We start from the raw sequence: 57,302 nt of genomic DNA on the forward strand, positions 1-57,302 counted from the left end.
TGAGGGCGGCCCGCCTGGGGGCTTTGCGCCACATAGGGTGGGTCAAATTTAAATGCTGAAACCGGGTCAGTTTTGAACGCTCATTGACAGCGCTGGTATTTGGAACGCCGTCTATTGTGGCAGCTGTGTTCGACACAATGTTGGACAGTTTGCCCCAGGTTGTGCAACGCTAAGACGCATAACACAATGCTAAGGGAGGTAAAATGTCAGATACAAGTCAAAAAAAGATGCTCGACCCAGACCCTCGCGTCTGGGATTTCGAGACCGAATATGAACTCGGACAGGACAACATCAGACCTCTCGGGTTGGATATCCATAACCCTGTCTTCATCGTCTCTGGTTTGCTGATACTGGGCTTCGTGATCGTGGCATTGGCCAATCAGGAAGCTGCCGCAGCATTTTTTGGTTGGCTGCGGCCGTGGCTGACAAGCACTTTTGATTGGTTTCTCGTGTTGTCGGTGAATGCGATCACCTTATTCTGCCTGGCCCTCATTGTCTTGCCGGTCGGAAAGGTCAGAATTGGCGGAAAAGACGCGAAGCCCGACTACTCGTATGCGGGTTGGATCGCAATGATGTTTGCCGCAGGGATCGGGATCGGTCTACTGTTTTTCGGTGTCTTGGAGCCTGTGTACTACAACTTCTCGGAAGATGGGAATGCGCGCCCCTTAAACATCGACATCAGCGAGCCCGGCAATGAGTATATTGGTGTTGTTGGTACGATCCATCACTGGGGTCTCGAAGGCTGGGCCGTGTACGCTGCAGTGGGTCTGGCACTGGCAATTTTCGCATACAACTTGAATTTGCCGCTAACGCTTAGGTCGGCCTTCTTTCCGCTGCTTGGTGAACGTGTCTGGGGCTTCTGGGGGCATGTCATCGACACGCTGGCCGTTTTTGCGACCCTCTTCGGACTGACGACCTCATTGGGCCTTGGTGCGCAACAGGTTGCCGCGGGTTTGAATGAAGTGTTTGGCATCACGCCTTCACCGACATTGACCGTCATCATCATTGTCGCGATCACGCTCATTGCACTTGGTTCTGTTTTGTTGGGAATGGACGCCGGTGTGAAACGGCTATCCGAGATCAACATGATAATGGCTGTGTGTCTGTTTATTTTTGTGATCGCGGTGACCGGAGTGGCGGCTGCAATTGCTCGTTACGTTTCAGTCATGGTTGACTATGTCACGCTGCTTCCTGCGCTCTCAAATCCCTTTGGCAGAGAGGATACCAGCTTTTTCCATGGGTGGACTACGTTCTACTGGGCATGGTGGATTGCATGGTCTCCTTTCGTGGGAATGTTCATTGCCCGGATCTCTCGGGGTCGTACGGTACGTGAGTTTGTGCTTTGTGCCCTTATTGCTCCTACGGCGGTCTGTGCATTGTGGATGTCCACTTTTGGAGGGGCCGCGATTGACATGCTGAATGCAGGTAGCGCTGAAGGCGTCAAAGCAACAGTCATCGACAGTTATGCGCCAGAGGGCGCCCTGTTCGGTTTCCTCAAGGAGTTGCCTCTGTACAATATCGTCGCCCCTATCTCGCTGATTTTGATTGTGATCTTCTTTGTCACGTCATCTGATTCAGGGTCGTTGGTTATCGATACGATCACCGCAGGCGGTAAACTGGATGCACCTGTCGTTCAGCGTGTTTGGTGGTGCACTCTGGAAGGTTTGGTTGCCATTGCGCTTCTTCTAGGCGGTGGATTGAACGCCCTACAAGGGGCTGCCGTATCAATGGGGATTCCATTTACACTGGTGATCCTCATTATGTGCTACTGTTTGTGGTTGGCTCTGCGATCCGAATACAAAAAGCTGTAGCAAGCGGACTAAAGCAATGATGGCTTCCTTAAGAGAAAAGGGAGCCATCACATCAATTTACCGAGGTTTTTGAAACGACTAGTGTCGGACAACAAAAACCGAACAACTGGCGTGTGTTACTACGTGGCTGGCGGTCGTTCCCAGCAGGTAATCCTGGATCTTTGGGTTGGCCGCCTCCATCACGATCATATCCACGTTGCGTTCATCGGCGAGCTTTACGATTTGGCGATGCACAGCACCGGTTCGAACGACCGTTTCTAATTCAACGCCTTCTGCCGGGTGATCTTCTACAAACTTCTCCAATTGCTCGCTCCAATAGCCAACAGAGTCGCGAATATTCAAGTTTCGCTCCATTTCTGGCGCAACTGTCACTACGAGAAGCCGCGCCTCTCTGCGTCTGGCCATCGCGATTGCTTCTTCGTAGGCGCTGTAGTCCAACCTGACGTGACGAAGGTTTATCGGGCATAGGATTAATTTCGCATCTCGTGGCATTTTCACCATCCCGTTTCACGCATTTGGCCGATAAGTATTGAATGACTTTGCAAGGCGGACAGTCAAGAGCGACCGCGTTCCATAAACAGCAGCCGCTTTGTCCGCACCTTTCCCGTTCATGGGTCTCAAAATTTCGCCGTTGCAGCGAATGGCCGTTAAGCGGGCTGCGACTGCAGCATCCGGTGGGTGGGTTGAGAGTCCGCAATGGGCCGTTGACCAATTCGCGCTACAGTGTGCATGCTTCTTCTGCTCGGAGGTCTGCAATGTGCCCGAAGTCAAACTTCTGCGATTGCACCATTCTGGTCGTTCTGCACTTCAGGCGATAGTGATGAACCGATCACGGCTTCCGGTTTCAAGTGTGTTCAAGCCAGTTCAGTTTGAAAATCGTATGTTCCCCTTCCAGGCCTTTGAGCGGAACTGTTATTTGCTCGGCAAACTGGAACTCCTGTGACCCGCCCACCATGATCCGTGTTGCATCCGAAACGCGAATATCACTGGGTGCTGCAAGGGCCGCTATACGTGCAGCTTTGTTGACAACAGTTCCGAAGTGATCAGCATCGGACGTAATCACTTCACCGGTGTGCAAGCCAATTCGGACCTGTAGCTTTGGTTCGTTGGTTTCCGCCGAATTTGCCCGTTGTATATTCTGAGCAGCCAGTAGCGCTGCCCTTGCGGATGCAAAAGACGACATTACGCCGTCTCCCAGTGATTTTACTAAACGTCCACCGCTTTCAACAATTTGTGTTTCGACTAGTCGCAGATGTCTTCCGAGAGCGTCTGTCCAAAGTGTATCTCCTATAGCCTCCACAATTGTCGTGCTATCCGCTATGTCAGTAAACATAATGGTCGCAATCCCACTTTGCCCGAGTTCGTAGGGTGTAGAGAGGGCGGCATCGAGCAACTCTTCAAAGCCTCTGGCCTCGTATCCGAAGCCTTCGACGTTGTTGACTGGAATGGAATTGTGAACGTGTACGATCTTCCAGGAACCTTTTTCGAGTTTCAGAATGACTGTGGAGCGCAGATGCGCGGACTGCCCTGTCTCAATGCCATCAATCCTTGCTTCCCATTCCACCCAACCAAGTGATCCGCATTCAAATCCTCTCAGTTCCTTTGCGTTCCACCGGAATCGTGGGACTTCTCCGATGTATTGCTCCATACCGCGACGCAGAGCATCACCTTTCCAGGCCTCACCTTGGGCTGAGCCGAAATATGACAAGGCAGCATCGTCAGAAAATAGATGTGCCACCGTCTCACCGTCGCCCCGGCCATAGGCGTTAATCCAACGTTCGACAATCGCTGCAAGTTCCGGGGAGGGGCTTATCGTATCTCTCATGCCAGCCATGATAAGAACTTCGCGCCGTATCTCATAGGGTCTGATGAACTGAACTTAGTCACAACTGTCAAAATTGGTGGAGCCCTTGCTTTAGGGATAGTAAAACCAGTTGACAGCCAGAGCATCAACGTTCGTCGTGATACCGATGCGCTGGTATCGCAAACGGGCTGTCGTCAACGCTAGTGAGACAGTCGTTTAAGACATTCACCACACGCCATGCAAACTATGTTCAGCGGACGAAATGATTGGAATCGTGCTGAACGACTTTAAGGTCATTTGGCAAAGCTCGGTAGGCGTCCGTTATAAGCCCAAAGCGACTGAAGCAACGTTTGGTTGAAAAGATGATCGTGTGGTGGTCTCAGTCGACAGCAGGTCAATCAGTAATCTGGTTTCAGAGTGCGCAGTCGAAAGAGGTCTGTTAATCTCACGGCAGTGTCATCTTCTATGTAGGAAATTTACGTGCTCAGCCCGAGAAAGCCCGGAAACGAGAGACAAGGCATCGCATGCGCGGGAAATTGGATCCTAGACACGGTGCACACAATTTCGCATTGGCCAGAAAAGTCAGGACTGGCGCTTATTGAAAACCAGCATATCGACCTTGGCGGCGGACCGGCCAATGTTGCATTGGGTTTGAAAGCTATGGGCGTTTGTTACCCGGTGATCCCAATCGGGCTAACCGGCGCGGGAGCTATGGGCGACGAAGTCTTGCGTCTTTGCGCCGAGGCGGGGCTACCGGTGAACGGCCTGCAGCGAACTACACGGGCAACAACATCACAAACGCATGTAATGAACGTGCAGGGCGACAGCCGCACGTTCTTCCACCACCGTGGTGCGAACAGTTTGTTTGACGCTTCGTCGATAAAAATTGATGAGTTATCGGCCGCCGGAGTTAAGCTCTTTTATCTTGGTTATCTAACTTTGCTCGATAAGCTGGATGAGGTTCTGCCGGAGGACAAAACCAGGGCCGCACTGGTTTTGTCGGACGCCAGAGCTGCGGGCATGCTAACCTGCGTTGACCTCGCATCTTTCAGATCCGGGGCATACAGAGACATCGTGTCAAAGACGCTTCCGGAAATCGATTTTCTGTTTGCGAACGAACTTGAAGCCGAGGAGGCGACAGGTATCAACCTGACGCAGAGAACTGATCCCAACGAAATGATAAAAGCGGCTCGCATCCTGAAGTCTGGCGGGGTCAACCGGGCTGTCATAATCCATAGCCCGACACAAATTGTATGTTGTGAGAACGAGGTTGAAATCGCTTTCGCACCGGACTCTATACCTGCGGAGCAAATAATCAGCCCGGTGGGCGCTGGTGACGCTTTCTGCTCCGGCGTTGTCCATGGAATCCACGAAGACTGGCCAATTGAGAATTGCCTCAAATTTGGAGAGAGGGCCGCCGCCGCCTGCCTGTCCGGGCATACAGCCACTGATGGGTTAAAAACGTTCTCGGTGCCGCAGACCCCACCATAGTGAAACCACTCGGACCGAAGGCAAGTTAGTGCGCTGAGCCGAACTTGATGTCGTCTGAACCGACCCTAAAACCTACCGAAACCGTCAGATGACCGGACTGAGCCCGAAAGGGCCCAATGCTGCGCGTTCAACGAAGGTCAGCTTGACGAGGCAAAGCGCCAAACGTTTGCCCGACGAAATTTGAACATAGGCGCGAAGCCATCCTCATGCTAATTTTAGAGAGGATTTGTAGGGCGGGAAGCTGTTGGATCGCCAGCACACAAAAGAGATTGACCGTGTCTTAAGCGGGTTCGATACAGGGAGAGACCGGCTTGTCGCGGACAGCTGGCAGCGCTGTGTTGAAACCTATGGTATGGATCCCTCACGGCAGGAACCCGCGCATATCCTGCCTGACACCAAATTCCGTGAACATCTGGAGCAATCCGAACGTCTGATCGCAACAGCGCGCTCGGGGCTGCAATCGTTGTTTGCGCAGGTTGCAGGGCAGAACTACGTCCTACTGCTTGCGGATGCAGATGGCGTCTGCGTCGATTTCTTTGGCGACCGGAACTTTGAGGACGAACTCAGAACTGCCGGTCTTCATCTGGGATTCAAGTGGACGGAAGAGTTGGCAGGAACGAACGGGGTAGGGTCGTGCATCGTTACAGGTCAGCCGGTGACGATCCATCAGGGGGATCATTTTTCGATCACGCATACGCCGCTGTCTTGTACGGCAGCGCCTATTTTCGATACCAAAGGTGGTCTTGCGGCTGTTCTGGATGTTTCGTTGTTGCGTGGACCTTCGCCTAAGGCGTCGCAGAATCTGGCCATGACATTGGTGACGAATTCCGCCCGTCGCGTCGAGATGGCAAACCTGATGGCATCGACTAGGCGCGATTGGGTCCTGCGCTTTTCAGCCAGCCCCGAGTTTCTTGAGGTCGATCCCGAAGCAGCGGTTGCCGTGGACGGCAGCGGCAAGATCATCGGTATGACCTCGGGGGCCCGACGCGCACTGGACCCGGACGGTTCGGGCCACCTGATCGGGTCGCAATTGCAGGACTGGCTTGAAATCAGTGTTGATGACATGCCGGAGTTCATGCGCGGCAGACCGTCCGAAGACCGCGTTCTGCACCTCAAGGACGGGCGCGCGCTCTATGGTCATGCCGTTGCGCCACAGACGTCGCAGATGACGGCGGCCCTGCGCAAGCGAGAACAGGTTCTGCCCGGAGCACTTGGCAGTTTTGCGGGGCCGGATGCGGACCTTCAGCAGCTTTTGAACAATGCTGCGCGTCTTGCACCGACCAGCCTGCCGCTTTTGCTGACCGGTGAAAGCGGCACGGGCAAGACCAAACTGGCGCGTGCGATCCACATGGCCGATCCTGCGAGACAGGATTTCCACACAGTGATCTGCTGCGATACCGAGACATTCGATTTCTGCCAAACCATCGACCCCGGCACGCTGTTCCTGCGCGGTGTTGAAGACCTGAGCGAGCCTGCACAGGCCTCTCTTTTAGCAGTGCTTGAGCGGCGGGCTGATCTGAGGATCATTGCCTCATGTCGGCAGCCCCCGGCGGGATTGCAGGGCGGTCTGCGTGAAGATTTGCTGCACCGGATTGCGGGGGCCACATTTTCTCTGCCGCCTTTGCGCCACCGGGCGGATCTGGATTGGCTGATTGATCGCCTGCTTCGACGGTTTGCAAGCCATGATATTCACCTGTCGACAGTCGCGCGCGCCGATCTGAAATCACGACTATGGAGCGGCAATATTCGTGAACTGGAACATCTGCTGCACAGCGCGGTCGCCCTGTGTCAGGACAACATCATCGACTTGACGGATTTGCCAGCCCCGGCGCTCGCCCCTGCGCAAAAGCTGGACTCAGATGATTTGGAAGCACTGCTGCGTGCTTGCGATTGGAACATGTCTCAAGTGGCGCGACGCCTTGGCGTGAACCGGTCGACAATCCTGCGCCGTGTGCGAAAGGCCGGGCTTATTCCACCTGCATAAACGCACATGCCTTCGTGTTGCGCCCTTGTTGCGCGCGCAACAAGTCTTGGTGTTTTTGGCCTAGGTCAAGCGTTGAGCCGCCAAATCGACTTGCCCGAAGGGCCGCGGATTTGCCAGCCTTTTGCACCGTGGAGATAGGGAGGATGAAATGCTCGACACAACACTCTCGGATCAGGTGCAGGGGTTCCTGGATGACTTCGGTGCGGCTTTGTCCCAAGGCGATATTGATGCCGCCTGCGATATGTTTCAGGACGATTGCTATTGGCGCGATCTGGTCAGCTTTACCTGGAATATCAAAACGGTCGAAGGCAAGGCGCAGGTGGCAGATATGCTCGCGCATCAGTTGGCCACAACCAAGCCGAGCGGTTGGAAAATAGCCGAAGGTGAAGTGCCCACTGAAGACGGCGGAATAACCACCGCATGGATCGAGTTCGAAACCGAAGTGGCACGCGGCTATGGGTTAATCCGCCTCAAGGATGGCAAAATATGGACCTTGCTGACGACGATGGTCGAGCTAAAAGGTCATGAAGAGCCCAAAGGGTTCAACCGCCCACTTGGGGCCAAGCATGGTGCGGGCAAACACAGGACCACATGGGCGGAAGAACGGGCCCAGGAAGAGGCTGAACTGGGCTACAAAACACAGCCCTACTGCGTCATCATCGGCGGTGGTCAGGGTGGGATCGCCATGGGTGCGCGGCTGCGACAGCTCGGCGTCCCGACGATCATCGTTGAACGGAATGACCTGCCTGGCGACAGTTGGCGTAATCGCTACAAATCCCTCTGCCTGCATGATCCGGTCTGGTATGACCATCTGCCTTATATCAAGTTCCCGGAAAACTGGCCCGTGTTCTCGCCCAAGGACAAGATCGGCGACTGGCTTGAGATGTACACCAAAGTGATGGAGCTGAATTATTGGACGCGCACGACGGCCAAATCCGCCACCTTCGATGAAGACAAGGGCGAATGGACCATCACGGTGGACCGGGATGGCGAAGAGGTGGTGTTGCGGCCCAAGCAGCTGATCATGGCGACGGGTATGTCCGGCAAGAAACGCATGCCTGATTTTCCGGGTATGGATGTTTTCAAGGGTGAGCAGGCACATTCCTCGGAACACGACGGGCCGGCCAGATGGGCAGGCAAGAAAGTTGTCGTGGTGGGGTCCAACAACTCGGCCCACGACATCTGCGCCGCGCTTTGGGAAAACGATGCCGATGTGACAATGGTGCAGCGGTCCTCGACGCATATTGTCCGCTCGGACACCCTCATGGAAATCGGACTGGGCGATCTCTATTCTGAACGTGCGGTGCGGTCTGGCATGACAACCGAAAAGGCCGATCTGATCTTTGCATCGCTGCCCTATCGCATTCTGCATGAATTCCAGATTCCGGCCTATGCCGCGATGAAAGAGCAGGACAAAGAGTTCTATGATGGTCTGGAAAAGGCCGGGTTCTGGCTGGATTGGGGCGACGACGACAGCGGGCTGTTCATGAAATACCTGCGTCGCGGATCGGGCTATTACATCGATATCGGTGCCAGCCAGTTGATCATTGATGGCGAGATCAAGCTGAAACGCGGTCAGGTCACTGCGCTTGATGAAACCGGAGTTATCCTTGATGACGGCACGCATCTGGATGCCGATCTGGTGGTCTATGCGACCGGGTATAACTCGATGAACGGCTGGGTCGCAGACCTGATGGGTCAGGATATGGCAGATCGGCTTGGGAAATGCTGGGGTCTGGGCTCTGACACAACCAAGGACCCGGGACCCTGGGAAGGCGAGCAACGCAATATGTGGAAGCCGACACAGGTTCCAAACCTTTGGATGCATGGTGGAAACCTGCATCAGTCCCGGCATTATTCACAGTTCCTGTCGCTGCAAATAAAGGCCCGGTTGGAGGGTATCCCGACGCCTGTCTACGGCCTTCAAGATGTGCATCACCTCAGTTAAAGCATGCGCTACAACCAAGAAGTGGACTTTCAATTTATTCGATTGAAAGTCTGCTTTGGGCCGCTCGTGAAGGTGGCCCAGCAGAGTGGAACGCCGGATGCTGCAGCGCCTCCTATGACCGCGAAGAGCCCAAAGCGGATGTTAAAAAGAGCATCTTTTCTGACCCTTGGTAGCCGGTGGGCGCAGATGCTGGTATTCAGAGCATAAGGTAGCCCTATGAGGTCATAAATGCAGAGATCACTGGCATTAGTCTCAACCATCCTCCTTTCAATTCTCGCAACGACAGCCAGTGCAACGGAAGACATCAGGCTTGTTGTGCAAATCACAGTTGATGGACTGCGCGGAGACTTGATTTCTCGTTATGAGGCCGCCTTCGGCGAAGCCGGCTTCAAAAGGCTTATGGAAAGCGGCGTCTGGTACACTGACGCTCATCATCGTCACGCCAACACCGAAACCATTGTTGGCCACGCGACACTCGCTACAGGAGCCCATCCCTCTGAGCATGGAATGATTGGCAATGCCTGGTTCAACAGGGCTGAAGAGCGATTGGGATACAATATTGAAGATCCGGACTACCCGATGCTGCCGGTCCCAGGCTTCGGTGGAGACGTTGATCAAGTCGACCCGACACAAGCCGCTGCTGCTACTTCGGGCCGTTCTCCAGTTAACTTGTTGGCGACGACTTTCGGAGACGAACTGGTGAAGGCCAATGCAGGTCGATCAAAAGTGTTTTCTGTATCTGGTAAAGACCGTTCGGCGGTTGCAATGGCAGGGCATTCTGGAAAAGCTTTATGGCTGTCGGCGGCAACAGGGGCATTTGAAACAAGTAAATTTTACTATGACGCTTATCCAGATTGGGTTCTCGATTGGAATTCCAAACGCCCCGCAGATGCGAAAATCGAAAGTGAGTGGTGGCCGGAGTGTTCAGACGCACCGTACCTAATGGAAAGAAAGGAACGCTCCTTCGTAACGAACCTTGGTACGTTCGGTCGAACTTTCCCGCATTTCTATGGGACGCCAGACGACGGGCTTTACTACACACAAGTATTATTGTCGCCGCATGGGGACCGGATCACAGCCGATTTCGCAAAAACTGTAGTCAAAGAAGAAGGGCTTGGAGAGGACGAATGGCCAGACTACCTAAGCGTCAGTTTTTCTGGCGTTGACGCGACCAACCATTTCTTCGGACCTTCCAGCCTAGAAAATGAAGAAATGGTGCGTTGTTTGGATGAGACACTGGCAGATTTCTTTGAGTTTATGGATCGAGAGGTTGGGCGTGAAAACTTGCTTTACGTACTTTCCGCCGATCATGGCATGCCGGAAGCGCCAGAAGAGATGGCCGAAGCTGGTCTTTCAACCTTCCGTAACTCAACCGAAGCATTGATGATGGACGTGAATTCGGTGATCGCCGATGAGTTCGGAGTGGAATCCGCAATACAGTTCTTTTTCCGCCCTTACGTTTATTTGGACAATGGCGCGATAGAAGCGTCAGGCGCCGACAGACGCGTAATCGAGCGACATATCGCAGAAAAACTGATGGCTGCATCTGGCATTGACCTTGCGATGCCGACCGAACCGCTTGCTGAACAGCGAGGGCATACTCTGGAGGAGCAGATCCGGCGAAATTATCACCCAACGCGCTCTGGCGACATTTACGTTGTGCAAACGCCTTATTCATTTCTCTTTGAAGATGGCCCGATTGCCGTTATGCACGGATCGCCTTGGCGCTATGACACACATGTTCCGATCATTTTCGCTGGTCCAGGCATCAAGCCCGCTCGCGTCAGCCGTCCTGTTTCAACGGTGGACGTGGCCGTCACTCTGAGCACTATTTTAGGTATCAGCCAACCTAGCAGTGCTGCTGGTGAAACGCTTACCGAGATTGGCATTACAGATCCATGAGTGGTCTTGTCCTTTTATCGGATGCCGGACTGTTAAGTGTGTCGCTATGGTTGGCTGTGTTCTTTGGCCTAGTCTGCCGAGTTTGGCGAGATTTGGAGAATGACCTCAACGAACGTCAGGTTTGTCCCGCATCTTACCAGTTCAGGCAAGGTGCCGCGAAGGGTCGGTTTTCAACACGTCCTGCTCGGAAACTTCAATACCGCCCTGTTTTGCACCGAGCCTTAAACTGGTCCTGCAGTATCAAAAGTACTTTCTACGTAGCCCCTACACGCTGTGACCCTCATCTTCATGGATGTGGGCAACCTGTTCGCGGGTTTGGGCAATCTCCTGCACCACGGCGGCAATCTTGCCGGGCGAAACCTGGTGCAGCTCACCGACAACGGCCTCGGCGCGCTCATAGCTGTCTGGAACGCCCCGGCTGTTGAAATGGGCATGAACGGTGGAAATGTCCGCGTCTTTCCAAGTCGCCGTTGTGCCAACCGAAACGCTGTCATGATCGTTGTAGCGGGCCAGGAAGGTGTTTCCGTCGAGACCGAAGCTGTGCGCGGTCGCCACAATGTCATCACGCACAGCCAGCCATTTTTCAGCCTCGGACGGGTCCAGGTTGTCCAACTCGGCCGCATTCATGGATGTGGTGTAGCTGTCATCAGCCAAAGTGTATGCCTGCAGGTCGGTGTCATATGGGCGCAGTTCGGCAACATCGCCTTTCAACTCCCCGATCTGAACGTCCATTGCGGCACGCAAGTGCGGATCTTCGACCTCTCGTGCAAGAGCCTCCATGTTCTCGATGGAGTTCACGATGTCCTTGGTCTGCTGCTCGTAGTTCTCAAAGATGGCCTCCCCCAAAGCGGATTGCATATACTGAACATAGCGATCACCGGGCGACTGGTAGTCGTCGGAACCCTGAAAACTTTTGTCGCCCGACAGATCCGCAAGGGACGAATAGTAGGGGTGATACAGGTCGTATTCCTGAGCATCACTCATGTGTTGAGACACCAATGCCTGCATATCGTTCAGATCTACCGGCTCCCCTGACCGCTCCGCAGCCTCCAATTCGGTTTTCAGTTCTTCGACCAGATCTTGTTGCGCCGTATGTTCGTCAACACGGCGGTTGGCCTGGTCCTCGATATCAGCCAGTCGGCCACCGATGGCGGCATTGTCATACCCCATACGCCGATGCTCTTTCGTGATGATGTCGATCTGCTCAGAAACGCGATCTTCACGCGGGGCGGATTGATCAAATCTGGAATAGGGTGCGAAGTGTTCGACTTCGTTCAAAAGATAGTCTGTACGGGAAACCATAGTTTTTCCTTTGCGAGTTGATGGATAACTCTGTGATGGATCTGCCTGGGGCGTTGGCGCGCGCATCAGGCAGACCGGATGACGTCCTTACAAGCTGTGTCCGGTATCATTACCGCGCCCTTGCAAGAGCGGGTGCGTTGCATGGGCGTGAACCTCTGAGAGTTCTTCGGAGATTGCGATGATCCTGGAAGACGCAAGCTGGTGCAGCTCATCAACAACGGCCTCGGCGCGGTCAATGCTGTCGGACAATCCTTGCGCCTGGAAATGGGCTGCTGTGGTCGAGATATCGTCGTTGCGCCACCCCATTGTTGTGCCCAAAGTGACGTTGTGATGATCGCCAAAGCGGGCAACAAACGCCTCGCCATCGAGGCCGTAGCTGCTGGCCGTGTCGGTGACTTCCTTGCGGATCGCCGCCCACTGTTCGGCCTCTGGATAATCCAAGATATCCAGTTCGGCGGTGTCCATCATCGTGGAATACCGCCGGTCTTCGATGATGAAAGCTTGCAGATCAGGATCGTTGGGCCGCATATTCGCGACGTCGCCTTTCAGCTCACCTATTTGAATATCCATTGAGGCGCGCATGTGTGGATCTTCGACCTCGCGCGCCAGTCCTTCCATTTTTTTGATGGACTGCAGAATATCGGCGGACTTCTTCGACCAATTGTCACTGGCATCCTCGCCCAGAGTATCCCGCATGTAGGCGTCATAGCGCACTGCTGGCGGCAAGTAGTTTTCGGACGCCTGGAACGCCTTGTCATCGACAATGTCAGCAAGGGCCGACAGATACGGATGGCTCTGTTCGTTGTCCCGAACGTCGCTGATATGGGCAACAACCTGTGCCGTCAGTTCGGGCGCTATTGTTTCCTCGGACCCACCCGTTTCGATGTGCCGCCGCAGGTTGCTCATAACCTCGGGCGACACATAAGACGGGTCTCCCGGCGCGCCATAGTCATCAAAATGATGGGCTTGGTCCAATAGGTGTTCCATGCGCGAAACCACTGGCTCCTCTCCCTCTACGAGTTGGATGGCAAACTCTTCGATCCGGTCTTTGACGGCGTTGGCGCGCTCATCAAACAGATCCGACATTCTTGCGATGGAGAGAGTCATCACATCACCGGCCATGTCGCGGGCCGTAACTTCAACCTCCGGAGTGCTTTCAACAAGTGATATTCCGGCCTGAACTTTCCACGTGTCGGTCTCAACTTCCTGCCGCAAACCGCGCTCAAGGCGGGTCGTCGCGGTCAGCTCAATGCCGTATCCTTCGGCAACCTCGACCTGGATGGCGCGCTGAACATCTATGTTCATGTCGCTGCTCATGCCCATAGCGAGCCACTGCCCATGCTCGACACCTCGGTTGTTCACAACGATGTGGACATGGGGGTTATCGGTGTCGTTGTGGAACACAGTCAGATAGTCCCATGTATCGCCAAAATCACCGCGTCCAAACAGACGATCCGCGAACTCCAAACCGGCCTCATGAGCGGCGTCCGGATATGTGCCTTCGGGAAAAGAAACGATCATGTGACGGGTGTACCCGTAGTTGGTTTTCCCGTTGAAATCCTCGGCCCAGGTCTCGATCAGATCACTGACCTGATCCGCATCGAGCGGGGTCACGCCATTGTCCCGGATGTCCAATATGCCCTCTGCCCTGACGGTCAGATAGTTGATCTGGCGGCGCAGCTCATGGGCGTTTTTCACCCCGCCTTTGCGGACGTGTTTCACAACCGCTTCAGGCTTTCCGACCACAGCACCAAGCCGCGCCTTGATGGACGACGCCCGGGAGATCATGAACTTCATGCGCTTGGCAGTCTGCAGCTGCTGGCTGATCTGCTTGGACCGATCGATACCCTTCTGCGCTTCCCGGAAGGCAAGCTCAAGGAAATCCCCTGCTGTGAGATCTCGGGTCGCGGCGTTCATTCTCCAGGTGCCCAATCGTCGTCGCGCAAGATCCGGCGAATGGCAGATTCCGGCTCTCGGTTTCGGCGGGCGGCAGTGATCATCGCTTTCAGGTCTTGCCGGTGCTGGATGATCGCACGATGGAGATTTTCGACATCGCGCCGGTCGTCATCCGTCCAGATCACCGTGCCGCGCTTGGCCGATTTCGCCAGTTGATTGAGGTTGGTGTATCCACCCTGAACCTGCCGCAAGTGCGTCTGCCAGAGATCCACAACAGCGGGGTCAGGATCGAGATACCCGATCAGACGATAGATCAGACGCTGGATGATCTGGTTGCGGCTCTTGGCCCCAAGCGACTGCACGGCCTCTTCCAATCGCGCCAACGCATCTGACGGCAATCGAACAGAGAAGACAGTGGTGTCGCCGGGCTTGCTCAATATATACCTCAGGTTGTATTTTTAGCTTGTAACACAACTACCTTATCCTGTCATACACTCCAAGAGGAAACCGGGGGTGATTTTAGAAATCCGTATTTTCTCAAATCGCCCGCGGAATAGTTTTGCTCTTGGAGGCACTCTCCACGCCGGGAAAAAGGGTCCCGCCCCTTTTCCAGCCAGCAGGCGTGGGTGCCGGTGGACCGGCGCAGGGCAATCACGCAAAGCGGGAGCTGCCCGAACAGCGCCCGTCACATACCGGCACGTTCAAGGTCAGTATGGCATTTTCCGCGCGCCTCAGCGCGCTCGATTTCCCGCTGTTTTCGCGGCGGGTTTGGCAGGGTTGTCTGCTCCATCGTTGAGGCAGGTCATCATCCCTGCCCGATCTTAGGACCGCGCGCCACCTGTGGCGCATATGTGGTTCGGCCTGCGGCCGGAGCAGAAGAAAGGGCGGCTTGCGCCGCCCTGCCCTCTCGTCATTCGGTGACGGGATCGTGGTCGTCCCGCTTCGGGAAGGCCACCATGTCGACGCCAGGGAACATGCTGTGCTTGACCTGGATCGAGGTGATGTTGCCTGTCCCATCGGTATTGACGAAGAGCACCCCGCATCGATCCCAGAATGTCTTGCCTTCTTTTTCACCCGTCTTGACGTTCAGTTTCAGTGTTTGAGTTGCCATTGTTTGATCCTCGCTATGGCGTGTTTCGATGAACATGGGAAAAGCGGGCATCAAGGGGACGTCAGCAGGGAATTTGGTCCGCGCGGAATGCGCCGCAGGCGCAGGGGAAATTCCCTGTTGAAGCGCGGTGCCCGACCGGGCACCGCGCGTCTTCCCCGACTGCCCGCTTATGTTCATCACCTCAGAAACACGGCAGCCGAGGATCATCTCCGGCAACGGGTTTGAAACTGTCAGGCCAAGTGAAAAGGCAAGACTTTCTGGGATCGCTGCGCACGGGTCATCCGAACAAAGCGATGTGGTTTGTGGCGGCAACTTCCCCTCGATCTGACACAGGCGCGATGCTCAGTTCTAAGTTGAGGGTGGCCCTTCTGGGTCGGTATGATCGTCGTCGCAAAGGGTGAAGAATGACGGACGGTGCAAACCGCCCTTTCCAATTGGCGGAGGCCAAAGACCGGACGGTCCGGCCCTGGTCCGCGCATGTGCGGAGCAGGTGATCAGCCGGACTCAATTTGGCGGGGTGGATTTAGCTGAGATAACACGACAACCCACGTGACCTATCTCACGCACGGATGTCGGCGGGACCAGCACATGGGCGGAGGCCGCGCGATGCCGCTCCAAGAAAGAGGCCCACCGAAGCGGGCCACAAGTTGAACCGAAGGAAAATCTCGAGGTAATGATCTCAGGCTAACGCTTGCGCGCGCGATCGACAACACCGTCGGCTGTGATCGTGGCAATGCGATCCTCGGTGCGCCGGGTCATTTCCACCCCGTCACCTGTCATATGCGCCTCGGCAAACTCGGTGAACTTGAAGATGCTGCCATCGGCTTCAACATGGGTTTCGTCCTCTGCCGAGCGGCGTTTCACCGAGCCGTCATGGCGGATTTCGATGACCGTATTGTCGGCCATGCGAACCGTCACGGAATGCTCATCCACGGCCACGCCTTGCCACCACATCTCTGCGTCGCGGCGCACAACAATGCGGTTTGGATGCAGCTTGATCTGCACGTCCTGTGCAGCATCCGAACCAGCGGCTTTGACAACAACAATCGCCTCCTGCGCGCTGGGATCACCATGGATCGACGCGCTCCCGTTTTTTGGCGGCCAGAGCTTCGGCTGTTCGCGGGGCTTGCCCGTCTGATCCGTGTGAAACCCGACAAACATCTGTGCGGATTTCCAAACACGACGGGCGGCTTTTTCAACCGTAGAAGGGGCTGCATCGGTGGACATGATGGATGGCCTTTAAAGTGGGTTAATTCACGTGCATTTTCGGGGTGAGAGTCACACCCACAGCACTCAGCACCTTCAGCACCGTGCCAAATTCGGGATTGCCGTTTTCGCTAAGTGCGCGGTAGAGGCTTTCCCGAGAAAGGCCGGACTTGTCGGCTACGCTCGACATACCTTTGGCCCTGGCAACATCGCCAAGTGCTGATGCGATCAGCGCCGTGTCGCTGGTTTCAAAAGCCGCTTCAAGATAGGCTTGAATGGCTTCCGGGCTGTCCAGATAGTCAGCCGCTTCAAACTTCGTTGTTTTGACACCCATGTTTTTCACTCCAACTCTCTTGCCATCGCCTTGGCGGTTTTGATGTCGGCTTGCTGGGATGACTTGTCTCCCCCACAAAGCAAAACGATCAAAACGTCACCGCGCGACACATAATAAACCCGATACCCCTTCCCTTCGGAGATACGCAGTTCGCTCACACCTTCACCAACCGGCTTTACGTCACCGGGATTGCCCAGGCTCAACCGCGTGATGCGAACCAAGATTCTGGCTCTCGCCCTTTGGTCCTTCAAGCCCTTGAGCCACTTGTCGAACAGGTCCGTCTTACGAATTTCTATCATACCTATATGTAGCCTACAGGCTACAATCTTTCAAGTCAAAACAACTTATACCATTGAACTAAAATCAAAAAATCATTGCTGAAAAGCAGGGCGCATTGCGCCCTGCCCTGCCAGTTTCAGAAGCAGTCCGGCGCCCACGCATCAATCCGGGCCTTCTGCGCCTCGGTCACGCCCAGTGCAGCCTGATGCTCCGGGTCATTGAAAAGCTTGTGCATCGCCTCGTTCTTGGCACCCTTCTTGGATTTCGCGAAGGCTTTGAACATGTCGGTGTCACCGTGCAAATCCAGCAGGTCTTTGTAGAGATCATCCAGCTGCCAGCCCTTCAGGCGCTTGAAGCAATTCTCAGCCGACGGGGTCCAGATCGCGCGCATGTTCGCACCAATCTCAGCCTCGATTTCAGCCATGAATTCCGCGCGTTGGGTCAAGAACCGCCGGGCCAGAAAGGCTGTGATCTCCCCATTCCGGACCTTCTTGCCCAGATCGCGAAACGCTTTGAACGCCTCCACGCTGCCTTTTGCGGCCATCTCGTGGAACTGGTCATAGGCTGCCTCTGCCGCCGCATCCTGTTCCCCGCCAAGGCGGGGGTCGAGGATGAACTGGTCATCGATCTCCGGCGTGTTCCGTTCAGCGCCACCATAGCCAAACCCAAACAGGTTGCAGGTCAGACCGGAGGCCGGGGTGGCATAGAAGGCAAACAGGCTCAACAGATAGTCAGGCTTGTCCAGCAGGGCCGTCTGCACTGCTGCCAGTCGGATCGCCACCATGTCGCCGATGAATTTCTGCGAATAGGCTGGTTTTGGTGCCTCTTTGACCTCTGTCTCTTTGACTGGTTCCAGAACATCGGCCTCAATGGCGGCCTCAACATGTTCCGCCGCAACATAGGCCGAGGATGTTTTGATCTCGCCATTGTTGCCGACATAGACAAACACACCGGACAGCTTGCGCTGCGCGTCAGAATAGAACGGCGCGGCATAATCTTCGAGCGCGGCCAGCTCCTTGTCGCCAGCCGCGTCCAGAGCCTCCCCCTCATAGAGTTCGGCCAGTTCGTCATAGCGTTGGGCCTGTTCTTCGCTGAGCTCCCGGCTCACCATCTCTAAACGGTGCATGCCTTCGATGCCCGAGAACCCATAGGGAATGTAGCTGTCTTCATGGGTGTCCACCCAGTCCCAGCCTTTCACCTCGCGCAGCTTCGCCGCTTCCGCCGCCAGTTTCTCAGCAAACAGGCGATCCAGTAGTTGACCGTCATTGAACAGGGTCTCATCGGCAAAGAGATCAGCGGTGACCGTGCCGCCTGCGTCAACATAGGCCTCCTGCCCCACAAACACGGCCTTGCGGTTGGTGCTGCTGACAGCCTCCGACATCAGGGCTTGTTTGACATCATGCTCACTAAACCACCGGCACGCCTTGGCCTGTTCCAACACCTCCAGAATTTTCTCTTCCTCGGTGCTCACCGTCATGGCTTTGGCAAGTCCCATGCTGATCTCACCGGCTTTGAGCGCGTCCAGCACGGCAACGGGCAGATCAGCCAGTGCGAGGCGGCGGCGCACATGGGCTTCGGTCACGCCAAAGGCGTTGCTGATCTTGGCAACAGACAGGGATTTTGCTGCCATCTTGCCATAGGCGCGGACCTCGTCCACCGGGTCCAGTTCTTCGCGGGCGGTGTTTTCCGCATTGGCCCATTGTTCGGCCACAAACGGGTTATCGGTGACCTTCACGGGAACTTGTGCCAGCTCGGCGCGCTCGTTTACGGCGATGTTCAAAGCCCGCAACCGGCGACCACCGGCAACAATAGCAACCTTTCCGTCCGCATCACGCAACCCGCTCAGATTCTGGATCAGGCCACACATGACCAGACTGTCGGCCAAGAGGGCAATGCCGTCCTCGGCAACTTCCTGTCGCGGGTTCAGATCAGACAGGTAGAGACCGGACAGGGATACGGTTTCGATAGTTTCCGGTGCGGTGAATGTTTCAAGTTTGCTCATGGGGCAAATCCTTGTTTCAGAGTTTGAGATCGTGGTAAGGGTGCCCTACCGCCTTGGGGGTAGAGCGGAGCCGTTTAGATGGCTGCGTGTTGGTTCAAGAAGGCGAGGCCGATCTTGGCGGAGAGACCTCCCTTCTTGATCAGTTCCACGGCTTCCTGCCGGAGTTGGAACAATCGTTTCTGTGACATTTCATCACCTCCTTTCTGGTTTGTGATTGGGATCAATATTCGCTGGGGCACATGATGGTCAGAACACGGCGCGTGACTGCCGGATCAAACGGACGGTCGGAGCCGTATTTGTAGTCCGCGTCGTAAAGGTCGATTTTCCAGAACAGCTTCTGGCCGTTGATCGTCACCGTTCCGAATGTGTGATCGGCATAAGGGTCATTGCCCTCGTCGAACTGGTCATCCGACGCCACTGCAGCCAATGCCGCGGTCTGAAACTCCACCCCTTCGCCGGACACGTCCGGCGTGACGAACACCTGTCCCTGAATGCCCTTGGAGTGCATCTCGATCGCCGCAGTCGGATCGATCAGCGTTTTCCGAAACAGGTCATTCTGGGCTGCAATCTCTGCCGCCTGCAGGCTGGTGTCAGTCTCGATGTCTTTTTCCGTTTCAATGTCCAAAACCGTCTCTCCTTTGTGATGCGACCTTCGGGGCTGATCCCCTTTGGTGCTGGTTTTGAGCCGAGCCCTGAAAGGGCGTCGTCTCTAAAACCTGCCACGTGGCGAACGCGGAGAGGGGCGAGACAGGACAAATCGACAAGAGTGGTGCGGCCCGCAGGCGCAGCCGAGGACACGGTCTTGTCTATTTGTCTTGTCCGAGGGGGGAGGCCGCGCCTTCCCCCTGACGTCCGGCGGCGTTTGGCTTGCCCAAATCCCGCCTGACCCACAAAAGAAGCCAAAGGATCTTCGATCCAACGGGAGCGCAAAAGGGATCGTCACCCGGAGGGCAGATCACCACGGAATGGAGCGACCATGACTCAAAGCCCCTGCCCCGTCTCGCAAGAGACGGTTCAGGGGCTACTGCGTCAGGGAGATCATGCTGGGGTGTTTTGGGTGGAAGCCGATACGTCGGCTGAAACCTAGAGCCTGCTCACGAGCCGAAAGGCTCGGGATTTGCAACAGAAACAGACTGCAACCCGAAGTCACTCACCGACCGGAATATACCCTCGACGGCGCTTTTGCTTTTCGAGATTGTGGAGCGCTTCACTAGCCAAGGCTTCGTCATCATACGTCACCATCATGGCTTGCCCGTTTGTGCCAATACGTCCCCAGGTGCGAAACACGGACATTTCTCCAAACAGCGTCGGCTGCAATTCTATTCCATAGAACCGCGCCATGTTAACGTCCGGGTCAACATGGATCAGGTGGACAGGTGTGGTGTCTGTCAGTTCCATGATGCGATTGTCGGTCAATTCAGATCCTCTGTCCAATGACTTTGCGAGATCCATTCGTCAGAATGGATTCTAATCCTCAATGGGACCTACATCTAGTGAACGAACATTCGCACAGTTTTCTCCTTTGAAAGACTGTGCTCACGCAGAAAAGAACTTCCCGGAAGCACCGGCCTGCTCAAAGATTGAGGAATTGGACAAGCACTCAAAACGGTGGAACTGAGAATTCAAGTTTCCTGTTTTGCACAATGCTTGTCGCTCTACTTGGCCAGAATGAGTGAAGGTCAACCCAATTCTTCGCGACTCCGCCGTGCGGAAATATGACATGGGTTGTGTTGTTGGTTCGCATCCAAATGGTTGGCTGCATGACAGGTAGGGCACAATGCAACGGGCGTTTCGACACTTTCACGCGTCTCGTAGTCAAAACAATGTTCTTCGTTCTTCCCCGCAGATTTCGAGGGTTTCCCCAACGCGCGACAATTCTGACGCCGTTACGCCACAGTGATCGCAATATCCATCGGAAAGCACTGCCTCTAAACCCGGCAATTCAGCTTTTCCTTGGAAATTGCAGTCTCGACTTTTCATACTTGTACCATGCACCTTAACGCTATTCTTATGCATAAGTTCATGCAATTAATATTCAATTATCTGTGATGTCTCTTGTACGTTTAAGCGCTCAGCGCCGCGTGCACGTGATACCCGACCAAGCGCCAAACAGGTGGCTTTTGCAGAACGCACTGCGCGGATCAAGCGCAGCGCTGTTCCGGATGAGTGCTTTCGGGATCGCTCATTGATGTCCCGCTGGATCGACAGCAATAAACCTTGACGGACCCGGCCCTGATTGCGTCCGCTGCGGTCATGGACGTTGATGAAGACTAGGTGGATGATGCGGTTCTGGCATTGCTTTGGCTGACGCTGCATGACGGGCGGCGTGCCTGGAAGGGTTTTGACTGGGGCACGCTTGACCGTCTGCACCACAAAGGACTGATCCTGGACCCCAAAGGGAAGGTGAAGTCAGTTGTACTGAGCGAGGATGGGCTGCGCCGATCAGAAGCGTTCTTCACAGAGCTCTTTGTTCAGAAGACCAGACAATAGCTATTCCACTGCGGGGCCACCAAGGCAATCTACGCCAGTGTAGGTCTGACCTCTGGCTGATGGCAGTAATCTGCGCTAAGTCGCACATGTTTGGTCATTGATGAAGAAAGGCGCAGGTCGATGGGACATGATCTTGACAGGCTCATAAGGTTCATCACCCGCGACGATGTCTGGCACGAGCGGCTAGCGGATGTCCTGGAAGAGCATTTCATGCCAGCCCTCGAAACATTCGATCTCGACTTCGAGGAGCTGGGCGAAGTGCTTGGCGACGACTGGCCAATGGTTCTGTGGGGCGGCGTGCTGGAGGATCTGCTGGGCAGACGCTTCGGGCCTGACAAGAAAAACGCCGCAGATGCCTATCTCGAACAGCAAGGATCGAAGGAGAGCGCCCAGACCCGATCCTATATCGAGGGGTTGCGGGACGCGCCGGTCAGCCTTTACGAGGTCAGCAAGGTCGTTCCGGGCAAAACCATGGTGCTGACGGATCTGCTCTCAGACGCGGACCCGGTCACTGTGCGGGAACACAGTGCCACGCAAATGTTGCAACAATGGGACCGCATCGCTGTCCGGATCGTCCCGCAGGGTGATCACAACGTAATCTCGGGCGCGCTGCTTCCGTTCAACGCCGATGCCTTTTCGATGTTCGAAGATGGGCTTCGGTCCGTCCTGAAACTGAGCGCCGAAGATGACCTGCGCCTGACGCAGGACCAGTTACGGCGCTCGGCCCCACTGTTCGCCAATGCCTGGCTCTTCGCACATCTGCCAAACCTGTTGAATCCCGAACCGCCGCAGGTCAGCAATAGCGATGGCGACGATCTGGTTTTCCACGAACTGCGCTTCCCTTTCGCCACCGGGGTTACTCAAAACCGAGTTTCAGAGAGATTGTTACAGGCCGCTGACCTCGTGGCCTCAGATCAGAAAGAATGGACATGGCTGGCTTTGGACAACGCACGTGGCCCGCGACGCGCGACCGAGCAGGTTCTGGACAAGTCGATGTCTGGCACTGCTGTCCTCGGATCTCTGTCGCTAAAAGGCAGAGCGCTGACACTGTCTGTAGATTCCGTCGCACGTGCGAGACGCGGCGAAGCATATATCCTCGAGCTGCTTGGAGATCTGGTGAAGCCGCCGCTGACGGCGACCCAGACCGTTGAACAGATGATGGCAAAGGATAATCCCGAGACGGGACCCGCTGTGGACGAAGACAACCCTCCTGCGCTAGCCCAGCAGCTCGCACAGGAATATCTAGATCGGCATTACCGTGAGACGCTTGATCAGCCGATCCCGGCCCTGGATGACAAGACCCCCCGCCAGGCCGTTCGCGGTGCCAAGGGCAAGAAGGCGGTAATTGACTGGCTCAAGACAGTCGAAAACCGCAGTGCCCGGCAGACAGGCTCGCCCGTTGCAGACTATGATTTCAGCTGGATGTGGGACGAGCTCGGTCTGTCAGAGTACCGGAAATGATCCGGTTTGCGTTTGGGAAAACGGTTTTCCAGACGGCGGTCATTACGGCATGGTGCAAGCCGACCAAAGGTTTCTCAAGTGCCGGTCGATCGTAAAGACTCATGCCCGTCCTTGCCACGGAACCTTGCCGGAACGGCCCTATTGTTCGCCGGTGATTTCGACCTTGCCCACAACCCTGGCACCACTCTCGGTTTCCATCGTTCTGGCCACGACATCAGCCTGAACCCTTGAAGTCGATGCTAGCTTCAGATCGTCGCAACTCAAGCTGCCATTGTGCTTGCCTTCTATCGTGATCTTTTTGGCCGACAACGCGCCAGCGACGGATCCGCTCAATTGAACAGTGATCGAGTCAGCGCTGACATCCCCAATCACATTGCCCTTGACGTCAACACCTCCACCGTTTGACTTGACGTTGCCTTCGATTGTCAGGTCTTCTTCAACTATTGAGCTGGCCACATTGAGATCCTCTGCTTGAGTCAACGGCGACCCTAAGACGCAAGCCTGGATTTGACCACCTGTGTCGAAAGTGACTTGATCCCAGGGCGAAGATCCGCCTCTAGCGACGGATATTCTTGTCGGACTTCCGTTCTCGGCAGCAGAAGTCAACGCGGAGCGTATAAGGCAGATGCGCGCGGAAAGCTGAATTTACAATGTCCTGCGAGCGTCGTCAGAACGGCGCACAAATCTCAACAATTGTTTGAAATATTCGCGGTAATAGGATGAACGCGAGGAACCAACGGCTGTTGCTAGCCATTGTCTGATCAGGTCAGGTCTTCCACACGCGCGTCTGGCGCATTTCGTTTTACGGACTCAATTCCATTATCCCGAGCGGATGCACTGGTATAGCTCTCGCTGGTGCCGATCACCTGCCCGTTGCTGGCTTTGAGGTTAAACATATACCCGCCTGACTTCGTCTCCCTACGCTCGTACCGGTCGTCATTTGGCGCATTTGTCTTCACTGACTCGATACCGTTCTCGGCACTTGCTTTTTGTACATAACCTTCGCTGGCCAAGATAATCTCGCCATTTCCGGCTTTGATCCGAAACCGGAACTCTCTCGCTTTATCTTCAAAGATTTCAAATTTCGCAGCCATGTGATCTACCTCTTTATAGTTGAACCAAAATTCAACACGACGTTGCTATGTTCACCGGTTAGTCACAAGGCAAAAATATGAAAAACTATATCATCGAGTTGGTGAGTTGGCGTACTGAGTTCATCGTCTCAAACTAGTTGCTTTGAAAAGACCCGCAAACGGCGCTGCGTTTTCGTCAGTCCGATTTGGTCCAGACCTGTCAACTCCTTATAGAATGCAGATCACTTTTCCACATCTTCGCTACAAAACAGATCGTACAGGACCTCCACAATCGCCAACACTCTTTCGTCCGCAATCCTGTAGTAGATGCTTTTCCCGTCGCGCCTTGACGCAACCAAACCAGAGAGGCGCAGACGTGACAGCTGCTGGGAAGCTGCTGCCTGCCGCATAGAGAAGGTGGTTTCGATTTCGCTGACAGATTTCTCACCGCCAAGAAGCAGGCACAAGATCTGCAAACGACCGTCATGCGCCATGGCTTTTAAAAAATCGGTCGCCTCAAGGGCGTTTTTGCTGAGATCGGGTTTCAAGTGGCGCTCCCAAAAGAACGATAAATCTTGATATCACGATCTCTAAGCACTGTCTCGACACGGCGAAAAATTCGCCGATTACCGCCCAACCAGTGGATTGGCTCCGATAAAACGATGCCCGCTCCGGGAAACTCAGCAGGAACCTATATTTTGAAAACCTCACTGAACATGAGGCGCTCACCATCGGCCATTGCTGACATCCGACCTCCTCCATTGCTGCCGCGGTCGCTGCCCGCTTACCGGACATTCGCCGCAATCGCGAAATTAGACGGCAATCGAACTCACTGTCTGCGGAGCAAAGATGCCGCTCATTTGTCTTGATAATGTCATCCGCGATGTAGCGTGTTAGTTGTCAGCAATGAACCAACTAACCTCAGCCAAACGGAACGCCGTTTCCTATGCCCTTGCGGCCCTCGGAGTGCTTTTTGCATCCATCTGTTTTGGCCTTGTACCCTACTTTAGCCGTGGGCTCACCGATCAGGGTCTCGCTCCCTATGCTGTTGCTTTTTATCGGTACATCTTGGCAGCGGTTATCCTTTTGCCTGCACTTGTGATGCATCGCTCAAAGTGGCGGGAAATCGTCTGGGGTATGGTTGCAGGCGTAGTAATGGGTCTTGGCTGGGTCGGTTATGTTACTGCTCTTGAAACTGTTCCTGCATCGACGGTTGGCGTTCTCTACATGACCTATCCGGTGTTTACGATTTCCATAGCATGGGTGCTTTTTGGTGATAAACCAACGCGGCGCAGCCTCATTGCTGCTGGATTGATCGTTGTCGCTGCGATAATCGCAGGGTCTCCGGCATCTGTGCCTCCGGACCAAATTCCAACTCTTCTCGTTTCATTAGCGGCACCTTTCGGATTTGGCTTCGGTATATGTGTTCTCGTTCATCGCCTGTCACGTATTGCCCCTTTAGCGAGAATGGCATCAGTCTCGCTTGGGTCGGTCGTTGGCCTCGCCCCTCTCATTCTCTCGTCCGAGATCGGTGAAATCCTACCAAATGGTGGGGACGATTGGTTTCTAATTGTCGGGCTCGGCCTTGCGACCGCGCTTGTTCCACAGCTGATTTACACGATCTGTTCACCTATCATTGGGGCAGCGCGCACTGCTGTTGTCGGAAGCATTGAACTGCCCACGATGTTTGCTGTTGGCGTTCTTGCATTCGGTGAAGTAATCACGGGTGCTCAGGCATTTGCCTGCGCGCTGGTTTTGGGTGCGATAGCTCTCACGCAAAGTCGGTCAACTCGAACCGTGACAACCGTGATCAGCAAGGAGCCTGAGAGGTAGCGTTGGGGCTCTTCGCGGCCGTTAGATCGGTTACAGCATTTTCAAGACAACGGACCGAGTTGCCGCGGAAAGGATCGGCCCATCGCGGACATTGACCTATCCTCCACGTCGCTGCGGCGCGCCCGTCAGAGGAGACATTCGCCGCGAGTGCAAATCCTAACCCACCCGAACTCGTGGATTGCATGATTTTTGCCTGTCGTCGCATTGAGAACAGACACGCATTTGGCGACATCGATAAATAATGCGATGACCTCTGCTGATCCCATACCTCAATCTACAGATCGCATCCTTGTCGGCGTTGCACTGATGCTGGGATTTTGCCTAACCGCTCCTTTGCTGGATGTGTCTGCGAAACTCGCATCGGCCAGTGTGCCGGTTGGGCAGATTACGGCTGCCCGGTTTGTGGTGCAATGCGCGTTGATGGCACCGTTTATCTGGATAATGGGACTGTCATTGCGCGTGGCGAACGACCAGGTGATGGTGCTTGTTTTCCGCTCATTGCTGTTGGTGTTCGCAACGTTTTGCTTCATTGCCGCAATCCGGGTGATGCCCCTTGCCGATGCGCTGGCAATCGTGTTTGTGGCCCCGTTCATCGTCTTGTTGGTTGGCAAGTTTTATCTTGGCGAAGATGTCGGCCCGCGTCGCGTCGGCGCGGCGCTTGTGGGATTTGTCGGGGTGTTGTTCGTCATCCAACCCAGTTTCGCGGCTTTCGGCGCAGTTGCCATTATTCCGCTTGGCACGGCAGTTGCCTTCGCTTTCTACATTCTTGTGACACGTGGATTGTCGCGTCGGGTGCACCCCGTGACCCTGCAATTCCACACCGGCCTGATAGCCAGCCTGTTTTGCATTCCAGCCCTAATAATTGCGCAAGGTTCCGGCTCTGATCTGTTCGATCCCATTTGGCCGACAGACATCGCGTTGTTATGGCTTCTGGGAGCTGGCTTTTTCGCGACGGTGAGCCACATGATGATGACCTATGCGCTGTCTTTTGCGCCATCCGTCACGCTGGCACCGCTGCAGTATTTTGAGCTGCCGGTAGCGACCTTGTTCGGCTATCTTGTCTTCAATGACTTCCCGAACACGCTTAGCCTGCTTGGCATTGCCATCATTATCAGTGCGGGGCTGTATATGATACATCGAGAAAGGGTTACAGCCAGACGTTTGGTCACCGAGCGCGCCGTACCTCCAATCTAAGGCTACACACCCTCGGCCCACAGCCGACATTCGATATCTCTCAGAGTTCACCCATCGGCTTTCCGAGAACTGCCGTTCGTTCAAAGCGCCGCAATTTCAACAAGCGGATGGTCGTGAGGCGAACAAACCTGCCATCGTTGAGAAGCGCTGTTAAGCAAACTTGATTGCTTTCAGAGACCCGACTAACGTTTCTGTAACCATATTTTTCGCGATTTTTAGAACACGTAGATATAGATGACACCTGTTGTACAAACCGCCCACCGCATAGCTCAAGACCATTGCGCTGCTTGGACAAACCGGGCACCTGGCGATGTCGCCGGAAGATATGCTGAACATACAATCATGATAATGAACGGTGGCGACCCAATGGAGAGCCGGACGGAGATTGGCGACATGGCGGCGGGATTTATGGCTGACTTCCCTGACCTCGTTCTAAGCCTCGACGCGGTTCTCGTCGCCGATCACCATATGGTCTATGCGTGGACTTTCGAAGGCCATCATAAAGAGACTGGCAACCGTGTTCGTTTCTCGGGCTGGGAAGAATGGGACTTAGACGACAACCTGAACGTCACCAAATCGCTTGGTTGGTATGATGGTGTGGATTATGAACGCCAAGTTGCGGGAACATGATCATATCCGGCGCCAATTCGCGCCCTGTACGCACAGTCGTATACGGTATGTCAGACCCAATTTGACTGTAGTCGGTGCTCTTTACTGCCTACAGCAAGTGAGAGGGCGTCCATCGGAAAAGGCTTTTCTCATATTCGGTAATTGATTTCGAGAGCCACCGCATGAACAGTTTTGCCGCTGGTCGAACCGGGCCCGGCAACGTGACAAGGTAGTAGCCGATCTGCGGTATTGGATCGTCGAACAGCGCCACGAGTTGTCCCGACTTCAACTCGTCAGAAACAAAAGCCGGTACCGTCGCCCCGATACCATCACCGCGACGGATGCCATCCAGCAGCATATTGCCCGGCACGCGGACAACTCTCCGGTCGGCGTCGGTCGGAATTCCGACTTTTTCTAACCACAGGTCAAACTCGACTGACGCTTGTTCCTGAAGAAGCGTGAAATCAAGCAATTCTGCAGGAGTCGTGAGCACCCGGTTTCCGATTAGTTCGCGGGACGCAACAACCGTCAGACAGCCTGGCAGCAGCATCTGCGAGACAAGCCCTTGCCAGTGACCTGTTCCGTATCGGATGGCCATATCAATTCCGCCCGGCTTGAGGTCGACAGCCTGGATCGTTGAATCGATCCTCAATTCGATATTGGGGAATTCGTCAATAAACGTCGACAGACGCGGCATGAGGAACGCGCTTGAAAACATCGGAGTCGCGCTAACCACCAACGGTCGAACCGCCTCTGCACTCGACACGCTCTCGGTCACGGAGGCCATTTCAGCGAAGGCTTCAAGCAGGCCAGCTGACAGGAATTCGCCTTGCGACGTCAGAGAAATGCCATGTCGGGTACGAGTGATAAGCCGAGTGCCGAGCTGTTGTTCGAGCCCGCGGATTTGCTGGCTGACTGCGGAATGGGTCACGTTCAGTGCCTCTGCCGCCCGGGTCAGATTTCGCGACTCGGCAGCGGCGGCGAAGGCTCTGAGAGATGTCAAAGAGGGAAGCGTGCGCCAATCCATAAGTAAGATCATCTAACAATATAGAAGAATTTACAACTATGTGATCCCCCAATGCCGGCGCATGTTGGTGCAAGAATTTATTGGCGGATACAGGAGACCAACATCATGAAACTTGCTGTATTGGGACTGGGAAACATGGGGGCAGCACTGGCGCATTGCCTGCTCAAGGCGGGCCACGAAGTCAGCGTTTGGAACCGCACGTCGGAAAAGGCAGAGGTTTTTGCTGAGGCGGGCGCCACGATCTGCTCTTCGCCGAATGATGCCATCGCAGCTGCTGAATTTGTCATCATCTGTATCAAGAGCCACAAGGAAACTGTTGAACTGGTCAACGGGCTGAGTGTTTCGCTAATGGGTAAGACCATCTGCGACATGAGCACGGGCGATACCTCGGATGCTGATAGACTGGTCGCCATTCTAAAGAAACAGGGGGCTGGCTACATGCTGGGCATGATTAATGCCTACCCCTCCGGCATTGGTGGTGACGAAACCACAATCCTTGCGGTGGGCAGTGCCGCAACCTGGGACCGCTATGGCAGTATCATCAGAGAATTGGGTGGAAAGTCCGCCCAAGTTGGAGAGAAACCAACGGCACTTGCCGCGCTCTTTGCCGGCCTCTTCACGGTTCGACAGGGGTTCATGTTCGGAATGATCTACGGTGCACTTGTCTGCCAAAAAGCGGGCATCCCGATGCAGGTTTATGCCGACCAACTCCCTGCCACGATCAAACTGGTCAATGACTACCATGATCTCTTTGCCAGAACTGTTCCGTTTGAAGATTACGACAATGCCGAAGCCTCCCTGAAGGTTTACGCTATGGCGCAAGAGGATACGTTGAAGACCTATCTCTCACTTAATGCGCCCGCTGATTTCATCCAGTTGATGCATGACCGCACCAAAACGGCTTGGGACGATGGCCACGGCGACAGACAGCTGACCTCACTGGTCCAGCATATGGCGGATGCCTGACGCAAAAAGGCTCCGGTCCAAACCTGCCATTGGCTAAGGCTTGATGACGCTGCAGTGTGGCCCGCCGAAGGAGAATTTCGCTGCGGTTGAGAGATGCCCGGGAAAATGAGGACATGCTCACGGAATACACTCTGTCGCCGCACTAAGGTTCACAGGAGACCCGAGATAATGTAGGTATCTATGAAGACTTGACGTCAATAGGTGTGGATCAGAATGGCGCGACAGTTCCCGCTCGAAGGTGACAAAACCTTTTTGGTTTATGCCGGCACTGGCACCGACCTGATATTCAATCATGGCGTTGATTTACCCGGTTTCGCATCGTTTCCATTGCTGGAAGAACCTGGCACCAGGGCAATACTGGCCGGTCAAATGGAGGCACTTGTCGATCTCGCCCATGAAATGAGTGTCGGATGCATCCTTGATGCACCCACATGGATGGCGAACGCCGATCGGGCAGCGCCGTTGGGGTACGATACAGACCGGCTCGTTGAGGTGAACAAAGATGCGGTCAGTCTAATGGAGGAGGTGCGCCAGGCTGCCGCTCGCGATGATGTACTGGTGTCGGCCTGTATCGGCCCGCGCTATGACCCTTACGCCGACATCCCTCCGGTGACGGTCGAAGATGCACGCCAATACCACGCCGCTCAAATGCACAGCCTGAAAGACACAAGCGTCGACCTGGTCACCGCTTATACGTTCAACCGTCCAAGTGAGGCTGCGGGATGCATCCTCGCTGCCCGAGACGCAGATCTGCCGATCATCATGTCTCTAGTTGTCGAAACGGACGGGTGTCTGGCGGACGGGACCAAACTTGTGGACGGAATTGATCAGATCGACGATGCAACCGACTCGGCGGCGCTGTTTTTTATGGTCAACTGCGCTCATCCGACCCATTTCGCCGGAGCGCTTGGCAACCACCCCCGACTTAAAGGCATGGTGGCAAACGCTTCGAGTTGCTCGCATGCGGAACTTGACGAAGCAGATGAGCTGGACGAAGGCGATCCAGCTGAACTTGGTAAACAGATTGCCTCGATTGCGAGGCAGAATCCGTCGATCCAAGTATTTGGAGGGTGCTGCGGCACCGACATGCGCCACCTGAAATCGATGGCCAGCGAATTGGCGTAGCCAACTTAGTTCAATCTGAGCGATAGCGCTGATATCTAAGGTGATACCGTGATTTCTTTCCGCCACTTGTTATAAGCGGCCCAAACCGGACTCTCATCTTGTCAGGTGGTGCCGCAATGCAGCTTCACCAAAGCTGCCATTCGCTGCGCGTGCGAAACTGAAAGCCGGACGGAGTTTCGCCATGCGGGACAAATTTGCCGTTAGCTCAGTGGTTGCTGAGGACCGCTCGCGGCCCAAACCGGACATTCAAGAGTAGACTTTGCTGATCCCAAAAAACCAGCATAGTCGGCAATCAGGAATGCAATAAATTTCACTGCGTCAATTGACCGGGTGATGAAGTCTAGTTTTCCTTCACTAGAATCTGTAATTCTCGTTTGATAAGATGCGGGACGAAAATAAAGTCACCCAAGTTTACGTATTCTTCGGACAATAGATCGAAAATTTCTCTTGAAAGAATTACAGGCAAATAGTCTGAACTTCCTGTGGCCACAATCTGATGTTCTGTTTCGAGATCTGAAATATCGTAGCCAACCGTCAAATAACCATCGCGCTTGGGCTCATAGCCAAGACGCGACAATCTGTGGTAGAATGCAGAGCCATACTTTTCCACCCCTTCTGTCGATGCTCGAAATAGTATGTGGCGTCCGTCTGCAATATCGACAATCCTTCGCAGAGTGACATCCGTGGGGTCGACTAGAGAAATATTCTCATACTTCTCAGCAATTGTTTGCAACGTTACGGTGTCATGTTCCGAACTGAAAATCCCGTCCCCTGAAGTGGTTGCGAATTGGCTTGTTTGTTCTCGATCTCCGACGATCAGTATTCGTTTCTTCTTCCAACCTTTTGATTTCTCAAACTCTCTAATTCGCCGAACCGCTATTTCTATGCGATGTGGTGGCACGTCGTACTCTTTTGGGCCAGGCAAAAACAGGTGCGTATCAACGACGGGGAACAATAAGTACTCACCTGCCTCGTGAGAATTGAACTGTTCCAACACACGCTCTAAGCCACCATCGCCGTCGCCCGGAGTTAAGGTTCCCCAAAGAGGGGAAAAATCAGGTCTTTTCGAAGAAATCGTAGGGCCAACAAACGGATCGTCTAACACAAGACTTTTGGCAATTCGGTCGCCCTCCCCAACAAACAGAAGAGAGAAACCAGCGTGAAAACTGAACCGTCCTGTACCCTCTTCGATCTGGGTTTTGAGCTTCTTCTGGGCATCCTCGACTTGGTCCTTCCAGTTATTCCTGTGAATTTTCCGCCAAAGCAATCGAATCCCCGCCACCCCAAATGCGTAGATTATTATGTTTGGCAAATGATACATAAGGTGCTGTTTTTTCACCGGTTTACCAACGAGGCCCCATAGATAATCCAGAGCTTTCGCCAGTCGTTCCGGCAGCAAGAAAAAATCAGGAAGGATTTCTATCAATTTCTCGCCGACTTCAGGAAAGATCACCAGAACTGAGGCGAAAAACAAAGATATCCAACCGGCAACTTTTAACATGAACCTCCCAAAAGAAGTATTTTCCGGGAATTTATGCTCCAGAAAAACAGGGACGCTTTCCGCAGCCACGCGTTCACCCCTCTGTATCTGCTGCGTCAGTTTTATCAGGTCAGTTTTTGAGAGCGCTTCCGGCATAGCTACCATGCTATTGAGAAATTACGGGCAGTTGTGAGTTCAAATTTAGCTTCGTCAGACTGCAATCAACTTTAGTAATCATTCTTTTAAAAACAAACTGCGAAGTCATTTCTTCTTTGTTGTATGCTTTTTCGAACGAGCCCCACGCAATTATTCAGCTTCACCACTTGAACGACTTTGCCGAGTAAGAAGATGCCGCGCCCCTCTTTGTCCTTTGGATACTCGGTGACGAAGGCGACCATATAGAGGTCGCCTTCGCACCTGGGCTAAGCAATCGGCAGGTGAATTATTGGTTTGAACCCGCCATAACCATGTCCATGACATTCTCAAGGTTGAAGCTGCCCGGCGCTTGGCGTGGTGGGTATTCTTCAAAGCTCTGAAGCCATTGTGCGACGTAAGCTGAGGCAGGCGCGATTACATACATACGCTCGGCCGCCCAGCGTACATAACCCATCGCGTTTTCTTCCTTGGCTCGTTCAAAGGGATCCATGCGCAGGTTCGTTAGTGCGGGGAAACGTAAAACCTTGAAAGGTTCAGACCAGACATCGAAGCCGTGGGCTTCCTGCTCAAGGAAATTGATTTTCCAATCTCCGCGCCGCAGTGCCGCCACGGAGCCATCATCTGTCCAGTAGATGAACTCGTTGCGCGGCCAGTCCGCCTCACCCCGCAACGCGGGGCCCAGATCATACCCGTCCAAGTGTACCTTGTATTCTTTGTTGCCGATAGTTACCCCGCTCAGCAACTGCTGCTTGATCTCAGTTTGTCCCACGGCTCCTGCTAGTGTGGTGAACATGTCGTTATGCGCGCCGATCTCGTTGATGATCGTGCCCGGTTCAGTCACGCCCGGCCAGCGGATCATTGTCGGCACACGGAAACCGCCCTCCCACTGGGTGTTTTTCTCACCTCTAAACATGGTGGTGCCGCCATCGGGCCAAGTGAAGGTCTCTGCCCCGTTGTCAGTTGAGTACATCACGATGGTATTTTCTGCGATGCCAAGCTCGTCGAGTTTGTCCAGCAACTGCCCGACATGGCCGTCATGTTCAACCATGCCATCGGCATAGATGCCCTGCCCCGTAACGCCTTCGCTTTCCTCCTTGAGGTGCGTGAAGACATGCATACGGGTGGAATTCCACCAGATGAAGAAAGGCTTTTGTTGCTCAACGGCAGAATCCATAAAGTCCAATGCTGCAACAAGCGTTTCTTCATCGACGGTTTCCATGCGCTTACGCGTCAGAGGGCCGGTGTCCTCGATTTGCCCATCTGCTGACGAGCGGATTACCCCACGAGGGCCGAAGACATCCGTAAAGCTTTGGCCATCTGCCAAAACCAGGTCGCGGGGATAGTCGACATTCTCGGGCTCTTCTTCCGCATTCAGGTGATAAAGGTTGCCGAAGAACAGGTCAAAGCCGTGATTGGTGGGCAAGTGCTCGTCCCGATCACCCAAGTGGTTCTTGCCAAACTGACCCGTTGCATAGCCTTGCGCGCTTAGAACCGTCGCAATGGTGGGGTCGCGTTTGTCCATACCCTCTGGAGCGCCTGGAAGGCCTACTTTTGTCAGCCCGGACCGGATCGGAGATTGACCCGTTATGAAAGCAGCGCGACCTGCAGTGCAGCTTTGCTCGCCATACCAATCCGTGAACATTGCGCCTTCATCCGCAAGTCGGTCTATGTTTGGGGTGCGGTATCCCATGATGCCATTGTTGTATGCGGAGATGTTGAATTGGCCGATGTCATCGCCCCAGATGACAAGAATATTAGGTTGTTCCTGGGCCAGCGCAGGCAGCGCCGCAGCGATCATCGAGATTCCTGAAACCGCCGCTACGCACAGCAGTTTCGCGTTCTTATTCGGTTTCATATCTGCTTCCCTAATAAACAAACTGTGCTAGCATGTTAGCCATTCTCTGGTGGTTCTGCTTACCATTTCCGGCCACGTCCGTTTGTCAGGCCGATGGAAGCCGTCGCCAGAAGATTTGCAGTGGGGGCCTGCTATGACGCCATTTGCTTCGGTCCAAGCGTCGGTTGCGCAACCCTTTTTTGACGCCGTTCCGTTGCCGCTGTCGAAAGTTGAGCGGTTGGCTGAGGATGCGGGACTGCCAGGATCCATTGTTTCTCAGCCCCGCGGCATCATTTCATTGCGCGCCGCCGAGAAGTTCATGGTAAAGCTCGACCGCCATATCAAACACCCGACTTATTTTATAGAGACTCTCCGAACACCATCCGCGTCAGAGCAGACATCTGTGGCCAATATTGCCCTTTCACGTTCAATAACCGGTGTCGAAGCGGTCGAGCACATCGCACGACGCATCTCCGCAATTCTCTATGGCGCGGCCTTCCTGACCGAGCGCGATGGCGCACGAATATGGTTGTTGCGTACGGCGGGCACCACCGACTTCACTGACAATTGGCCAGTGCAGCAATATAACCTGGAAGTTGGATTGCAATCGGTGCGGCGGGTTGTCGGCCGCAAGGTCAGGCCTCGTGCTCTGCGATTGTCCAGCCATGTTCAAAAAGCGGACCTTCCAGGCGCATGGCGTGAACTGCCAATAACTCTCAGCCAACACACAATGGGCTTGGCTTTCGATTTGGATGAACTGCTTGGCGGGACCAGCGGCATAGTTCGCAACGGTGAAGCTACGGGTACGAATGTTGGCATGCAGGAAGCAGGTGTCTATTCGATGCGTGCTTGTCTTGAGACTTTCCTTGGTCGTGCGGCACCAGAATGCTTGACGGAGAGCATGGCCAGAGCATTTGGAATGAGTGCTCGCACTTATCGAAGGCATCTCAAATGGTTGGGCCTTTCTCACCGTCAGTTGGTCTCAGACGCACGCCTTTCAAAAGCTGAGGCGATGCTTACTGACCCCTCAATCTCGATAACCGAGATCTCCTTTGAATTGGGCTATGCCAATTCTCCTGCCTTCACGCGATTCTTCAGAACCCGTACAGGCCAAACACCGCAGGAATTTAGGCAAAAGTATATGCGATAGTGGTTTTGGTCACCTCAGTTTCATAGACACTAGTTCTGGAAAGCTGCCATTCAAATGCTATGCAGCATTCGGTAGTTTCGGGCTCAGAGCAGCCGTTCGCTGCGTTCAGTCTCAGTGACCGCTCTGCGGACTTTGCAGCAGTTGCCCTGTCGGGTGTTTGCTGACGCAGCATTCGCTCGCGACCGCGGCGTGGTTTTCGCTGTGAAGCAGCATGTGCTACCAGAGCAGTCAATGAAGGTCAGTCCGAGAGGACAAATCAAATCCTCCCTTTCGTCGCAAACGGGATCGACTATCGAAGAGCCGGACTGTGCCGCCGTTCGCTGCGGCTCCACGGCCACCTACGCTATCGCGCTTCGCCGACACGCGTGTTATTCTTGCTGGGAAACACGGATTTGGTTAAATCCAAACACCACTGTACCAGCGCGCAAAGGCAGCCACGTTTGGCTCCAGGTCCGGTTGAAACCGGCCCGGTCTTGCGTCCGGGCATGCCAAGCCCTTCTGTTGGTTTACGAGTGCTTCGATATCTTCGTCGAGCGCGGCATCCATGCGTTTGAGATAGGCCGCCGCTTTCTCGCCAAAGTCGGGCAAAGCGATGGTTTCAGGCGGGAAACAGGACGTCTGGACCACTCGGCATTTGGACGTGCCAAGCGGATAGGCTTCATAGCACCACAAAGCATCGCGGTTCGCGGCGAAGGTCATATTCGGGAAGATCCATGTATAGCGAGCGCCCTTACGCGCCTTACCTGTCAGTCCGGGTATTTCGGGAAGGGATTTGTCCTGATCGGCCTCAAGCAGACCCCCGGTACCTTCGGTTGCGCCGAACTGACTGGCATAGGCACCGGTTACGACATCTGGAGCATCCGGTTTGTCATAGACGCTGTCTATTGAATCCGCGTGAACAAACGGCAGATGATAGTATTCGTTGAACACTTCGAGGAAGATCTTCCAGTTGCAGTCTACTTCGACTTCCTGTCTGCGGACCGTTACGAGTTGATCCATTGGCCACGGGGCGTGCAGTTCGGCGAAATCCCCGAGGTAGGCATCGAGCTCGGGGGCATTTGGCGACAGGCAGACAAAGGCGAAACCCAACCGTTCTTCGGCCCTGTAGGAGATCAGGCCGTTATCAGCTTTGTCGAAATCCTGAGCGCGCTCCATATGCGGCGCAGCGACCAGCTTGCCGTCAAGCCCGTAGAACCAGGAATGAAACGGGCAGCGCAGCCCCTTGCAACTGCCGGTTCCGTCGATCAGGCGCGCCCCACGATGGCGGCAGCTATTGGCAAAGGCGCGCAATTGGCCGGTCTTGTCTCGTAGCAGGATGATGCTTTGTCCGGCAATATCCAGCGTGATGAAATCACCAGGCACGCGGACCATATCCGCCCGCCCTACGCCGATCCAGCCGCGCCGAAACACGGTTTCAGCCTCGTCCGAAGCCACGCTGTCAGACACATAGTAAACCGGCGGAATCGACGAGGCGGCCTCGGCCGGTTTGGCGCAGTTGGCGAGATCGGGATCATGCATCTTGTTCATTTGCGTTTTTCTCAGGCTTTGCGTGTTTCGGCCAAGGCGCCATTGGTCAACGGCACCCGAACGCCTGGCTGTAGAACAGCCGGATCATAGGCGGGACGATCAAAAACCTGGCGCACCATATCCGCAAAGAACCCAAGCGGTTTGCTGGGATAGTCAGGATCGAAACTGGATTGATCCCAGCGTTCACAGAATTCCGCGCAATCATCGAAATAAATGCTTCCGCGATGAGCCTCGCGTTTATCTGGATTGGCTCCGACATGCTCGCCGAAGTAAACCAGTTGGAAATCGCCATGCGTGCGCACGCACCAGGTGACCTGTTCGCGCAGGAAGGGCTTCAAAATGGTGGCCGCATATTCGTCATGGTTATGTGGAGCATAGATATCGCCGATGTCGTGCAGCAAAGCCCCGACGATCCAATCGGTATCTGCCCCGTCATGCCAGGCTCGCGTCGCCGATTGTACCGAATGGCCCAGTCTCGTGACCTGATATCCTGAGAGGCTTTTGTCGAGCTGCTCTAGCGCATCCAGCAGACGGTCGGCCGTACCTTGGCAGTATTGGCGCTCCAAATCGTCGAGAAAGGCATAATCCTCCTTATCTCCATCCTTCATCTGTCTAAATTTCACCTGATCCATAGAGCTATCCTTGAATTTGCGCGTACATAGATGCTTGCCCACGTATTGCTTTCGAAAATCTAATTGTTTGAGTTGATCGACAAATCATTTTTGTTCCGTCAAAAGCATAAGTATGAATTATGTCTATGGTGCTTTCTCATGACCTCCAAACTCCCTCCTCTGGCTTGGTTCCGGGCGTTCGAGGCGGCCGCCAGGCATCTGAACATGACCGTGGCAGCGCAGGAACTCGGGCTGACCCAGCCTGCCGTCAGTCAGCAAGTTCAGCTATTGGAACACCGGTTCCGCATGACGCTGTTCGAACGGCGCCCCAGGGGGCTGGCACTGACCGACGCAGGCAGGAGGCTGTTACCGCAGGTTTCGGAATCGATTGGCGGGCTGACACGCTTGATTGCCGAGTTTGACAGCCAACAACAGGCGAAGAAGCTCAAGATTGCGGCCAGCGCAAGTTTCACACGGGCTTACATCACACCTGTACTGCCCGGCTTCCTCGACATGCACCCCAATCTGCGCATGCGGATCAGAACAACTCTGTGGCATGACGATTATTTGAACTCGGACGCGGATCTGGAAGTCCGTTTTGGCTCGAACGGCCTTGCGGGAAAAGGCGCGCTCGAACTGTGCCCGGACCGTGTCGTGGTCGTATGTGCTCCGAGCTTCTTTGAAGCACCGCCTGGATGGGCTGACATCTGTTCCGCGCCACGAATTCAGACTGCCGCCATTTCAGAAACATGGGAAAGATGGGCCACCGCTCTGAAACTGCCCAAGCCGGAAGGCGAGGTGCATGTGGTGGACTCGCATGGGCTTGGCCTCGATTTCGCACTCTGCGGGGCCGGGTTGGTGCTGACAAGCTTGCTAATGGCGGCTCCCCATCTGCTGAATGGCGATCTGGTCATGCCTTACAAGGGATACGTAGACGCAAACGAGAGATATTTCGTCGCCATCAACGAAAGTACGGACAACCTCTTTGCGAAACCTCTTGCCGACCAGATACGGCAGCATACTATGAAGTTGATGCAATCAGTGCTTGATGAGTTCTTTCAATAGGGTGCAGGTCGCATCCAAATTCTACCGTTGGTCAAAGATGATGATAGAAGAGCGTCATCGAAGGTTGCCGAAACGATGACTGCTACCAACAGATTTGCGGTCACTCTTGGTGATTGCAGCATCGTCGAACGGCTGGCTTGACCATCGATTTTCAGCCGAAGCTTCTCATAGTTGCGCGAAGGACGGTCTCAATGTCGCCCTTCGCCCGAATGTGCAGGCTATGTCAGCTATGCGTCCGCGACTTGTCAGGGTCATAGATGGGACTGGAGGTGATGGTGGCCGTTGTTTCCAGACCTTCGCCTGACACGATGAGAGAGGTCCCCACCATAAGACTGGGGTCAACATGGGCCAGCGCTAGGGATTTACCCATCCGGTGCGAATAGCAGGGGCTGTTGATCGTGCCGACTTCCCGACGGTCCAACGTCAGCATTTCACCGCCTTCGACCATGTCCGGATGGTCGATATCCAGACAAACGTTGTTGACCTTCTCGGCCCCTTTCGCCGCCATGACCGCCGATTTGCCGCGAAAATCGCCCTTGGTTCTGCTCACCGTGAAGCCAAGTCCCACCTCCCAAGGCGTGTTCTCCTCGGTCATGTCGTAGCCGTAGAACAGCAGGCCCGCTTCGATCCGCACCTTGTCGAGCGCAGTGAAGGAACAGGGCATGACGCCGGCCTCGACCAGTTTGTCCCAGATGTCGGTGATCACCGAGCCATCGGCAAAGATCTCGTAGCCACGTTCGCCGGAGTATCCGGTGCGTGAAATCCGGCAAGAATGACCAAAAAGCACCGCAGGCGCATGCTCGAAATAGGCCAGAGTGCCCAAGTCGATATCCGTATGCGCGTTGAGAATATCCAGCGACGCAGGTCCCTGCACCGACAGATCATGCAGATCATCGGTGAACTGCACCTGAACATCGCGCCCCTCCGACGAAGCCTGCAAAAGCGCCATCGTGTCGCCCGAACCGTGCACGATCATCCACTCGTCCCCGCCGTTGTTCGACACGATCGCGTCATCGGCGATCCCGCCTTGATCGGTGAGAACACATAGGTAAGCCGCCTTTCCTGGCGCTAGTTTCGACAGGTCCCGCGTGGTCAGGTGATCGAGAACCGCCTGAGCGTCTGGCCCGCGCACAAACACCTTTTTCAAAGGCGACATATCGAACATGCCCGCGCGCTCGCGAACCGCATCGTGTTCATCATTGGGATCGGTGTCATAGGTCCAGGCGGTGCCCATCCCATTCCAGTCCTCCAGCCCAGAGCCAAGCGCGGTGTGGCGTGAGGCAAGGGCGGATGTGCGGCTAAGCTCTTCGGTCATGGGTGTTCCTTTCTAGTACCATTCGTCCGGCATCTGCGCCTTGCGATCCGACACGAAGTCTACGAGCGCTGCCTGAATGCCGGGTTTCATTTCGGGTTGTTGATAGTCGTTCAGCATCTGATGCCACCGCGCGGTGGCACGTTGATCAGCGGTCAGCGCACCATTTTCAGACCAGGTCTCGAATGGCCCGGCATCAGATATCTGTGGTTCAAAATTCGCCGTCGTGTAATGGCGAAGCGTGTGGCTGGTCGACAGGAAATTCTCACCCGGGCCGGTTTCGAAATAGGCGTCCTGACCAAAGGCCTCGTCATCGGTATCGAAGCCTTGCAACAATTTCAGCATCGCGCCGCAATGGTCGAGGTCCATGATGAATTTCTCATAGGACATCACAAGCCCGCCTTCGAGCCAGCCCGCTGCATGCCAGACCTGATGCGCACCAGAGAGCAGTGTAGACCACATCGCCCCGGTGCTGTCCTGCATGGCTTGCCCGTCCGGCGCGTTGGACGCGGTGATCTGCCCCCCGCCAGAACGCACCGGCACGCCCAGCCTTCGTCCCAGTTGTGTGAGCGCCATGGTGGTCATGTTTGCCTCGGGTGAGCCAAAGGTCAGCGCGCCTGTGCGCAGGTTCATGCTGGAGTGGAATGACCCGAACACGACCGGACAGCCCGGGCGGACAAGCTGCGCAAGGGCGATGCCCACCATGGCTTCGGCCAGCGTCTGCGCCGCCACCGCAGCCGGGGAAAGTGGACCCATGGCGCCTGCGAAAATCGCCGGTGAAACACAGACACATTGGCCTGCCTCCGCATAGATGCGCAGAGCCGACGACATCGTATCATCATAGATCAGCGGCGAGTTGACGTTGATGTTGCCTTGCATCACCGCGTGGCGCTCCATGACGTCGCGGCCAAAGACGAGGCGCGCCATCTCGATACTGTCGCGCGCCCGGTCGGGTGCGGTGACAGACCCCATGAAGGGCTTGGTCGACAGCGTCAGATGCGCCAACATCATGTCCAGATGGCGCTTGTTCACCGGAACATCTGTCGGCTCGACAATTGTGCCGCCGGAATGGTGCATGGCAGGTGCAAGATAGGCCAGTTTCACGAAATTGCGGAAATCCTCAAGCGTCGCATAGCGACGCCCATTTGCCAGATCGCTGACAAAAGGAGAGCCATATCCCGGCATCAGCACAACGTTGTTGCCGCCAAGCGTTACCGTCTTGGCCTGGTCGCGGGCATGCAACTGAAATTCGGCCGGGGCCGTGCCGCACAGCGCGCGAACCTGACCCGGCTCAAACCTTACGCGTTCACCGTCAACCCGCGCGCCCGCCTGGGCGAAAAGATCCAGCGCCGTTTTGTCCCCTCGAAACTCGACACCGATTGTGTCCAGAATCCAGTCCGCCTGATCCTCGATACGGGCCAACGCCGTTTCATCTAGCAAATCGTATGCAGGTATCTTGCGACCCATGAACGGCGTGTTCTCCGAGGGCGCGTTATGACGGGACAGACGGCCCCTGCGCGCGCTGCTGCGGCGACCCTGAGGTGCTGTTGTGTCTGTAATTGCGTTCAAATGTTCCAACGCCATCTCTTCGTTTGTGAGCCTGAACGCAGATTTTGAGTATAAAAATCAGTTTGAAAATCGAATTTTTCTGTTCTTTGCGTATAAACAATTTATACGCAAAGCCTATGAATGCCCGCTTTCATCACCATGATCTGCTCAGGCTGTTTGCCGAAATCGCCCGCTATTCCAGCTTTTCGACAGCGGCAGCGGCGCTCAATATGACCAAGGGCGCGATCAGCTATCAGATCAAAACGCTTGAGGCCGATCTGGGGATGAGCCTGTTCCAGCGCACCACGCGCGGCGTCACTCTGACCGGAGAAGGGCTGAAACTGCTGGCGATCTGTCAGACACGGTACGACGAGATCGAGGCCGAAATTCAGGTCTTAAAGGGGATTTCGACCCTCTCTCTGACAGTTGGTGTTTCGACCTATTTCGCCGCACGCTGGCTGTCGCCGCGTCTGATGACCTTCATGCAAAGCCACCCTGATGTGCAGCTTCGCATTCAGCCGATGGTCGAGTTTTTTGAAGCTGAGATGCAGGGCGTGGATCTTGCAATCAAATGGGGCAACGGGAACTGGAACAACGGCACCGTGACACCGTTCATGCCGATGCCGTCCTTTCCAGTCGGCAATGCCGATGTTGCGGGGCGGGTGGAGCGGCTGGGGATCAGGGAGGCGGTCACAGAACTAACACTGCTGCGCGATCGCGAAGACAGCAACGCCTGGTCTGAATGGTTGGAACGTGCGAGCCTGCCGCCACAAGCGCGTAGAGACGTGTTGATCGTGCCGGATCCCAATGTGCGCGTTCAGGCTGTGATCAACGGCCAGGGCGTCGCTTTGATGGATGATCTGGTGGGTGATGAGTTGGCAGCAGGCAAGCTTCATCGGCTGTCTGACATCGTGCTGCCAGACTATGGGTACTTCATCGTCCGGCCAGATAGGGCCACGGCGTCGGAACCGGCGACGGTGTTCTCGGATTGGCTTCAAGATGCAGTTTCAGCCCGCAACCAGTCTAGGAATGCCGCGGCCCTTTGAGGTACCTTGGACCTGTCCCGCGATTTACACCTTTGATGCAGTTGAAACGAGATCGTTTGGTGTCGCATGGGGGCACTGGCCAATTCAAGCGCGCCGAATGTGTTGAATTCCGAAGATCAATCTGCCCGCCGATCGCGCCAAGTTCTAACCTGTCTTCAACCGCGTATTTTTCGGATCGTGCGGGCTGCCAATGGATGCTGCGCATTGCATCAATTGGAAGAGTGCGCCGCGAAGCGGACGCAATTCTATCAGCGGGAACAACTCCTATCGGTGGTTGAGCTTAACTGAATGGAGGATGGTCTCGACTCACGAAGCAGTCGAGCTGTGTCAGTGGCGGACGTTCTTTACCTCAATGTCGAGTGGCGCAAATCTGTCTAATTGAGTGTCTCAGCTTGTACTAGATGAGACAGTTTTTCCGACAAGGCGTGTCGCCTCAGGAAAATGCTACTCAACCCACAAAGATTGCATCAGCCTTTCCCAAACAAGGAGGAGAGGAACAATGCAGCCAGCAAAAGATACCTTGGCGTGGATGTATGAAAAGATGGTGACCAGCCGTCGTTTCGAAAACGCCATCGAGAAAATCTACATGGAAGGCAAAACACCGGTCTTCAATATGGCCGACGGCCCGATTCCGGGAGAGATGCACCTGTCGGATGGTCAGGAGCCGGTCGCCGTGGGCGTCTGTGCCCATCTCAACTCCGAGGATGTGGTCACTGCAACGCACCGACCACACCATCAGGCGATTGCCAAAGGCGTAGACCTGAAAAGGATGGCAGCCGAGATTTTCGGAAAGGCCAGCGGCCTGTCCGGCGGTCGTGGTGGCCACATGCATATCTTTGATGCGGACGTGAATTTCGCCTGTTCCGGCATCATTGCGCAGGGCATGGGCCCAGCAGCGGGTGCGGCGTTGTCACGCAAGATGCAGGGCAAGCCCGGCGTTGCGGTGTCCTTCATTGGTGAGGGTGCGGCCAACCAGGGCGCGTTTCACGAGGCGCTGAACCTCGCTGCCGTCTGGAAACTGCCTATGATCGTCGTGGTCGAGGACAATGCCTGGGGCATCTCGGTTGCGAAAGAGGCGTCGACCGCGATCCAGCGCAACTCCGATAGGGCTGCGGCCTATGGTATCCCGGGCCACTACATCCCCGGAAATGACCCGCTGAAAATCTACGAGGTCGCAGGCGAGGCCATTGAACGGGCACGCCGCGGTGAAGGCCCGACACTGATCGAGGTCGAAACCTACCGTCTGGCCGGGCATTTCATGGGTGATGCCGAAGGTTACCGTCCTGAGGGCGAAAAAGACGGTCTGTTCGAGAAAGATCCGATCCCGACCATGCGCGCAAAACTGCTGGCCGATGGCAGCTTCACCGAAGCGGAACTGGACGCTTTGGAAGCCAACGCCGAAGCCGCGGTCAACGAGGCGATCAGCTTTGCCCGTGAAAGCGCCGATCCGAAACCCGAAGACGCGCTTACAGCCGTGTTCGCCTGAGATCCTGGGGAGGAATGACAATGGAAAATGAACGCAAATTGACGATTGCGCGGGCCATGGCGGAAGCGATGGCACAGGAGATGCGCGTTGACCCGACCGTCTTCGTTATGGGTGAAGACATAGCGGATCTGGGCGGGGTTTTTGGCAATACCCGTGGCCTTGCGGAAGAATTCGGCAAGGAGCGCGTGCGCGACACACCGATTTCCGAAACCGGATTCATTGGGGCCGCTGTTGGTGCCGCGCAGGACGGTATGAAGCCCGTGGTCGAATTGATGTTCGTCGACTTCTTCGGTGTCTGCTTCGACGCGATCTACAATCTGATGGCCAAGAACACCTATTTCTCGGGTGGTAATTTCAATGTGCCGATGGTCCTGATGACCTCGACCGGCGGCGGCTATTCCGATGCGGGGCAGCACTCGCAATGCCTTTATGGCAGTTTCGCACACCTGCCCGGCATGAAGGTGGTCAGCCCGTCGAACGCCTACGACGCCAAGGGGTTGATGACAGCGGCGATCCGCGACCCGAACCCGGTGGTCTACATGTTCCACAAGGGGTTGCAGGGCATGGGTTGGCTCGGGACCGAGGCGGGCGCCATCGTAAATGTGCCAGAGGAAACCTATGAGGTCGAAATCGGCAAGGCGGCGATTGCCCGCGAAGGGCGCGACGTGACCATCGTGTCGATTGCCCAGGGCGTGCATCACGGGCTGAAGGCCGCTGATGCGCTGGCAGAACAGGGCATCAGCGCCGAGGTGGTTGATCTGCGCTCTCTGGTGCCGCTGGATCGCGAAACGGTCCGCGCCAGTGTGGCCAAGACCGGGCGGCTGATCGTCGTGGACGAGGATTACCACAGCTACGGTGTCTCGGGCGAGATCATCGCAACTGTGACCGAAAGCAACATGGCCGATTTGAAGGCTCCGCCGATGCGCATCGCCTATCCGGATGTGCCGATCCCGTTTGCCCGCGTGATGGAGCAGCATTGCCTGCCCAATGCCGACAAGATCGTGGCGGCTGCGCGCGAAGCCTGCGGAGCGCCGGTTCCGGCCTGACACCAATACGACACATCGCAAATCATCTGCCACCCTGACATGGTCGGGGTGGCCACAAGAGGAGACTGCCAAGTGGCAACCGATATCATCATTCCATCCGACCTCTGGGACGGCGACGAGGAATGCGTCATCACCGCCTGGCTGGCGAGCGATGGCGGAAATGTCAATGAAGGCGCGCTGATCGCCGAGATCATGACCGCCAAGGTCCAGTACGAAATCACTGCCCCGGCCAGCGGCACCTTGAGCATTGCCAAGGCCCAGGACGAAGTCGCGGCCAAGGGCGACGTGATCGGGACGGTCACATGAGCGACGCAGCCACCGCGGAGGTCAAGGTCGTACCCTTGCGCGGGGTGCGCGGCATGATCGCCGACAAGATGAGCGCGTCGCTGCGCGAGGCGGCCCAGCTTACGCACCATGCTCGGGTGGACATGACGGCCCTATTGGCGGCCAAGGCTGGTTTCAAGGCGAAGGGTGCGGCGCTCTCGGTCGAGGACCTGCTAATGGGTACGCTCGTGCGGACGCTGAAGCGGCACCCCGATATCAACGGCACCGTGCAGGGCCGCGAGGTGCATCTTTCGGAGACGGTCGATCTGGGCGTTGCGATCGCGCTGCCCGGCAACCTGCTGGCCGCGCCCGCGATCTTCGGCGCCTGCGCGATGTCGCTTGAAGAACTGCGCACGGCCCGGCGCGACCTGGCCGAGCGGGCCCGCAGCAACAAGCTGACCGTGCCCGAGATGACGGGCGGCACCTTCACGATTTCCAATCTCGGGCTGTCCCGGGTGGAACAGTTCACGCCGATTATCAACACCCCCCAGATCGCCATTCTGGGCATTGGCCGAAGCGTCGAAACCCCTGTACGCGAGGGCGATGCGTTGGTCTGGAAACCCTATGCGGGGCTATCTCTGACATTCGATCATCGCGCCATCGACGGGGCGCCCGCGGCGGATTTCCTGACGGATCTGTGCGCGGAAATCGAGGGGTTCACGCCATGATCGTCGCTCCCTTTGCCACCGCAGCGGACGGGATTGCACGGGAGGCCGCGCTTTTACAGTCGGGGCGTCCCGCCCTGTTGCTCTGGCAGGCCGACACGCGCGCGCTTGTGTTGCCTTCGGCCGTGGCGCGGCGCGGAGGCGTGCAGCCCGTGACAGCTGGCCTTGAACGCGATGGGCTCGATATCGTGTCCCGGGGCAGCGGCGGCGGCATCGTTCCGCAAGGGCCCTGCACCCTGAACCTGGCCATGGTCCTGCCCTGCGCCTCGGATTTAACCATGCAGCATGGCTATCACCTGATCTGCGGCGCGGTCGCTGAGGCGCTGACCCGGTTCGACATTTCCACGCAGACAGGCGCCTGCCCCGGATCGTTCTGCGACGGGGCGTGGAACGTGCTTGTGGAGGGGCGCAAATTGGCCGGCACCGCACAACGCTGGCGCAGCACGCCGAAAGGGCGGGTGGCCCTACTTCATGCGGCGATCATGCTGCACATGCCCGACCCCGGCCATTGGTCCGATCTCTGCCTGCTGCATCAGGCGGCCTTTCCGGACCACCCCGCGCTTTGCCCCGAGGCGCATGCGCCGCTCAACAGGCTCATGCCCGGAAACATGAGCTTAACCAGCTTTCCCGGAGCGTTGATCAGGGCCGCGGAGGACCGGCTTTTTGCATTCACGCACCGCGAAGACCAAGCGGCATGACCGCGAATAAACACCCACTGGGAGGAGAAGACATGAATATTCGTTTCCACCGGCTCGGCAAATCGGACGAGGATCGCGTGGCCATGAGCCGCCGCATGTTCCTGATGACGACGACCATGGCCGGCATCACCACCAACGCCATGATGGGCGGCGCGGCCTTTGCCGCATCGGAGGTTCTGACCGAAGCGCAAGGCGCCAGCCTGCTGCGGATGGTGCAGGATATCTATCCACATCCGGGCATCCTGCAACTGTCGCATTACGAGGCAATCGCCGCCACCGTCTTGACCAATGCTGAGGCCGACGCTGACATGGCCAAGGCCCTGACCGACGGGCTGGAGCAGATCGATGCTAAGGCCCAAGAACTCTTCGGCGTGCCTTACACCGAAATCGAGGACCCGGACGCGCGCGAAGGCCTTCTACGACACTTTCAGCACGAGGGCTTTTTTCAGGGCGTTCGCTGGACCGCCTATTTCGGCATCTACGACAACAAGGATGTCTGGCCACTGCTCGGATATGAGGGCTCATCGGTGGAGCATGGCGGTTACATCGATCGCGGCTTTTCGGACATCACCTTCGTTCCCCAGGGTCCGACCCTGGAAGAACGCATGGCTGAAGTTCAGGGATAAGGAAGAGGGGCAATGGCACAATTTGATCTCAACGACGACAGTGTCGTCGTCATCATCGGCTCGGGTGCGGGCGGCGGAACGCTGGCCAACGAACTGGCCCAGAAGGGCATCAAATCGGTCGTTCTCGAAGCGGGGAAACGTTTCGACCTCGGCGACATCGAGAACGACGAATGGGCGATGTTCCAGAAGATTTCCTGGCTCGACAAGCGCTATTCGGGTGGCGGGTGGCATGGCTCGGTCAACCACTCGACACTGCCCACCTGGATCGTCAAGGGCTATGGCGGCTCGACCATCCACTGGGCGGGCGTGGCGCTGCGTTTCAAGGACTATGAGTTCAAAACCCGCAGCACCTATGGCGAAATCGACGGCGCCAATGTCGAAGACTGGCCTGTCGATCTGGAAGAAATGACGCCCTGGTACGAAAAGGCCGAACTCAAGATGGGCGTCACCGGCAAGACAACGGGCATGCCGCACCTGCCCTGGAACAACGGCTTCCGGGTGCTGGCCGAGGGCTGCCGCCGCACAGGCCGCACCGATTATCGCTCGGGGCCCATGGCGATCAACTCGGTCGACCGCGACGGCCGCCCGGCCTGTCAGCAGATCGGTTTCTGCATGCAGGGCTGTGCCATCGGTGCGAAATGGTCGACCATGTACACCGAACTGCCCCGCGCGGAAGAGACCGGCAAGTGCGAAATCCGCACCGATGCCATGGTCCTGAAGATCGAACATGACGACGCGGGCAAGGCCAACGCGGTGGTCTATGCCGACAAGGACGGCAACCAGCACCGGCAAAAGGCGCGGGTGGTCTGCGTGGCGGGCAATTCCATCGAAAGCCCGCGGATGCTGCTCAACTCGGCGTCGAACATGTTCCCGGACGGGTTGGCCAACTCTTCGGGCCAGGTGGGCAAGAACTACATGAACCACACCACCGGCGGGGTCTATGCGGTGCTGCCCGAAAAGGTGCATATGTATCGCGGCACATCCGTGGCCGGGATCGTGGGCGACGAGGTCTACCACGATGCCGGGCGCGGCTTCGCAGGTGGTTACTACCTGGAGTTCCTGTCGCTGGGTTTGCCCTTCATGGCGGCCTTCCTGGAGCCGGGGAATACCGGCTGGGGGCGCAGCGTGGCCCGCGCGCTCGAAGGCTATGACCGCATGTCGGGCGTCTGGGTGCTCGGTGAGGACCTGCCGCAGGAGCGCAACGCGATCACGCTCCATGACAGCGAGGTGGATCAATACGGCCTGCCGGTGCCGATCGTCTCGAAAACGCCGCATAACAACGACTACGAGATGACGGCGCATATGTACGAGACCTCGGCCCAGATTTACGAGGCCGTGGGCGCGACGGATGTCTACGAGCTGCCCGCTTACCCGGCGACCCACAACATGGGCACCAACCGGATGCATGCCGACCCGTCCAAGGGCGTCGTCAACGCCTATGGGCAAGCGCATGACATCGACAACCTGTTCGTGTCGGACGGCAGCCAGTTCACGTCTTCGGCGGCCTGCAATCCGACCCTGACTATCGTGGCGCTGGCCATCCGCCAGGCGGAATACATCGCCCAGGAGATGAACGCGCAGAATATCTGAGCATCTGGGTTTGCCTCCCTGAATGCGGTCGGGCCTTCGTGCCCGGCCGCGTTTGTTTGTGAAATGATGCCAGCCATTGGGCCAGGGGGGCGAATGCATGTCCGCACAATGAATTGGCCATGGATGTAGATAAGGCTTACCGTGCTAAGCGCGGGCCATACTCTTGTTAAAACGGGCTATTCCGGCCGTTGAAGGCCTTCGGAGGCGATCCAGCGGTTGATCGTGGCCCGGCTCTTGCCCAGCAGCCGCGCAGCCTTGGACACGTTCCAGTTCGTGCTATCCAGCGCATCCCGCAGGGCGGCGCGGGTCAGCGCCTTGTTTGTGTCTTCGTTCCGATCCAGCAGGCGCAAAGGCAGATCGGTTATGTTGATCCGCTTGCCGTTGCCGCAAATCAGCGCCTCGCGCAGGACGGCGCGCATTTCCCGCCGATTGCCAGGCCAGTGGTAGTTGACCAATACATCGCGGGCGCTGTCCGCAATCTCGATTTGGTCGGCGAAGCTTTCGGCGACGACGTTTTCCAGCACCGTTTCGCAGTCCCGCTCAGAGAGTGGCGGCAATTCTACGACAGCTTGTCCAAGCAGATACAGAAGGCTTCGAGGAAGGCTCTCGTCACGTTCCAGATCGGCCCAGGACCTGCTCGCGGTGAACAGGACGGCGGGCGGCTGTGCCTTTGTGCCTGCAACACCCGGATCAACGTCGAGGAAGCGTTCAAGCACGACCTGCGCCTCTGACGACAGGTTTTCGATATTACGCAGAATCAGTGTGGGAACCGTGTCGCCAACCGGATAATCGCTGAGGAAATCCAGGCTGTTCAACGCTTCCGCCAGATCGGCGTCCGACGTGCTGCGGGACGTATCAAGGTTCAGTCCCATCGGCGACAGCAGGGATTGCTCTTCCAGCAGGGCTCTGGCGAAGCCTTCCACCCCAACACCCGGGTCACCACAGATCAGGAGCGGCACACGATGGGCAAGGAGTTTGCGCGCGCGATCTGCGACAACAGCAATGCCGCCGCCTTCTTCAACCAAGCGCCCCAACGTCGTCTCTTTGTCGACCCGTGCAGAAATGTGTGGTGCTTCGGATTGAAGCACCCTGCGTCGCGGCGGCACCACGGCGGGTCCTCGCAGGGTGACCTTTAGCCCTTTGATCTCCGAAATGTGGCGCCCGGCCAGGTTCTGGTGTTCGGAAGGACGCGCATTGTCACGCCATAGAGGCAGATGAGAGATAATGGTTCCTTCTTCGTCGCAGGCCACCAACGTCTCGAAACTCCGCCGGGTTCTTGGGTCTTGAGACAATAAGCGCCCCGTCAGCTTGTCGGCATGGAAATTGCGAAACAGGCGGGTCTGGAATTGCCGCGAGGCGCGTCTGACCACCTGTTCACACAGCGCGTGCTCCTCTTGTCGACGCCGGGACGATCCAACCAGGGTAATGGTGCCGATCAGGTTGTTCTGAGCATCGGTGAGCGGTGCCGAACTGCAGCTGAAGTCATGAAAGCAACTGTAGAAATGCTCGTCGCCATGCACCGTAAGCACCCGGCCGCTTTCCAACGCCATGGCAATACCGTTCGTGCCGGCGACACGCTCATCCCAGACCCCGCCACGGACAAGTCCGCTTCTGTGAAACTCGGCTTCCATGCTTTCGGGCACATAGGATTCGATGACGATTCCATCTGCGTCGGTGATCAAAAGGCAATAGCGGGACCGGCTTGGCAACAAGGCGGAGTTATCGACTTCCGTTACCGCCCCGCCAATCTGATCGAAGAACCGTTCGTTGCGTTGCGCGATTTCACTGGCCTGCAATCGCATGATAGGGGATTTCGTGCCAGACGACAGGTTGTACTTGGACAGGCTCCGATCCCGGGAAGATCGGATCAGTTCTTCAAACGCCGACCTCTTCATCTGGCCCGACACTGTCATTTCCCCTTACTTGAACCTCTCCGTCAGCCCGCTTTGCACTCGCAAGTTTCGTCCAGAACTGTTTACATGTCCAATCTCGTTACGAGCGGGCGATCAGGACAGGTCTTCAAATGCCTCCAGCGCACGACCGCCATAAACAACCGACGGACCGCCGCCCATTTCGACCGCCACCGAGATCGCTTCGATGACCTCTTCCCGGCTGGCACCATGGTTCAAGGCCGCACGCAGGTGGAACACGATGCAGTCTTCGCACCTTATCGCGATGGATATCGCAAACGCCATCAATTCCTTCGCCTTGCTATCAAGAGCACCTGCACCAGAGGCAGACTTGACCAGTTGGCTGTAGGGGCTCATGACCGAAGGAATTGCCTTGAAGAGTGCCCCAACACGATTGTCTATGGATTTCGCATGATCCTTGTAGCTCGTCGTCAATTGCTGAGTGCTCCGTCAGGTTTCGGGAAACGCTCGGAACGGCATTTCACCGAAGCCGGTTGCGCTTCAAATCCGGTCTTGTTGTCGGGAACAAGTATTGCTGAACGCTCAAGACCGCGAAACCGCAAAGGGATGGTTTGAATACGGGTGCGAAAAACTGTCTCATTTCGCGGAATATGAGACGGTCGCTTTATGGAGAAACCATCCAAGTGGAGGAGGGTCAGAAAACATGCGATCGCCCACCACCCACGACGCGCATCACCATGATTGACGATCTCAAACTATGATCCAGAACGGGGCGGCGATAAACGTCGAGCGTAAACCTGGTCACCACGCAGCGAAACGCTACGTCCTCCACGTTACAGCCATGCACGCCGACCAAATGGAAAAGCTGCTTGCCGTATCCGTTCACGACTCAGAGTAGACGCTGGCATCAACTATGCAAACCCCATTGACCAATCAAAGACCTGGCAACTCGTTATCTGCACCAGCAAAACGAAACGAGCGCGACGTGGCGCGAACTTGCGCGATCGAAACATGAACATGTGCTACACATAACGCCTAGTAACCAATTGAAATTAGAGTCCAATCGTCACCATCCATTACTGCACAGGCTTCAAAAGCTATTGGAGCAACGGCTTTGGTTGTGCAGACATTGGCAAAGACTGCAGCATTCTGTAGTTTGGGCTCACTGCCCGAATTCGCTGTTTTCGGCACGAACATCGGCTCTTGTGGTTCGAACGACCGTACCTTGAACGAGACGACCGAAGATCAAAGGCTTGCTCCAAATCGCCGATGGCCGGTTCCGTTACGCCATCTCGGAGGTGCTCGCTGCGATGGCATCGGGCAGCTCGGAGCCCAGACTCACCGATGCTGCGAGGCGCACGAATGTCGGGTCTTCGAGCGACGGCCAAAAACGTGACAAAATCAAACAAGGTTTTGCCAAGGGTTTGTGGCAGAAGATTTTTCATTGATTGCGGTCGCATCTCCGAAAGTGCCAAAAACGACCGTTTATGGCACTATGGCCGCAGCGGTGCACACGCAGGGTTGCTATCGGGCTGGGACTTCATCGACAGCTGCCAACCCATTTTCCGGATGCTGTGCTTTGTATGGAAGTCGGGTTCTCAAATCGTCCTGACAGGCAAGACCAAAATACATCGCATCACTTAGCGGGCGGTGCTATTGTCGTGTTGGGGAGAACGCGAATGCCTACATTTGACAGTGAAAACGCTGCGAAGCTGCACCGCGAGTTGCATACACACTTGCCGTCAGACCCTGTGCTCAGGGTCAAGACATTGGAAAGTCTTGCAGTGGAACGTGGTCTGGTCGCACCTGAAAGCCTCGACGCTTGGATTGAAGCCTATTCCGAGCATATCGGACCGAAACGCGGGGCGCATGTAGTGGCGCGGTCATGGCTTGATCCGGGGTTTCGGACACGCCTGTTGGATGACGCGGCAGAAGCCATCAAGGAGTTTGACTATCAGGGGGACGCGAGTGCGCACCTGAAGGCGGTCGAGAACACAGACACGCAGCACAACATGGTCGTGTGCACGCTATGCTCTTGCTATCCCTTTTCAATCCTGGGGATGTCACCGGCGTGGTACAAATCGACCGAATATCGCGCCCGCGCCGTTCGAGAGCCTCGCAAAGTGCTTACTGAGTTCGGCGTGGCACTCCCTGAAGATGTGGGCGTCCGCGTCTGGGACAGCACTGCCGAGCTTCGCTATATCGTTGTCCCGCAACGGCCCTTGGGAACCGATGGGTGGAGTGAGGAACGCCTGGCAGCCCTTGTCACCCGAAACTCCATGATCGGGACAGAGCGAGATTTGAAGGCGGAGGCGGGCTGATGGACGGCATTCACGATCTCGGCGGCACTGAGGGTTTTGGCCCGGTGCCCGTAGAGAGCGGCGACAAGGATTTCCGCGACTTGGAAGATTGGGAAAAACGCGCCTTTGCGTTGAACTGGTCGCCGATTGCGCCCGGAAGCACCATAGACTGGTTTCGCCACGGGCTCGAACGCATGGTGCCTGCTGACTACCTTGCCTTTTCCTACTTCCAAAAGTGGTGCACCAACGATCTGATAAGGATGCTCGATAATGGCACGATAACACTTGAGGACGTCAAACGCGGTCACGTACAAAACCCCGTTGCGCCGCCTCCTTCCATGACCGTTGAGGAAGCTGTGGCGGATGTGGCCGCGTCGGATTTCAGTTTTGAGAGAGACACGTTGCAGCGGCCCGCTTTTTCCGTCGGAGACACGGTGCAAGCGCGGCGTCATATCAATGCAAATCATACCCGCCTTCCGCGGTACGTGCGAGGTCTAAAGGGTGTGGTACTTGCCCATCATGGTGCGCATGTGCTGCCAGACCGCAATGCCGAAGGTGTCGAGGTGCCGGAACATCTTTATACGATTGGCTTTCGCGCCGTTACATTATGGGGCGAGGATTCCGACCCACGCGACGATGTCACACTCGATTTGTGGGAAAGCTACCTTGTTCCAGCCTGACGATCCACTTGCCCCACCCCAGCCGGTCTTTGATGAGCCTTGGCAGGCGCAGGCGCTCGCCCTGGCAGACAATTTGGTCCAAGCCGGTCATTTTACCGCGGCGGCTTGGGCAGAAACGCTCGGCCAAGAATTGAGAAGCGCCGAGCGCAAAGGGGCTCCAGATGATCTTAACACATATTATGCAGCAGTCCTGAGTGCACTTGAAACGCTCACAGAGAGTGCTGGTATTTGCGAGGAGACCCGCATGCAGCGTCGCACCGATTGGGAGACCGCATACCTTCGTACCCCTCACGGGAAACCGGTTGTGCTCTAGCCTGTGAAGGCGCAGGGAATCAACGGCATGCTCGCGCCAAAGTTGATCTCAAGTTAGCGCTCACAAACGACCGTTTTTGACGCAAGAGTTTTGGCAGGGGGTTATTGGCGTGAAGCTGGCTTGCTACATGTCGTTCATTTGTTAGCCAGATGACAAATAGGCGATGTGTGGTACGTTCAACAAGCTCCGACAGAGGAATTTGATAAATGCCGCAACTGCCTTCCCTGCCAGAAGGCGCTCATCTTCGAGACCTCTTGGCACGCTTCCCCAAAAACATTGAACCCTTGATGACCTTTGTGAACTCTGTCCTTCGGTCGGAAGGAGAGCTGAGCATCGGGGAACGGGAGCTCATCGCAGCTTTCGTTTCGGGACTTAACTCCTGCAGGTTCTGCTATGGCTCGCACGTGATCCATGCGGAAACCTTCGGAATCAAGCCTGGCCTCATTGAACAGTTGCTGGACGATATTAGTGCGTCAGATGTTTCAGAGAAAATGAAACCCCTGTTGAAGTATGTAGAGAAGCTGAACACTCTGCCCAACAAACTGGTTCAGGCTGATGTGGAAGCGGTACTTGAACAAGGCTGGTCAGAGGAAGCTCTATTCGAGGCCATTGAGGTCACAGGCCTCTTCAACATGATGAACCGCATAGTCGAAGGCGGCGGTGTCACCTTTGACTATGACAACAGTGCTCAGGGACATGTCTTGCAAAATGCAGACCCTGAAGTCGCGAAAAACTCGTATCTGACATTCTTAGGAATGATCAAGGAGCAAGCTTCTGGTTAGCCAACAGTCTGGGGTTCCGGTCAAAACCCATACGTTTCTGTCACGGGCGAAAACGACCGTTTTTGACACTCGGGCCGGAGCGACGCAGACGCTTGAATTGTGGTAGGGCTGCCGGTTCAGTCACAGAAGCCAAGTCGGCGCAGACAAACTTGCCGTGCGATGATAACTTCAATGGATGACACAAGAAGACGTTTCCAAGCTTGGCGGCTGCATGTGCGGCGCGGTCAGGTATGAGGTTTCCGCCGAACCATATTATGTGGCCGTTTGCTCCTGCACCTTCTGTCAACGGCTCACTGGCTCCGACTACAATGTCGAGAGCATGTTTCGGGAGCATCAATTTCGCCTGACCGAAGGCCAAACCAAGAAGTACACCTACATATCCGATGGCAGCGGACAACAAGTTCACATTCATTTCTGCGGAGACTGTGGCACCTCGATGTTTCTGAGGCCAGACAGGTTTCCAGATTGCGTGGGCGTCTTCTCGGGCTCATTCGATGACCCGAACTGGTTTCGCCGCGATCCCGAAACGGTTGGGTATTTTTTCACCTCCGAAGCCCCGCGCGGGATGCTCATTCCAGCAGGGTTTAATGCCTATTCAGGCCATGCAAAGGCGCTTGATGGGTCGATGAACGAAGCCACACGTCATGCGGAGACATTCATGGTGGGACGGCCAGAACGCTGAGGCGTTTCGGGGCGCGCGGTTCGTACCACCGTTGTCATTGGGGGTTGGTATGCCGGATACATTTCTTGGAGGCTGCAAATGCGGGTTGGTCCGATACTCAGGCATGCGTGCGGACGCACCGATGTTTCGCTGCCATTGCCGTGATTGCCAACAACTCACAGGCTCGGGTCACTCAGAAATGGTGCCATTGATCCGGGAAAGCTTTGAGATCAGTGACGCCTGCAAAACGTATGAAATGACCGGAGGATCGGGTAGATCGACGTATAGCGGATTTTGCCCAAACTGCGGGTCGCAACTAACCCGGCGCAGCGAAAGAATGGAAGACCGGATATATGTGCATGCGGGATCACTGGATGACCCGTCGAAATATGCTCCGGAAAAATCGATCTACTCTGACGCGGCACAATGCTGGGACGGTACAGTTGTCGAAAGCGATTGATCCTGGCTCGCTTATGATTTCGTTCCTGTGCGCACCAGAATCCCTCTAGAAGCCGACAAGTTCAGCGACGGTTCCATCGGGCAAGCGGAAGTGCACCCAATGGCGACCGTCTTCCGACTGGATGTCGGTAATCTGTTCAACGCCAATCCGAGTCAACCGCTCCCAGGTTGTTTTGAAATCCGGAACGGAGAATCCGACGACGGGGCCAGTTGTAAAGAAGCTGTGGAAATCGTTGCCGTGGCTGTAAGCCTCCAAACGCGTCCCGTCTGACAGAAAATACCCGACCTGATCCGAGGATGAATCTGTTGGAACCATTTCGAGACCCTCTTCAAAAATCTCGCGTAAGGAGTCCAGATCAGTCGAACGAAATCCGACGAAACCGACTTTTTCAACGGGCATCGCTCCCTCCAAAAAATGCAACTCAAAACCTACATCAATCACTTTTCTAGGACGAGGTATTCCACGGTCAGATCACATAAGCTGCCATTGGCGCAAGTGCAGCGAATTGGCACTTTAGTCCGCATCTTACCAGTTCGGTGTATGCGCGGCGAAAGACCGGATCAGAATACGTTCTTTAAGCCGGGTCTGAACGTCTGCTCCCGCCATTTTTGCGTGATTTGCTCGCGCTTGCAGAGAACGGCTGGTTTCCGCCCTTGGCGCCGGAATCTTCCATTTATCCCGGGTATTCCGATGGGTTTCCGCGTGGCGCTGTGGTTTTAATAATGTGTTATTTTCAGCGCTATAGGCGCTTTAAAAATGTACTTCTCAAAGAGATTCTCTTGCCTTCTCTTTGAAATTATATGATTTAGGGCGTCATGAACGCTGGAAGATCGCAAAATCTGAAGAAAGTTCTCGACTCGGTGCCCGCGGGATATCTCGTCGATGCCAACTGGCTCACCGCCCATGGCATAGCCTACGAAACCTTTCGCGACTATGTAAAACGGGGCTGGCTCGAACGCGTTCACCGCGGCGTTTTCCGCCGACCTGTTCCCAATCCGCACGCATCAAACACCGTTGACTGGAAGGCCTGCCTGATCTCGATGCAACACATCATGGGCTATGACGTTCATGTCGGCGGCAAAACCGCTCTCTCACAACAGGGTTATGACCACTACCTGCGTTTGGGCAACAACGCCCCCGTCTGGATCTATGGCTACAAAATACCCAACTGGCTCATTAAGCTGCCACTCAACGCACGTATCGAAACGCGAAACACATCGCTG

Annotated in this window: 54 protein-coding genes (1 of these 54 running past the window's edge); 29 read left to right on the top strand and 25 right to left on the bottom strand. The window is 55.7% G+C overall.

The features are described from left to right. Positions 1 to 203 precede the first annotated feature (203 nt). Complete coding sequence (locus tag ACRZ96_RS10600) at positions 204 to 1,811, top strand: BCCT family transporter (RefSeq protein WP_480814480.1); 1,608 nt, start codon at positions 204 to 206, stop codon at positions 1,809 to 1,811. A gap of 78 nt (positions 1,812 to 1,889) precedes the next feature. On the opposite strand, the gene ACRZ96_RS10605 is transcribed toward ACRZ96_RS10600, so the two are convergent. Further along, a complete protein-coding gene (locus ACRZ96_RS10605; RefSeq protein ID WP_480814481.1) occupies positions 1,890 to 2,249 on the bottom strand; it encodes a universal stress protein in 360 nt (119 codons plus the stop codon). A 406-nt stretch (positions 2,250 to 2,655) separates the two neighbouring features. Further along, entirely contained in the window at positions 2,656 to 3,636 is a 981-nt protein-coding gene (locus ACRZ96_RS10610) for a nuclear transport factor 2 family protein (RefSeq protein ID WP_480814482.1), read from the bottom strand. 531 nt (positions 3,637 to 4,167) lie between these two features. Here ACRZ96_RS10610 and ACRZ96_RS10615 point away from each other — a divergent pair. The 4 genes from ACRZ96_RS10615 to ACRZ96_RS10630 all read left to right on the top strand — a co-directional run bounded on the left by ACRZ96_RS10615 (position 4,168) and on the right by ACRZ96_RS10630 (position 10,940). Then, positions 4,168 to 5,106: a carbohydrate kinase family protein gene (locus ACRZ96_RS10615; protein WP_480814483.1), complete on the top strand. Its 939-nt coding sequence runs from the start codon at positions 4,168 to 4,170 to the stop codon at positions 5,104 to 5,106. A gap of 241 nt (positions 5,107 to 5,347) precedes the next feature. Continuing rightward, on the top strand, positions 5,348 to 7,090 hold the full coding sequence (locus tag ACRZ96_RS10620; protein WP_170533786.1) for a sigma-54-dependent Fis family transcriptional regulator: 1,743 nt from the start codon (positions 5,348 to 5,350) through the stop codon (positions 7,088 to 7,090). A gap of 148 nt (positions 7,091 to 7,238) precedes the next feature. Next, positions 7,239 to 9,038: an NAD(P)-binding domain-containing protein gene (locus ACRZ96_RS10625; RefSeq protein WP_475163779.1), complete on the top strand. Its 1,800-nt coding sequence runs from the start codon at positions 7,239 to 7,241 to the stop codon at positions 9,036 to 9,038. 228 nt (positions 9,039 to 9,266) lie between these two features. Continuing rightward, positions 9,267 to 10,940: an alkaline phosphatase family protein gene (locus ACRZ96_RS10630; RefSeq protein WP_480814484.1), complete on the top strand. Its 1,674-nt coding sequence runs from the start codon at positions 9,267 to 9,269 to the stop codon at positions 10,938 to 10,940. A gap of 264 nt (positions 10,941 to 11,204) precedes the next feature. On the opposite strand, the gene ACRZ96_RS10635 is transcribed toward ACRZ96_RS10630, so the two are convergent. The 10 genes from ACRZ96_RS10635 to ACRZ96_RS10680 form a co-directional block, all read right to left on the bottom strand. Continuing rightward, positions 11,205 to 12,242, bottom strand: a complete 1,038-nt coding sequence (locus ACRZ96_RS10635; RefSeq protein ID WP_480814485.1) for a hypothetical protein — start codon at positions 12,240 to 12,242, stop codon at positions 11,205 to 11,207. 87 nt (positions 12,243 to 12,329) lie between these two features. Next, the gene (locus ACRZ96_RS10640; protein WP_480814486.1) at positions 12,330 to 14,159 is read right to left on the bottom strand and encodes a relaxase/mobilization nuclease domain-containing protein; all 1,830 of its coding nucleotides are present in this window, start codon (positions 14,157 to 14,159) and stop codon (positions 12,330 to 12,332) included. Next, positions 14,156 to 14,575, bottom strand: coding sequence for a ribbon-helix-helix protein, CopG family (locus ACRZ96_RS10645; RefSeq protein ID WP_480814487.1), 420 nt, complete (start codon positions 14,573 to 14,575; stop codon positions 14,156 to 14,158). The genes ACRZ96_RS10640 and ACRZ96_RS10645 overlap by 4 nt, the downstream gene beginning before the upstream one ends. Before the next feature lie 473 nt (positions 14,576 to 15,048). Beyond that, on the bottom strand, positions 15,049 to 15,249 hold the full coding sequence (locus ACRZ96_RS10650; RefSeq protein ID WP_480814488.1) for a hypothetical protein: 201 nt from the start codon (positions 15,247 to 15,249) through the stop codon (positions 15,049 to 15,051). Between the two features lie 684 nt (positions 15,250 to 15,933). Then, positions 15,934 to 16,476 (bottom strand): hypothetical protein, encoded by a 543-nt coding sequence (locus tag ACRZ96_RS10655; RefSeq protein ID WP_480814489.1) that lies wholly within the window; start codon positions 16,474 to 16,476, stop codon positions 15,934 to 15,936. A gap of 22 nt (positions 16,477 to 16,498) precedes the next feature. Continuing rightward, positions 16,499 to 16,789 (bottom strand): addiction module antidote protein, encoded by a 291-nt coding sequence (locus ACRZ96_RS10660; protein ID WP_480814490.1) that lies wholly within the window; start codon positions 16,787 to 16,789, stop codon positions 16,499 to 16,501. 5 nt (positions 16,790 to 16,794) lie between these two features. Then, positions 16,795 to 17,088: a type II toxin-antitoxin system RelE/ParE family toxin gene (locus tag ACRZ96_RS10665; protein ID WP_170417791.1), complete on the bottom strand. Its 294-nt coding sequence runs from the start codon at positions 17,086 to 17,088 to the stop codon at positions 16,795 to 16,797. 116 nt (positions 17,089 to 17,204) lie between these two features. Continuing rightward, positions 17,205 to 19,070, bottom strand: coding sequence for a ParB/RepB/Spo0J family partition protein (locus ACRZ96_RS10670; RefSeq protein WP_480814491.1), 1,866 nt, complete (start codon positions 19,068 to 19,070; stop codon positions 17,205 to 17,207). A 220-nt stretch (positions 19,071 to 19,290) separates the two neighbouring features. Then, positions 19,291 to 19,695 (bottom strand): DUF3768 domain-containing protein, encoded by a 405-nt coding sequence (locus ACRZ96_RS10675; protein ID WP_480814492.1) that lies wholly within the window; start codon positions 19,693 to 19,695, stop codon positions 19,291 to 19,293. A 521-nt stretch (positions 19,696 to 20,216) separates the two neighbouring features. After that, on the bottom strand, positions 20,217 to 20,468 hold the full coding sequence (locus ACRZ96_RS10680; RefSeq protein WP_480814493.1) for a WGR domain-containing protein: 252 nt from the start codon (positions 20,466 to 20,468) through the stop codon (positions 20,217 to 20,219). Between the two features lie 876 nt (positions 20,469 to 21,344). Between ACRZ96_RS10680 and ACRZ96_RS10685 the strand changes: the two genes are divergently transcribed. Beyond that, entirely contained in the window at positions 21,345 to 21,560 is a 216-nt protein-coding gene (locus ACRZ96_RS10685) for a DUF6429 family protein (protein WP_480814494.1), read from the top strand. Between the two features lie 120 nt (positions 21,561 to 21,680). Beyond that, a complete protein-coding gene (locus tag ACRZ96_RS10690; RefSeq protein ID WP_480814495.1) occupies positions 21,681 to 23,021 on the top strand; it encodes a DUF7986 domain-containing protein in 1,341 nt (446 codons plus the stop codon). A 138-nt stretch (positions 23,022 to 23,159) separates the two neighbouring features. On the opposite strand, the gene ACRZ96_RS10695 is transcribed toward ACRZ96_RS10690, so the two are convergent. From ACRZ96_RS10695 to ACRZ96_RS10705, 3 genes are all read right to left on the bottom strand, one after another. Further along, on the bottom strand, positions 23,160 to 23,477 hold the full coding sequence (locus ACRZ96_RS10695) for a bactofilin family protein (RefSeq protein ID WP_480814496.1): 318 nt from the start codon (positions 23,475 to 23,477) through the stop codon (positions 23,160 to 23,162). A 305-nt stretch (positions 23,478 to 23,782) separates the two neighbouring features. Beyond that, entirely contained in the window at positions 23,783 to 24,115 is a 333-nt protein-coding gene (locus ACRZ96_RS10700; protein ID WP_480814497.1) for a YegP family protein, read from the bottom strand. Positions 24,116 to 24,336: 221 nt separating this feature from the next. After that, a complete protein-coding gene (locus ACRZ96_RS10705; protein ID WP_480814498.1) occupies positions 24,337 to 24,642 on the bottom strand; it encodes an ArsR/SmtB family transcription factor in 306 nt (101 codons plus the stop codon). 358 nt (positions 24,643 to 25,000) lie between these two features. On the opposite strand from ACRZ96_RS10705, the gene ACRZ96_RS10710 reads away from it, so the two are divergent. From ACRZ96_RS10710 to ACRZ96_RS10720, 3 genes are all read left to right on the top strand, one after another. Next, positions 25,001 to 25,927, top strand: coding sequence for a DMT family transporter (locus tag ACRZ96_RS10710; protein WP_480814499.1), 927 nt, complete (start codon positions 25,001 to 25,003; stop codon positions 25,925 to 25,927). A gap of 246 nt (positions 25,928 to 26,173) precedes the next feature. Continuing rightward, on the top strand, positions 26,174 to 27,121 hold the full coding sequence (locus tag ACRZ96_RS10715; protein ID WP_480814500.1) for a DMT family transporter: 948 nt from the start codon (positions 26,174 to 26,176) through the stop codon (positions 27,119 to 27,121). Positions 27,122 to 27,355: 234 nt separating this feature from the next. After that, positions 27,356 to 27,751, top strand: coding sequence for a nuclear transport factor 2 family protein (locus ACRZ96_RS10720; RefSeq protein WP_480814501.1), 396 nt, complete (start codon positions 27,356 to 27,358; stop codon positions 27,749 to 27,751). Between the two features lie 88 nt (positions 27,752 to 27,839). On the opposite strand, the gene ACRZ96_RS10725 is transcribed toward ACRZ96_RS10720, so the two are convergent. Continuing rightward, a complete protein-coding gene (locus ACRZ96_RS10725) occupies positions 27,840 to 28,733 on the bottom strand; it encodes a LysR family transcriptional regulator (RefSeq protein ID WP_480814502.1) in 894 nt (297 codons plus the stop codon). 75 nt (positions 28,734 to 28,808) lie between these two features. Here ACRZ96_RS10725 and ACRZ96_RS10730 point away from each other — a divergent pair, with 75 nt between their 5' ends. Both ACRZ96_RS10730 and ACRZ96_RS10735 read left to right on the top strand, forming a co-directional pair. After that, on the top strand, positions 28,809 to 29,723 hold the full coding sequence (locus ACRZ96_RS10730) for an NAD(P)-dependent oxidoreductase (protein ID WP_480814503.1): 915 nt from the start codon (positions 28,809 to 28,811) through the stop codon (positions 29,721 to 29,723). Positions 29,724 to 29,936: 213 nt separating this feature from the next. Then, positions 29,937 to 30,848, top strand: coding sequence for a homocysteine S-methyltransferase family protein (locus ACRZ96_RS10735; protein ID WP_480544860.1), 912 nt, complete (start codon positions 29,937 to 29,939; stop codon positions 30,846 to 30,848). Between the two features lie 340 nt (positions 30,849 to 31,188). Here the strand turns inward: ACRZ96_RS10735 and ACRZ96_RS10740 are convergent, their stop codons facing one another. After that, the gene (locus tag ACRZ96_RS10740; protein ID WP_480814504.1) at positions 31,189 to 32,493 is read right to left on the bottom strand and encodes a hypothetical protein; all 1,305 of its coding nucleotides are present in this window, start codon (positions 32,491 to 32,493) and stop codon (positions 31,189 to 31,191) included. Between the two features lie 277 nt (positions 32,494 to 32,770). Continuing rightward, positions 32,771 to 34,339 carry an arylsulfatase gene (locus ACRZ96_RS10745; protein ID WP_475229596.1) on the bottom strand — a complete coding sequence of 523 codons (1,569 nt, stop codon included), beginning with the start codon at positions 34,337 to 34,339 and terminating at the stop codon, positions 32,771 to 32,773. Positions 34,340 to 34,532: 193 nt separating this feature from the next. Between ACRZ96_RS10745 and ACRZ96_RS10750 the strand changes: the two genes are divergently transcribed. After that, positions 34,533 to 35,468 (top strand): helix-turn-helix transcriptional regulator, encoded by a 936-nt coding sequence (locus tag ACRZ96_RS10750; protein WP_480814505.1) that lies wholly within the window; start codon positions 34,533 to 34,535, stop codon positions 35,466 to 35,468. A 396-nt stretch (positions 35,469 to 35,864) separates the two neighbouring features. Here ACRZ96_RS10750 and ACRZ96_RS10755 read toward each other — a convergent pair whose 3' ends face one another. Both ACRZ96_RS10755 and ACRZ96_RS10760 read right to left on the bottom strand, forming a co-directional pair. Continuing rightward, entirely contained in the window at positions 35,865 to 36,995 is a 1,131-nt protein-coding gene (locus ACRZ96_RS10755; RefSeq protein WP_480814506.1) for an aromatic ring-hydroxylating oxygenase subunit alpha, read from the bottom strand. A gap of 11 nt (positions 36,996 to 37,006) precedes the next feature. Beyond that, complete coding sequence (locus tag ACRZ96_RS10760; RefSeq protein WP_480814507.1) at positions 37,007 to 37,627, bottom strand: HD domain-containing protein; 621 nt, start codon at positions 37,625 to 37,627, stop codon at positions 37,007 to 37,009. Positions 37,628 to 37,765: 138 nt separating this feature from the next. On the opposite strand from ACRZ96_RS10760, the gene ACRZ96_RS10765 reads away from it, so the two are divergent. Beyond that, complete coding sequence (locus ACRZ96_RS10765) at positions 37,766 to 38,671, top strand: LysR family transcriptional regulator (RefSeq protein WP_480814508.1); 906 nt, start codon at positions 37,766 to 37,768, stop codon at positions 38,669 to 38,671. A 223-nt stretch (positions 38,672 to 38,894) separates the two neighbouring features. On the opposite strand, the gene ACRZ96_RS10770 is transcribed toward ACRZ96_RS10765, so the two are convergent. Together ACRZ96_RS10770 and ACRZ96_RS10775 are read right to left on the bottom strand one after the other, a co-directional pair. Continuing rightward, positions 38,895 to 39,986, bottom strand: a complete 1,092-nt coding sequence (locus tag ACRZ96_RS10770) for an aminomethyl transferase family protein (protein ID WP_480814509.1) — start codon at positions 39,984 to 39,986, stop codon at positions 38,895 to 38,897. A 12-nt stretch (positions 39,987 to 39,998) separates the two neighbouring features. After that, complete coding sequence (locus ACRZ96_RS10775) at positions 39,999 to 41,561, bottom strand: trimethylamine methyltransferase family protein (protein ID WP_480814510.1); 1,563 nt, start codon at positions 41,559 to 41,561, stop codon at positions 39,999 to 40,001. A gap of 107 nt (positions 41,562 to 41,668) precedes the next feature. Between ACRZ96_RS10775 and ACRZ96_RS10780 the strand changes: the two genes are divergently transcribed. The 8 genes from ACRZ96_RS10780 to ACRZ96_RS10815 all read left to right on the top strand — a co-directional run bounded on the left by ACRZ96_RS10780 (position 41,669) and on the right by ACRZ96_RS10815 (position 49,012). Then, entirely contained in the window at positions 41,669 to 42,577 is a 909-nt protein-coding gene (locus ACRZ96_RS10780; RefSeq protein WP_480814511.1) for a LysR substrate-binding domain-containing protein, read from the top strand. Positions 42,578 to 43,076: 499 nt separating this feature from the next. Next, positions 43,077 to 44,063: a thiamine pyrophosphate-dependent dehydrogenase E1 component subunit alpha gene (locus tag ACRZ96_RS10785; protein WP_480814512.1), complete on the top strand. Its 987-nt coding sequence runs from the start codon at positions 43,077 to 43,079 to the stop codon at positions 44,061 to 44,063. A gap of 20 nt (positions 44,064 to 44,083) precedes the next feature. Next, positions 44,084 to 45,109, top strand: a complete 1,026-nt coding sequence (locus ACRZ96_RS10790; RefSeq protein ID WP_480814513.1) for an alpha-ketoacid dehydrogenase subunit beta — start codon at positions 44,084 to 44,086, stop codon at positions 45,107 to 45,109. A 72-nt stretch (positions 45,110 to 45,181) separates the two neighbouring features. After that, positions 45,182 to 45,415, top strand: coding sequence for a biotin/lipoyl-containing protein (locus ACRZ96_RS10795; RefSeq protein ID WP_480814514.1), 234 nt, complete (start codon positions 45,182 to 45,184; stop codon positions 45,413 to 45,415). Next, complete coding sequence (locus ACRZ96_RS10800) at positions 45,412 to 46,101, top strand: 2-oxo acid dehydrogenase subunit E2 (RefSeq protein WP_480814515.1); 690 nt, start codon at positions 45,412 to 45,414, stop codon at positions 46,099 to 46,101. The genes ACRZ96_RS10795 and ACRZ96_RS10800 overlap by 4 nt, the downstream gene beginning before the upstream one ends. Next, complete coding sequence (locus tag ACRZ96_RS10805) at positions 46,071 to 46,796, top strand: lipoate--protein ligase family protein (protein WP_480814516.1); 726 nt, start codon at positions 46,071 to 46,073, stop codon at positions 46,794 to 46,796. The genes ACRZ96_RS10800 and ACRZ96_RS10805 overlap by 31 nt, the downstream gene beginning before the upstream one ends. A 32-nt stretch (positions 46,797 to 46,828) precedes the next feature. Beyond that, a complete protein-coding gene (locus ACRZ96_RS10810; protein WP_480814517.1) occupies positions 46,829 to 47,422 on the top strand; it encodes a hypothetical protein in 594 nt (197 codons plus the stop codon). Positions 47,423 to 47,434: 12 nt separating this feature from the next. Beyond that, positions 47,435 to 49,012 (top strand): GMC family oxidoreductase, encoded by a 1,578-nt coding sequence (locus ACRZ96_RS10815; protein WP_480814518.1) that lies wholly within the window; start codon positions 47,435 to 47,437, stop codon positions 49,010 to 49,012. Positions 49,013 to 49,188: 176 nt separating this feature from the next. Here the strand turns inward: ACRZ96_RS10815 and ACRZ96_RS10820 are convergent, their stop codons facing one another. After that, on the bottom strand, positions 49,189 to 50,925 hold the full coding sequence (locus ACRZ96_RS10820; protein WP_480814519.1) for a sigma-54-dependent Fis family transcriptional regulator: 1,737 nt from the start codon (positions 50,923 to 50,925) through the stop codon (positions 49,189 to 49,191). Between the two features lie 93 nt (positions 50,926 to 51,018). After that, the gene (locus tag ACRZ96_RS10825; protein ID WP_480814520.1) at positions 51,019 to 51,279 is read right to left on the bottom strand and encodes a carboxymuconolactone decarboxylase family protein; all 261 of its coding nucleotides are present in this window, start codon (positions 51,277 to 51,279) and stop codon (positions 51,019 to 51,021) included. Between the two features lie 1,283 nt (positions 51,280 to 52,562). Here ACRZ96_RS10825 and nthA point away from each other — a divergent pair. The 6 genes from nthA (at position 52,563) to ACRZ96_RS10855 (ending at position 56,079) form a co-directional block, all read left to right on the top strand. Further along, a complete protein-coding gene (gene nthA / locus ACRZ96_RS10830; protein ID WP_475220214.1) occupies positions 52,563 to 53,204 on the top strand; it encodes a nitrile hydratase subunit alpha in 642 nt (213 codons plus the stop codon). After that, positions 53,204 to 53,863, top strand: a complete 660-nt coding sequence (gene nthB / locus ACRZ96_RS10835) for a nitrile hydratase subunit beta (RefSeq protein WP_480814521.1) — start codon at positions 53,204 to 53,206, stop codon at positions 53,861 to 53,863. Before nthA ends, nthB begins: the two co-directional genes overlap by 1 nt. Next, positions 53,820 to 54,176: a nitrile hydratase accessory protein gene (locus tag ACRZ96_RS10840; RefSeq protein ID WP_480814522.1), complete on the top strand. Its 357-nt coding sequence runs from the start codon at positions 53,820 to 53,822 to the stop codon at positions 54,174 to 54,176. The genes nthB and ACRZ96_RS10840 overlap by 44 nt, the downstream gene beginning before the upstream one ends. A 206-nt stretch (positions 54,177 to 54,382) precedes the next feature. Beyond that, the gene (locus ACRZ96_RS10845) at positions 54,383 to 54,958 is read left to right on the top strand and encodes a carboxymuconolactone decarboxylase family protein (RefSeq protein WP_480814523.1); all 576 of its coding nucleotides are present in this window, start codon (positions 54,383 to 54,385) and stop codon (positions 54,956 to 54,958) included. A gap of 175 nt (positions 54,959 to 55,133) precedes the next feature. Then, entirely contained in the window at positions 55,134 to 55,640 is a 507-nt protein-coding gene (locus ACRZ96_RS10850; protein ID WP_475220212.1) for a GFA family protein, read from the top strand. A 49-nt stretch (positions 55,641 to 55,689) separates the two neighbouring features. Next, complete coding sequence (locus ACRZ96_RS10855; protein WP_480814524.1) at positions 55,690 to 56,079, top strand: GFA family protein; 390 nt, start codon at positions 55,690 to 55,692, stop codon at positions 56,077 to 56,079. Between the two features lie 45 nt (positions 56,080 to 56,124). On the opposite strand, the gene ACRZ96_RS10860 is transcribed toward ACRZ96_RS10855, so the two are convergent. Then, positions 56,125 to 56,478, bottom strand: a complete 354-nt coding sequence (locus tag ACRZ96_RS10860; protein ID WP_475220210.1) for a VOC family protein — start codon at positions 56,476 to 56,478, stop codon at positions 56,125 to 56,127. Between the two features lie 416 nt (positions 56,479 to 56,894). Here ACRZ96_RS10860 and ACRZ96_RS10865 point away from each other — a divergent pair, with 416 nt between their 5' ends. Next, positions 56,895 to 57,302: the 5' portion of a type IV toxin-antitoxin system AbiEi family antitoxin domain-containing protein gene (locus ACRZ96_RS10865; protein WP_480814525.1), read on the top strand. The gene runs 414 nt beyond the window's last position; 408 of the gene's 822 nt are visible here — the first part of the coding sequence; the start codon lies at positions 56,895 to 56,897; its stop codon lies beyond the right edge, outside the window.

It is taken from the genome of Ruegeria sp. CF1 (assembly GCF_056537445.1).

What these genes read in the sequence shown, in the direction of transcription:
- ACRZ96_RS10755 (WP_480814506.1), bottom strand. Translation starts at nt 36,995, where the DNA reads ATGAACAAGATGCATGATCCCGATCTCGCCAACTGCGCCAAACCGGCC.
- ACRZ96_RS10845 (WP_480814523.1), top strand. Translation starts at nt 54,383, where the DNA reads ATGCCGCAACTGCCTTCCCTGCCAGAAGGCGCTCATCTTCGAGACCTC.
- ACRZ96_RS10800 (WP_480814515.1), top strand. Translation starts at nt 45,412, where the DNA reads ATGAGCGACGCAGCCACCGCGGAGGTCAAGGTCGTACCCTTGCGCGGG.
- ACRZ96_RS10715 (WP_480814500.1), top strand. Translation starts at nt 26,174, where the DNA reads ATGACCTCTGCTGATCCCATACCTCAATCTACAGATCGCATCCTTGTC.
- ACRZ96_RS10730 (WP_480814503.1), top strand. Translation starts at nt 28,809, where the DNA reads ATGCCGGCGCATGTTGGTGCAAGAATTTATTGGCGGATACAGGAGACC.
- ACRZ96_RS10670 (WP_480814491.1), bottom strand. Translation starts at nt 19,070, where the DNA reads ATGAGCAAACTTGAAACATTCACCGCACCGGAAACTATCGAAACCGTA.
- ACRZ96_RS10610 (WP_480814482.1), bottom strand. Translation starts at nt 3,636, where the DNA reads ATGAGAGATACGATAAGCCCCTCCCCGGAACTTGCAGCGATTGTCGAA.
- ACRZ96_RS10660 (WP_480814490.1), bottom strand. Translation starts at nt 16,789, where the DNA reads ATGGGTGTCAAAACAACGAAGTTTGAAGCGGCTGACTATCTGGACAGC.
- ACRZ96_RS10860 (WP_475220210.1), bottom strand. Translation starts at nt 56,478, where the DNA reads ATGCCCGTTGAAAAAGTCGGTTTCGTCGGATTTCGTTCGACTGATCTG.
- ACRZ96_RS10780 (WP_480814511.1), top strand. Translation starts at nt 41,669, where the DNA reads ATGAATGCCCGCTTTCATCACCATGATCTGCTCAGGCTGTTTGCCGAA.
- ACRZ96_RS10850 (WP_475220212.1), top strand. Translation starts at nt 55,134, where the DNA reads ATGACACAAGAAGACGTTTCCAAGCTTGGCGGCTGCATGTGCGGCGCG.
- ACRZ96_RS10640 (WP_480814486.1), bottom strand. Translation starts at nt 14,159, where the DNA reads ATGAACGCCGCGACCCGAGATCTCACAGCAGGGGATTTCCTTGAGCTT.
- ACRZ96_RS10740 (WP_480814504.1), bottom strand. Translation starts at nt 32,493, where the DNA reads ATGGTAGCTATGCCGGAAGCGCTCTCAAAAACTGACCTGATAAAACTG.
- ACRZ96_RS10810 (WP_480814517.1), top strand. Translation starts at nt 46,829, where the DNA reads ATGAATATTCGTTTCCACCGGCTCGGCAAATCGGACGAGGATCGCGTG.
- ACRZ96_RS10760 (WP_480814507.1), bottom strand. Translation starts at nt 37,627, where the DNA reads ATGGATCAGGTGAAATTTAGACAGATGAAGGATGGAGATAAGGAGGAT.
- ACRZ96_RS10825 (WP_480814520.1), bottom strand. Translation starts at nt 51,279, where the DNA reads ATGAGCCCCTACAGCCAACTGGTCAAGTCTGCCTCTGGTGCAGGTGCT.
- ACRZ96_RS10765 (WP_480814508.1), top strand. Translation starts at nt 37,766, where the DNA reads ATGACCTCCAAACTCCCTCCTCTGGCTTGGTTCCGGGCGTTCGAGGCG.
- ACRZ96_RS10655 (WP_480814489.1), bottom strand. Translation starts at nt 16,476, where the DNA reads ATGTCCACCGATGCAGCCCCTTCTACGGTTGAAAAAGCCGCCCGTCGT.
- ACRZ96_RS10790 (WP_480814513.1), top strand. Translation starts at nt 44,084, where the DNA reads ATGGAAAATGAACGCAAATTGACGATTGCGCGGGCCATGGCGGAAGCG.
- ACRZ96_RS10785 (WP_480814512.1), top strand. Translation starts at nt 43,077, where the DNA reads ATGCAGCCAGCAAAAGATACCTTGGCGTGGATGTATGAAAAGATGGTG.
- ACRZ96_RS10815 (WP_480814518.1), top strand. Translation starts at nt 47,435, where the DNA reads ATGGCACAATTTGATCTCAACGACGACAGTGTCGTCGTCATCATCGGC.
- ACRZ96_RS10745 (WP_475229596.1), bottom strand. Translation starts at nt 34,339, where the DNA reads ATGAAACCGAATAAGAACGCGAAACTGCTGTGCGTAGCGGCGGTTTCA.
- ACRZ96_RS10625 (WP_475163779.1), top strand. Translation starts at nt 7,239, where the DNA reads ATGCTCGACACAACACTCTCGGATCAGGTGCAGGGGTTCCTGGATGAC.
- ACRZ96_RS10840 (WP_480814522.1), top strand. Translation starts at nt 53,820, where the DNA reads ATGTCACACTCGATTTGTGGGAAAGCTACCTTGTTCCAGCCTGACGAT.
- ACRZ96_RS10650 (WP_480814488.1), bottom strand. Translation starts at nt 15,249, where the DNA reads ATGGCAACTCAAACACTGAAACTGAACGTCAAGACGGGTGAAAAAGAA.
- ACRZ96_RS10600 (WP_480814480.1), top strand. Translation starts at nt 204, where the DNA reads ATGTCAGATACAAGTCAAAAAAAGATGCTCGACCCAGACCCTCGCGTC.
- ACRZ96_RS10735 (WP_480544860.1), top strand. Translation starts at nt 29,937, where the DNA reads ATGGCGCGACAGTTCCCGCTCGAAGGTGACAAAACCTTTTTGGTTTAT.
- ACRZ96_RS10770 (WP_480814509.1), bottom strand. Translation starts at nt 39,986, where the DNA reads ATGACCGAAGAGCTTAGCCGCACATCCGCCCTTGCCTCACGCCACACC.
- ACRZ96_RS10665 (WP_170417791.1), bottom strand. Translation starts at nt 17,088, where the DNA reads ATGATAGAAATTCGTAAGACGGACCTGTTCGACAAGTGGCTCAAGGGC.
- ACRZ96_RS10820 (WP_480814519.1), bottom strand. Translation starts at nt 50,925, where the DNA reads ATGACAGTGTCGGGCCAGATGAAGAGGTCGGCGTTTGAAGAACTGATC.
- ACRZ96_RS10855 (WP_480814524.1), top strand. Translation starts at nt 55,690, where the DNA reads ATGCCGGATACATTTCTTGGAGGCTGCAAATGCGGGTTGGTCCGATAC.
- ACRZ96_RS10690 (WP_480814495.1), top strand. Translation starts at nt 21,681, where the DNA reads ATGGGACATGATCTTGACAGGCTCATAAGGTTCATCACCCGCGACGAT.
- ACRZ96_RS10680 (WP_480814493.1), bottom strand. Translation starts at nt 20,468, where the DNA reads ATGGAACTGACAGACACCACACCTGTCCACCTGATCCATGTTGACCCG.
- ACRZ96_RS10630 (WP_480814484.1), top strand. Translation starts at nt 9,267, where the DNA reads ATGCAGAGATCACTGGCATTAGTCTCAACCATCCTCCTTTCAATTCTC.
- ACRZ96_RS10635 (WP_480814485.1), bottom strand. Translation starts at nt 12,242, where the DNA reads ATGGTTTCCCGTACAGACTATCTTTTGAACGAAGTCGAACACTTCGCA.
- ACRZ96_RS10720 (WP_480814501.1), top strand. Translation starts at nt 27,356, where the DNA reads ATGACACCTGTTGTACAAACCGCCCACCGCATAGCTCAAGACCATTGC.
- nthB (WP_480814521.1), top strand. Translation starts at nt 53,204, where the DNA reads ATGGACGGCATTCACGATCTCGGCGGCACTGAGGGTTTTGGCCCGGTG.
- ACRZ96_RS10700 (WP_480814497.1), bottom strand. Translation starts at nt 24,115, where the DNA reads ATGGCTGCGAAATTTGAAATCTTTGAAGATAAAGCGAGAGAGTTCCGG.
- ACRZ96_RS10710 (WP_480814499.1), top strand. Translation starts at nt 25,001, where the DNA reads ATGAACCAACTAACCTCAGCCAAACGGAACGCCGTTTCCTATGCCCTT.
- nthA (WP_475220214.1), top strand. Translation starts at nt 52,563, where the DNA reads ATGCCTACATTTGACAGTGAAAACGCTGCGAAGCTGCACCGCGAGTTG.